Source organism: Streptomyces sp. NPDC046303 (assembly GCF_055588085.1).
Genome location: NZ_JBVJFA010000047.1, coordinates 1 through 43877 on the forward strand (window position 1 = coordinate 1; position 43877 = coordinate 43877).

The window sequence follows — 43877 nt, forward strand, 5'->3', positions numbered from 1 at the left end:
CCTTTTTTTTCTTTAGGTCTAATCTCCTGTGTACCCTTTCTCCTGGGGTCCTGGCCAGGACCCGGGACGACCGGCGGCGGGGGTGCGTTCCCGGAAGACACCCCCGAAGGGACTGAACCGGGGAGGTCGGCCGGTCAGACCCGGCCGCGGAGCGGGCGGCGACGGCGCAGCACGTGGGCGCCGGCGCCCAGGGCCGCCGCACCGACGAGGCTCGCGCCGATGGCGGTCTCGGCGGTGGACGGGCCGAGGGACCCGCCGATGCCGCCCTGCGAGGGCCGGCCCTCGAGGATCCTGAAGCGGGCCGTGGCAACCAGGCTGCTGTCGTTGCACTTGACCGACAGGGTGTGGGTGCCGGGGGACGCGTGGTTGAAGATCCGGACGGTGGCGAAGCCGATCGACCCCGCGGACAGGTTGGCCGGCGGAAAGTTGCCGTGCGAGGTGACGGTACCGCCGTGTCCGCAGCCCGCCGCGCTCACCTGCATCGTGGAACCCTGGTGGACGGCAAACGGGTTGACCGAGACGTTGCTCGGGCCGCGGCCGCCGTCCCCGCCGCGGCCGCCGCTGTCCCCGCCGAAGGGAGAGCTGTTCGCAGAGGCGTACGGAGTACTGAGGCCGATCGCGGCGCAGGCTGCCGCCGCCACGGTGAGAGCGCGCAGAACACGCATGGTTGAACCTCCAGCGGAAAGCGCCCCGGAGCGTCGGCCCCGGATGATCGACGAGAACGCCTCCCATCTCGAACCCTCGGGCTGGCCCGCAAGCTCCGCATGTCCGCCTTTGGGCCGCTCGGTTGAGCGACACGCCGAAGCACGGGCGCCGGAGCTGACGGATCCGCAGGTCACGACCCGTCAGGCATTTATGTGACGATTACCTGGATGGACGCACCCCTTCCGGCCCCTTCCCGCCCCTTTCCCGGCCCTTTCCCGGCCCTTTCCCGGCCGCGCCACCCGTTCGCCCTTCCCCTCTCGCCGTCCCGCCGGGGCGGCCTTAACGTGCGTGAAGTAGGGCGTACAGGGGTGGGACAGGATCGCGGGTCGGGACCCCCGCGTCGGGAAGGGAGAACGATGGGCGAGGACGAGACCGGTCAGTCACGCAAGTTCTCACCGTGGGGCGTACTCGCCCTGGTCATGCTCACCGGCCTCGCGATGGTGCGCAACGGTGTGGACGTCGACGACGGGCCGCCCCAGCCCACCGCGGCCTCGGCCGTCGCGGTGACGGCCGACCAGTTGCCGGCGAACCCGCCGGCGGCGCCGGCGGACCTGGAGGTGCTGGAGCACTCGTCGGTGCAGCGCATCCGGATCCCCACCATCAACGTGGACGCTCCGGTGATGACGGTCGGGCTGGACGCGGAGGGCTGGATCGACGCTCCGCCGCCGCAGGACCGCAATCTGGCCGGCTGGTACCTCAACGGCATCGCGCCGGGCCAGCGGGGCTCGGCGGTGATCGTGGGCCATGTGGACAACGCGCAGGGCCCGGCGGTCTTCTACGGCCTGGGCTCGGTCAAGCCGGGCAACCACGTCGAGGTGGAGCGGTACGACGGGCGCACGGCGGTGTTCGAGGTGTACGGCGTGGAGGTGTTCTCCAAGGACGCCTTCCCCGGAGCCCGCGTGTACGGGGACACCGGGCACGCGGAACTCCGGGTGATCACGTGTGGCGGCGGCTACTCGAAGTCCCGCGGATACGAGGGCAACGTGGTCGTCTTCGCCCGGATGGTGGAGACCCGCTGATCGACGCCCCGCCGGCGCCGGCGCCCCGTACGGGGCGCCCGCCGTCGTGACGGCCTAGCGTGGCGGCAGCGTCGGCAGGGTCATCCGGTAGCCGCGCGCCAGCAGTTGGGGCAGGTACGAGCCGATCGCCTGGACGCTCTGCGACCGGTTTCCGCCCGCGTCGTGCGACAGCACGATCACGCCGGGCCCGGCGCCCGCCAGGACCCGGGAGATGATCGTGGTGGTGCCCGGCTCCTTCCAGTCCAGGGTGTCCACGGTCCAGGCGAGCGGCTCCATGCCGAGTTCGGCTCCGATCTCGAAGGCGGCCCGGTTCCACGCCCCGAACGGCGCCCGGAACCACACCGGGGCCTCGCCCACGGTCTGCTGTACGACCTCGCTGGTGCGGCCGATCTCGGAGACGAGGGCGGGCCGGCTGAGCCGGGGGATGAGCGGGTGGGTCCACGTGTGGTTGCCGATGACGTGACCCTCGGCGGCCATCCGGCGCAGCAGGTCGCGGTTCTCGGTGGCCATCTCCCCGCAGACGAAGAACACGGCGCGCACCCCGTAACGGGCGAGGGTGTCGAGGATCGCGGGGGTGTAGCGGGGGTCCGGCCCGTCGTCGAACGTCAGCAGCATGGAGTTCTCCGTGCCGGTGCCGGGCGGGAGTTCGAGGATCGGGCGGGTCCGGACGGCCGGCTTCGCGAGGGGCGGGCGGACGGGGGCCTCGGCGGTCATCGGCCGCAGCCGGTAGGACTTCTCGAGTCTGCCGTCGGGGAGCATCCCGGGGGGTCCCGCCGCCGGGTGCGGCCCCGGCCCGGCGGCGGGAGCGGGGCCGGGAGCGGGGCCGGGAGCGGGCCGGGGGGTACCGCCCTCGCCGCCCGCTTCGATCAGCCCGGCGGCGGCCGCGACTCCGAGGAAGACGGCGGTACGCAGGAGCGCGCGTCGCCCTACTGTCGGCTCGTCATTTTTCATTATTACTACGTATCAACGACATCGCCGCAGATGTCGAGAGGCGCGGAACGCGCCCCGCCCCCCTCACCCGATCAGCCGCCGATCAGCCGCGCCGCACCAGGGGGAAGGGCAGCGTCTCGCGGATCGTCAGGCCCGTGAGGAACATGACCAGGCGGTCGACGCCGATGCCGAGGCCGCCGGTCGGCGGCATCGCGTACTCGAGCGCGTCCAGGAAGTCGTTGTCGAGCTCCATCGCCTCCGGGTCGCCGCCCGCTGCCAGCAGGGACTGGGCGGTGAGCCGGCGGCGCTGCTCGACCGGGTCGGTCAGCTCCGAGTAGGCGGTGCCCAGTTCGGTGCCGAAGGCCACCAGGTCCCAGCGTTCGGCGAGCCTCGGGTCCTTGCGGTGCTGGCGGGTGAGCGGGGAGACGTCGGTCGGGAAGTCCTTGTAGAAGGTGGGCAGCTTGGTCCGCTCCTCCACCAGCCGCTCGTACATCTCCAGGACCACGTCGCCGCGGGTGTCGTCGGGGGCGTGCGGGACGGCCGCCCGGTCGCACAGCCTGCGCAGGACGTGCTCCTCGGTGTCGGCGTCGACCTCCTCGCCGAGTGCCTCGCTGATCGCCCCGTACATCGTCTTGACCGGCCAGGGACCGGAGATGTCGTGGACGACGAGCTTTCCGTCCGGTCCCGCCTTGTGGGCGACGGCCGAGCCGTAGGCGGCGGTGGCGGCGCCCTGGATCAGCTCGCGGGTGAGGTCGAGCATCACGTCGTAGTCGGCGAAGGCCTGGTAGGCCTCCAGCATCGTGAACTCGGGGTTGTGCTTGTACGAGACGCCCTCGTTGCGGAAGGTGCGGCCCATCTCGAAGACCTTCTCCATGCCGCCGACGCACAGCCGCTTGAGGTACAGCTCGGGCGCGATGCGCAGGTACAGGTCCAGGTCGTAGGCGTTGATGTGGGTGCGGAAGGGGCGGGCGTTGGCGCCGCCGTGGATCTGCTGGAGCATCGGGGTCTCGACCTCCAGGTAGCCGCGCTCCAGCAGCCCTTGGCGCAGGGCCTGCACCGCGCTGGAGCGGGCCCGTACGACGTCCCGCGCCTCGGGGCTCGCGACGAGGTCGAGGTAGCGGCGCCGGACGCGGGCCTCCGGGTCGGCGAGGCCCTTGCGCTTGTCGGGGAGGGGGCGCAGGCACTTGCCGGTGAGCTGCCAGGACCGGACGACGAGGGAGGGTTCGCCGGTCTTGCTGGTGCCGGCCTCGCCGGTCGCGACCACGTGGTCGCCGAAGTCCACCTGGGAGGTGAAGGAGTCCAGTACCTCGGCGCCGGCCTCGTCGCGGGTGAGCATCAGCTGCATGTCGCCGGACCAGTCGCGCAGGACGGCGAACACCACGCCGCCGAGGTCGCGTACGACCATCACGCGTCCGGCGAGGGTGGCCTGTTCCCCGGAGCGGGTGCCGGGCGGGTGGGCGGGGAGGGCGTTCTTCAGCTCGGCCACGGTGTGGGTGCGCTGACGGATGCCGACCGGGTAGGGGTCGGTGCCGGCGGCCCGGATGCGCTCCAGCTTGTCGTGGCGCACGCGCACCTGTTCGGGCAGCCGCTCGGCCTGGGCGGCTGCGGCCTGCTCCCCCACGGCGTCCAGGTTCAGGGAGGCGATGGACGGCAGCCCCTCGGTGGTGGCGGGGGCGGTGAGGCCCTTGGGGTGTCCGTTGCCCCACAGGGTGCGCAGGCTCGGCACCGAGACGAAGCCCTCGGCGATGCCGGAGGCGAGGCTGACGCGGGCGAGGGAGCCGGCGTCCTGGTAGCAGAGGAAGCGCGGGTACCACTCGGGGCCGTACTTGACGTTCGAACGGTAGAGGGCCTCCAGCTGCCACCAGCGGGAGAAGAAGAGCAGCAGCCGGCGCCACAGCTTGAGGACGGGGCCGGCGCCGATCCGGCCGCCTTCCTCGAAGGCGGAGCGGAAGACGGCGAAGTTGAGGGAGATCCTGCGCACGCCCAGGCCGGGGGCGGCGGCGCACAGCTGGGCGACCATGAACTCCATGACCCCGTTGGGGGCGGCGCGGTCGCGGCGCATGAGGTCGAGCGAGATGCCGTCCTTGCCCCACGGGACGAAGGAGAGCAGGGCGATCAGTTCTCCTGCGGCGTCGAAGGCCTCGACCAGCAGGCAGTCTCCGTCGGCGGCGTCGCCGAGCCGGTCCAGGGCCATGGAGAAGCCGCGTTCGGTCTCGGTGTCGCGCCAGCGGTCGGCCCGGTCCACGATCGTCTGCATCTCGTCCTCGGAGAGGGCGGAGTGGCGGCGGATGAGGGTGGTGGCCCCGGTGCGCTTGACGCGGTTGACGGCCTGGCGGGTGACGCGCATGTCGCGGCCGTCGAGGTCGAAGTGGGCGACGTGCAGGATGGCCTCGTCGCCGAGCTGGAGGGCGCTGAGTCCGGAGCGGGCGTAGGCGGTGGCCCCCTCCTCGGAGGCGCCCATGACGGCGGGCTGCCAGCCGTAGCGGCCGGCCACGGCCAGCCAGGCGTCGATGGCCGGGGTCCAGGCGGCGGGGTCGCCGACCGGGTCGCCGCTGGCGAGGCAGACGCCGGCTTCGACGCGGTAGGTGACGGCGGCCATGCCGTTGGGGGCGAAGACGACGGCCTTGTCGCGCCGGGTGGCGAAGTAGCCGAGGGAGTCGTTGCGGCCGTAGGCCCCCAGGAGCGCGCGGATACGGGGCTCCTCGTCCCCGTGCAGGGCCGCGGTCAGGCGCTGGGAGCGGAAGAGCGTCGTGGCGGCGTTCAGCAGGGCGAGGGCGCCGAACAGGCCGAGCAGGAAGTACAGCGGGCGGGGCGGGCGGCCGTCGAACTGGCGGGCGGAGAAGAGGCCGCCGAAGACCTGCTTGGCGGCCCAGTCGAGCCACTGGCCCCTGGGCAGGGTGCCGGGGAAGAGGGCGACGAGTCCCCAGCCCACGAGGACGGCCGCGAGCAGGCCGAGGCCGAGCACCATCAGGGCCCGCCACAGGGCGCCGGGCCGGGAGGCGGCGTAGAACTCGTTGCGGGCGGCGATCAGCAGCCCCATGGCGGCGACGGCCAGGGCCATGGAGGAGAAGCCGATCCCGTAGTCGCCGACGGCGATGTCGACCACGTCGTCGAGGATCAGCAGGGCCAAATAGGTGACGACGATCCACCAGGCGACCTTCTTGCGGGTGCCGAGGGCCGCGGCGAGCAGGAAGAGGAAGACGGCGTAGGCGAGGTTGGCGCTGACCGGTACGACGATCAGGTCCAGGAAGCGGACGACGTGCCTGAGCAGGCGGCGCAGTGTCGGGGAGAGCGCCAGCAGGGCGCACAGCAGACCGAGCGTCCCGAAGAACGCGCCGAATCCGTCGGGCACCCGGTTCAGGAAGCGGTTCCGGGTTCCGCGCGTCTGCTCCACGGTGGCACTCATGGTTCGCACTGTAGGGAGGGCGGCGGCGGTCCGCGCGCCGAGCCGGGCGCGTGAGCGCGGTTCGTGGGGCGACCGGGACCAGGACCTGCCGTGAGCGCTACTTCGCCATGGTGAGGCCGTCCTTGGCCGCGCCCCGGCTGAGGACGGCCTCGGTGATGGCGTCCCGGGCGGTCTCGTACTCGCCCTGGTCGGGGTCCTCGGCGAGGGTGGCCGGGAGGTTGACGACCCGGCCGATGGAGAGGTCCATCATCTGCGGGACGAACTCGGCCTTGGTGACCTGCCAGCGCTGGCCGGCGGCGGCCGGCGGGGCGAAGGTGAAGCGGCCGATCGAGCCGTAGTTGCCGCGCATGTCCCGCGCGCCCGAGTAGTTGAACATCTCGCCCGCGACCTGGTCTCCCATGCCGTAGACGATCCACGTGCCGTTGACCTTCTCGTAGGGCTGCGGGACGTGCGCGTGCGTGCCGAGGATCATGTCGATGTCCGGGCGTCCGCCGGTCTGCGAGGCGGTCAGGGCCTTGCCCAGCGAGAGCTGCTTCTCGTCCGGGGCGGTCTGCCACTCCGTGCCCCAGTGCAGGCTGGCCAGGACCACGTCCGCACCCGCCTTCCGGGCCGCCCGGGCGTCCGCGACGATCTTGTCCTGTTCCATCAGGTTGACCGCCCACGGCTGCCCCTGCGGCATCGGATACCCGTTGGTGTCGTAGGTGTAGGCGAGGTGCGCGACCTTGGCGGTGCCGGCCGTGTAGGTGGTCACCGTGGCCGCCTCCGCCGCCGTACGGGCCGAACCGGCGTGCTTCAGGCCGACCTTGTCGAAGCGGTCCAGCGTGCGGCGCAGCCCGTCGGCCCCGTCGTCGAGGGTGTGGTTGGAGGCCGTGGAGCAGCCGTCGTACCCGGTGGCCTTCAGCGCGTCGGCGACGCTCGGCGGGGAGACGAAGGCCGGGTAGCCGGAGAAGGGCCCGCCCTCCTCGCCGTAGATGGTCTCCATGTGGCAGAGGGCCAGGTCGGCGCCGGAGACCACGGGCTTGACGCCGGAGAACATCGGCCGGAAGTCGTGTCCGTCGCCGTCCGCGTCCTTCTCCGCCCGCTGGATGACCGAGGTGTGCGGCAGTACGTCGCCGCTCGCGACCAGCGTGAACCCCCGGGCGGCGGGTGATCCGGCGCCGCTGGAGGCGGCCGGTCCGCCGGATTCCCCGAGGCGTGCCGTTGGCGGTTCCCCCGCGGCCGAGCAGCCGGCGGCGGACAGGAGGAGGGCCGACAGGAGGACGGCGGCGTGTCGGGTGCGCTGGGTCGGTCGGGTGCGCTGGGTCATGGGATCCCGACTCTCATTAGTACGACTATCTGACCTTTCGTAATCCATAGAACGAGACACCGATAGTCAAGGAACGGATCCGTCCGCCGGCCGCGCATCCACTCGATCGGCTGCCGTTCGCCGCGCCGTTCGACCGTTCACCGCCCGGCCCGGCCGCCCACCGGACGACCCGGGTGCTTGGGCGCACCGCCCGGACCGGACGGTTCCCGTCGGGGGTCCGTGCAGGTCAGGGTGAAGGCGTCGACCTCCCACACGGCCTCCACACCCCCCGGAAGGAGCCCCTCGTGCCGCTCTCCCCCACCCTTCGGCGTACCGACCCCGAGACGCTGGCCGAACTCCAGCGCGACCACGGGCGGGCCCTGTTCGGTTTCCTGGTGGGGCTCACCGCCGGGGACGCCCAGCGCGCGGAGGACCTCGTCCAGGAGACCCTCGTACGGGTCTGGCAGCACCCGGAGGTGCTCTCCACCGAGCACGAGTCCCTGCGGCCCTGGCTGTTCACGGTGGCCCGGCGGCTCGCGATCGACGCACGGCGCGCCCGCCTGTCACGGCCACAGGAGGTGGACGCGGAAGGGCTCGACCAGGCGCCCGCCGCCGAGGACGCGGTGGCCGGGTCGGTCACGGCCATCGACGTCCGGCGGGCCGTCGGCTCCCTGGGCCCGGAGCACCGCGCGGTGCTGATGCAGGTCTACTTCCGGGACCGCTCGGTGGCCGAGGCCGCCGCCGAGCTCGGCATACCCGCCGGGACCGTCAAATCCCGTACGCACTACGCCCTGCGCGCCCTGCGCAAGGACCTCCAGGGGTACGGGTACGGCCTCGGCGCCTGAGCCCGCGAGGCCCGCGGTCCCCCCGCAAAGAGGGCGGGGAACGCCTCGAATGCACGCGGACCGGACACAAACCGCATGGAATGAGGCATCAGACCGTTCAAGTTGAGTAAACCTGCCCCGCTCGGCGAGCCGCTCGGTGAAGGCTCAGGACTGACGGCGGGACGCTCACACGCGCGGGAGAAGGTGGAACGGTGCAGCCCGAGGGTATGAACGGCACCAGTGACGGCGGGCTCGCGGTGCCCATGGCTTGGCTCTACGCCGAGTACATCGCAGACGAACTGCTGCGCACCGGCCGGCTGATCCCGGTCAGCACCCTGGAGTTCCGGGCCGGGCGGGACACGCTCGCGCTGACGATCTACCTCTCGGACGCGGCCGGGGAACTCTCCGGGATCCGGGTGGTCTCGCAGCTCGACGAGTGGCTCTCGCTGACCGCGTACGGGCACCCGTGGCGGGACTGGGTGCACACCCGGTTCCTCGCGCTGGGCGAGGAGGCCCGGGAGCGCGGCCGCGCCGAGGAACCGGACCTGGAGCTCGCCCGGGCGGCCTGGCGCTGGCTGGACCGCACGGAGCTGTTCGCCACGAACCTCGACCCCGGCCGGCACGGCCACGCCGACACCCCGCCCGGGCTGGACGAGAACGCGCGGGTGTGGACCCCGGCCTGGCAGCTCGGCCTGCCGCTGGGCCACTTGGCGATGCACCTGTTCTGAGGACCGCCGGGCCGCGCGCACCGCCGGGCCGCGCGCACCGGCGGGAGGAGCGCACCGGCCGCAGGAGGCTACGCGGGGCGGCGCGGCCCCGGGGCCTCGGCCGGGTCCATCACCAGGCCGGTGAAATCGGCCTCGTTGCGCTCGGCCCGCCGGACGTACCAGCGGGCGATCAACCACATCACCGGATACACCAGCAGGCCCAGCGCCACCCACACCAGCGGCCCCGACGCCGCGCGCGGCAGGAGCAGCACCAGCGGGAGCGTCCCGACCGTCAGCGCGAGCGCGGCCAGCGCCCACAGGCCCGCGCGCAGCTGGCTGCGCATGAGGGCCCGTATGTAGGTCGCGCCCAGGGTGGTCTGCTCGGAGATCTCCGAACGGGCCGGGGTGTGCGCGGGCGGCCGGCGGCGGGCGGCCCGGGGCACCCCCGTGACGATCTCGCGCCTCGGCGGCGACTGCTGCTCCTCGGCCATCGAGCCGGAGTCTACGCAGCGCCCCGCTATTTGAGGAGGCGCGAGAGCCGCCGGTCCGCGAGCGGCTTCCCGCCGGTCTGGCAGGTGGGGCAGTACTCGAGGGAGGAGTCGGCGAAGGAGACCGAACGGACGGTGTCCCCGCAGACCGGGCACGGCTCCCCGGCCCGGCCGTGCACCCGCAGCCCGCTCTTCTTCTCGGCCTTCAGCCGGCCCGCGGCCACTCCGTGCGCCCGGTCGACGGCCTCGCGCAGGGTGTCCTCGACGGCCGCGTACAGGCGGGTGACCTGCTCCTCGTCGAAGGACGCGGCCAGCTTGAAGGGCGAGACGCCGGCGCGGTGCAGGATCTCGTCGCTGTAGGCGTTGCCGATCCCCGCGATGACGCTCTGGTCGCGCAGCACCCCCTTGATCTGGCGCCGCTCCCCCTCGAGCAGGGCGGCGAAGGCGTCGCGGTCGAAGGCCTCGTCGAGCGGATCGGGGCCGAGGCGGGCGATGCCGGGCACCTCCTGGGGATCCCGTACGACGTACACCGCGAGGCGCTTTTGGGTGCCGGCCTCGGTCAGGTCGAAGCCGCCGCCGCCCGCCAGCACCACGCGCAGGGCGAGCGGCCCCTTGCCGGGGCGCGGGGGCTGCGCGGGCAGGGCATCCTGCCAGCGCAGCCAGCCGGCGCGGGCCAGGTGGGTGACGAGGTGGAGCTCGCCGATCCCCATCGCGAGGAACTTGCCGTACCGGGTGGTGGCACCGGCGGTCTGCCCTTCGAGGGCGGTCAGCGGCGGGTCGTAGGTCTTGAGCACGCTCACCGCGAGCGGGAGGACGCGCTCCACCACCCGCCCGGTGAGGTGTTCGTCGAGGTACTCCCGCAGGGCCTCGACCTCGGGCAGCTCCGGCATGGTCCCAGCCTGCCCCCGCCCCGCACGAAACGCGAACCGTGCACGCGGGCGGCCTTCCCGCGGACCGGGTCGCGCCGGCCGGTCAGCCGACCACGAACTCGCACCACACGCACTTGCCGCTCCCCCGCGGCTCCACGCCCCACACGTCCGCCAGCCGGTCCACCAGCATCAGCCCGCGGCCCGACACCCCCGACTCCCCGGCCTCGCGCCGCCTCGGCAGCGCGCTGGAGCGGTCCTCGACCTCCACCCGCAGCCGCCGTTCGGGGCCGCTCAGGACCCTCAGGGTCACGATCGCCGGGCCCTCCGTGTGCATCAGGGCGTTCACGATCAGCTCGTCCGCGACGAGCTCGATCTCGTCGGCCCGTTCCCGGGCACCCCACGCCCGCACCGCCGCTCCGATCATGTGGCGCGCGGCCACCAGCGCCTCCGGGTCCCCCGGCGCCACGTGCTGCTGGAGCCGGCCGCCGCCCTGCGGGGTCTCCTCCACCTGGCGGCGCAGCAGGAGCAGCGCCATGTCGTCGTCCCCGCCCCGCTCGTCGACGACCCCGCACAGCCGGTCGGCGAGGAGCTGCAGGTCCGCGGGGCCGCCGCGGACCAGCGAGGTGAGCAGCCGGATCCCGTCGTCGAGGTCGGCGCCGGGGTGCTCCACCAGGCCGTCCGTGCACAACAGGATCGTTTCTCCTGGATCCAGTTCCACCGTGGTCACCGGATACTCCAGGCGGCCGAACTCCGCCGAGAGGCCCAGCGGCATCCCGCCCGCCACCGGAAGCCTGCGGCAGTCCCCGCTCCGGGTGCGCAGCAGCGGGTCGATGTGGCCCGCGCGGACCAGCTGGAGCACCCCCGTCGACAGGTCGGCCTCCGCGTACGTGCACGTCGCGAACCGGTCGGTGTCCAGTTCGTGCAGGAAGACGGAGGCCCGGGCCATCACCGTGCCCGGCGAGTGGCCCTCGGCGGCGTACGCGCGCAACACGATCCGCAGCTGGCCCATGACCGCCGCCGCGTGCGTGTCGTGGCCCTGGACGTCGCCGATGACCGCGCCGACCCGGCCGCCCGGCAGCGGGATGACGTCGTACCAGTCGCCGCCGATGTCCTGGCCCATCCGGGCGGAGCGGTACCGTACGGCGATCTCCGCGCCCGGCACCGAGGGGATCCTCCTCGGCAGCATGGCCTGCTGGAGGCCCTCGGCCAGGTCGTGCTCCTGCTCCAGCAGCATGGCCCGCTGGAGGCTCTGCGCGATGCTGCTGCCCAGGGCGACGAGCAGGTTCCGCTCGTCCTGGGTGAAGCCGTCCTTGTCCTGGTAGAGCAGGCCGATCGCGCCGATCGGACGGGCCTGGGCGATCAGCGGAAGATAGGCGGCCGCCGAGATCTGCATGTACTCGATCTTCGACCAGAGCGAGGGGTACTCCCCGGCGAATTCCTGCGCCGAGTCGAGGAACCGCGGCTGGAGCGAGCGGACGACCTCGCTCATCGGGTACTGCTCGTCGATGCGGGTGTACCGGGTCCCGGGCACGAAGCTGCCCTCCGGCCCCTCGGCGACGAGGTGGATGCGCCCGGCTTCCACCAGGCCCATCACCATGCCCATCGACCCGAGGCGTTCCAGGCCGTGAGCGTCACCGAGCGCGTCGATGACGTCCTGGACGGTCCGGGCGTGCGCGAGGGCGGCGGTGGTGCTCTCGACCACCGACGTCTGGCGGCGCCGCTCCTCGTCGAGGCCGAGGCGCTCCGCCGAGTGGCTGAGCTCCTCGGTTGCGTCCCGGACGATGCCGATGATCCGGTACGGGCGTCCGTCCGGGCCGCGCATGACGCGGCCCTGGGTGTGCGTCCAGCGCAGCCGGCCGTCGCGGCAGCGGATGCGGAAGTAGGCGCCGTAACTGTCTTCCCTGCTCTTGAGGGCGCTGGAGACGAGGGCGTCGAGTCGCGCGGCCTCGGCGGGCGGCACGCGCGGGGACAGGGATTCGGGCCGTCCGTCGTATGTCCGGGGCGACGTGTCGAAGACGTCGAGCGCCGCCTCGTCCATGTGCATGAGCCCGGTGGTCAGGTCCCAGTCGAAACTGCCCATGCGGTTCAGTGCCAGCGACCGGTCCGGGTGCGCGGGCCAGTCGTCCGGCAGCGATACGGAGCTCGGCACCGGTCCACCATGACACACGGGCCGGTCAGGCGCTCTCCAGCGAGTAGCCGGGGTCGGAGGGCGCCGGCTGTTCCTCTTCCGGGACGAGCGGGTCGGCGGGGTCGCCTGGGTCGATGGGATCGACGGGGTCGACGGGATCGGTGGGATCGGCGGGGGCGAAGGGGTCGTACGGGTCGGCCGCGTCCGGCGGGACGTCGGAGGAGCCGTCGGACGGCGCCTCGGAGGAGGGGTCCGGGGGCAGGTCGGACGGCGCCTCGGACGGCGGCTGCTGCGGGTCGGCCGGGTTCGACGGCCGGGCCGGGCTCTGCCGCAGGCCGTCGCCGGGCGAGGACGGATCGGCGGGGGTGTTCGGCGAACCCGGCGGGCAGCCCGTGGCCGCGGGGCCGGGCACGCCCGTGTTGCCGTCGGGCTGTGTCGGTGGCGCGGTGCGGGCGAGGCTGTTGGCGGTGGGGCTCGGACAGGGGTCGGCGGGCGGGGTGACGGGCCCGTCGGGGATGCCGTCGGCCGGGTCGTACGGGGGCACGACCTCGGGCGTCCGGTCCTGGGCCCCGTCGTCGCCCCGCTTGCGCTCGATCCAGGTGTTGTCGGCGATGTTGACGATGACCAGGTTGTTCATGGCGTGGGGCGTGGGCTCGATGACCACGACCTGGTTGGGCTGGTAGCCGTTCCACGGGTCGCCCTTGTGCACCGGGGAGCCCTTGGGGGCGCGCGGGGAGAGCAGCGGGTTGCCGCAGGCGCAGCGGACCCGGGGCATCCCGTGCTCGTCGACGAGGACGGCGGTACCGGCCTGGAGTACGGCCTGGAAGCTGTCGGCGGCGCCGTCGCGGAAGCCGTGACTGGTGACCCGGGTGTCGGCGCGGAGCACGACGGGGGTGAGGCCGCGAAGGAATTCGGGGATCTTCGCCTGTTCGATGTCGGAGGCCTCGGCGAAGGCGCGGGCCTTGGCGGCGTCGGCGGTCAGGTAGCGGACCTGCTGTTCCACGTCGCAGCTGCCGAGCCGCTGGGTGCCGCCGTACAGGCCGGGGGTGGCCGCGTTCACCGTGCGGATGCCCTGTCCGGTCGGGTTGGGCAGCGGGGGCTGTACGGGTGCGGACTCGGCGGTGGCGGAGGAGGCGGTGAAGGGGGCGGGGCCCGCGGAGGCCACGGGCTGGAGGTGGAGGTCCGCGCTCTCCGCTCCCGCGGTCCCCCGCTTCTCCTCGGAACCGCCGCAGCCCGCCGCCAGCAGGCCGAGGGCGGCCAACAGAGCGGCGCCGGCCGGTGCGTGACGACGCGGCGCCTGACGAGGTGTCGGAGGTGTCGGTGCGTGCACGTGGATCTCCCTTTTCGCCCCGGTTGCTCCCTCTTGTCTGCCGCATCTGCGCGGAGGCCGCAACCGGAGCGCTTCTTGAACATGTTCAAGGAACCCTCTAGAGTCGCCGCAGTGAGTTGAACACGTTCAACGAGAGGGGGGTCGCCGTGACGGTACTGGTGAACGCGATCGTCACCCTGGGCATGCTGTATGTCGTCCCGGCCGGCCTGCGCCTGATCGACCCGGTGGGGCTGCGCCGGACCGCCCGCCTGTGGCCGCTGCCCGCCGCCCTCGGGGCGGTGTGCCTGTGGCTGCCGCGCGGCCTGCCCGCGACCGCGCCGGCCGCACTCTACGCGGCGGCCTGTCTGGCCCTGGCGGCCGGGGGATGTCGCGCCGTCCGCCGCAAGCCGGGCTCGACCGGCTGGGTGCCCGGACCCGCCGACATCGCCGTGGCCACCGCGCTGGCCTCGCCCGCGATCGCCGGGACCGCCCTGGTCGCCGAACGCGCCGGGTACCGGCTCTTCGGCTTCGACCTCGACATCCTGGCGCTGACCGTGCCCCACTTCCACTTCGCCGGGTTCGCGGCCGCCCTGGTGGCGGGACTCGTGTGCCGGGCCGCGGCGCCCGGGCCGGTCGCGCGCGGGGCCGCGTACAGCGTCCCGGCGGGCACCCTGCTCGTGCTCCTCGGCTACTTCGTCGACGACTGGGCCGAGCTGGCGGGCGCGGTGGTTCTGACCGGCGGGATGTGGGCCGTGGCGCTGGTGACCTGGCGGGAGGTCCGGCCCGCCGGACCCGACCGGTGGACCCGCGCGCTGCTCTCGACCTCGGCCGTGGTCCTGGTGGCCACCATGCTGCTCGCCCTGTGGTGGGCGCTCGGCGAGACCACCGGGATCCCCCACCCCACGCTGACCTGGATGGCCGCGACCCACGGCCTCGGGAACGCACTCGGATTCGCCCTGTGCTCGGTGCTGGCCTGGCGCCGGCTGACCGCAGACCACCCGCAGACCGCCCGACAGGAGACCACGCCATGACCCGCCTGATCAGCGCCGGCCGGGACGCCCTCAGCTACCCCGACCGGGGTGCGACGGCCCACCGCCCGCTGCCCGCCGGCTACCACCACCTGCACCACCGCACCCGGATCGGCCACGGGCAGGCCGCCTTCGAGGCCGCCGGGGTCGCGGTGACCACCTTCCACGCGCACCGGGCCTCGGGAATGCGGGTACGGGTGGACGCCGGCGGGGCGGGAGCCGTGCGCCCCGGCAGCCGCGTGGTGGTCGGGATCGGCGTCGGCCCGCTGCGGATCAGCGCTCCGTGCGAGGTCATATGGACGGCGTACGAGCCCAGGCGCGTGGGGTTCGCGTACGGGACGCTGACCGGCCATCCCGAGAGCGGTGAGGAGTCCTTCATCGTGGACATGGACACCGACGGCGCGGTCTGGTTCACGGTGACCGCCTTCAGCCGCCCCGGCAGCTGGTACACCAGGCTCGCGGGCCCGGTGGTCCCCCTGCTGCAGCGGGCCTACGCCCGCCGGCTGGGCCGCCGCGTGCGCAGGCTGGCCGCCACGGCCTGACCGGCCCGATACTGGAGTCGATGGACTGGTTCACGGCGCCCGAGTACTGGCTCGGCCGGCTGGTCTTCCAGCGGGCCCTGGCCGGTGTCTACCTCTTCGCCTTCGTCGGTGCCGCCCTGCAGTTCCGGGCCCTGATCGGGGCGCGGGGCATGCTGCCCGTGCCGGTCTACGTGCGGTACGTGCCGTTCCGGCGCGCCCCGAGCCTGTTCCAACTGCGCTACTCGGACCGGCTCTTCGCCGGCTGCGCCTGGGCCGGGGCGCTGCTGGCGGCGGCGCTGGCCGCGGGGGCCGGGGACGAGGTGCCGCTGGCCGTCGCCATGGGGATGTGGGCGCTGCTGTGGCTGCTCTACCTCTCCATCGTGAACGTGGGGCAGACCTGGTACTCCTTCGGCTGGGAGTCGCTGCTGCTGGAGGTGGGGTTCCTCGCCGTCTTCCTCGGCAACGCGCGGACCGGGCCGCCGGTGCTGGTGCTCTGGCTGCTGCGCTGGGTGCTGTTCCGGGTGGAGTTCGGGGCCGGGCTGATCAAGATCCGCGGGGATCCCTGCTGGCGCAAGCTCACCTGCCTCTACTACCACCACGAGACGCAGCCGATGCCCGGGCCGCTGAGCTGGTTCTTCCACCATCTGCCCAGGCCGCTGCACCGGGTGGAGTGCGCGGCCAACCACGTGACCCAACTGGTGGTCCCGGTGCTGTTGTTCACCCCGCAGCCGGTGGCCTCGTACGCGGCGGGGATCATCGTGGCGACGCAGCTGTGGCTGGTGGTGTCCGGCAACTTCGCCTGGCTGAACTGGCTGACGATCACGCTGGCGCTGCCGGCCGTGGACTTCACCGGGCTCGCGGGCGCGCCCCCGGCCGCCGCTTCGCGGGCGGCGCCGGTGTGGTTCGCGGTCCTGGTCTGCGCCGCGACCGTGCTGGTGCTGGCGCTGAGCCGCCATCCGGTGCTGAACATGGTGTCGCGGCGCCAGGTGATGAACCGCTCCTTCGACTCGCTCCACCTGGTCAACACCTACGGGGCGTTCGGCACGGTGGGCCGGATCCGCGACGAGGTGGTGGTGGAGGGCACCGCCGACCGGGTGCCGCACGCGGACGGGGACTGGCGGGAGTACGGCTTCAAGGGGAAACCGGGTGAACTGCGCAGGATTCCGCGCCAGTTCGCCCCGTACCACCTGCGCCTGGACTGGCTGATGTGGTTCGCGGCGCTCTCCCCCGGTTATGCGCGGGACTGGTTCGGGCCGTTCGTGGAGCGGCTGCTGGCGGGCGACCGGGACACGCTGCGGCTGCTGCGGCACAACCCCTTCCCGGACGCGCCGCCGCGCTATGTCCGCGCCCTGCTGTACCGCTACCGGTTCACGACCTGGCGGGAGCTGCGCGAGACGGGCGAGTGGTGGCACCGCACGCTGCTGCGCGAGTACCTGCCGCCCACCCGTCTCGCGGACGCGGCCTGGTCAGAGCCCGAGTAGCGCCGCCTCGCGCTGGGCGTCGATGCCGGGTGCCGGACGGTCGGCGCGCTGCGGGGCCACTCCGCCCAGCGAGCGGAGCCAGGCCCAGGTGTCGGCCACGGTCTCCCCGACCGGGCGGCACTTCAGGCCCGCGGCCAGGGCCTTGGACACGTCGCCGCCGTGCATGTAGTCGTGCCCCTCGCCCGCGGGGATCCAGACCGGGAGCTCGGTCCAGGGCTGTACGCCGGCCTGCAGGATCAGTTCCGGGTCGGTCCAGCGCAGTTCGGCGCGGCCGCCGGTGGTGGCGGCGCAGGCGTCCAGGAAGCTTCCCATCGTGGCGTGGCCGACCGGGGCGACCAGGTTGTAGGGGCCGTGGTGTCCGGCGCCGGCCGCGTCGAGGGTCCAGCGCGCGAGGTCGCGTACGTCGATGTACTGGAGCGGGAGTTCCCGCGGGCCGGGGGCGAGGACCGGGCCGCCGCGGGCGGTGCGGTTCAGCCACCAGGGCAGCCGGCCGACGTTCTCGTACGGGCCGAGGATCAGCCCGGCGCGCACCAGCAGGGCGCGGTCGCCGAAGGCGGCGAGGGCGGCGAGTTCGCCGCCGCGCTTGTCCTCGGCGTAGGCGACGGACTCGGCGTCGGGGGAGCCCTCCACCAGGGGGCCGTCCTCGCCGACTCCGGCCGGGCTCGGGTAGGCGTACACGGAACGGCTGGAAACGTACGCGTACCGGCCGGCCCTCTCGCGCAGCAGGCGGGCGCTGTCGCGGACGGCGGTGGGGGCGCCGCCCCAGGTGTCGACGACGAGGTCCCATTCCCCGTCGGCCAGGGCGGCCAGGCCGCCGGGGGCGGTGCGGTCCCCGTGCAGGGCGGTGGTGCCCGGCGGGGGCGCGTGGTGGCCCCGGTGGAAGACGGTCACCTCCCAGCCCCGGTCGAGGGCGTCCTCGGTGATCGCGCGTCCGACGAATTCGGTCCCACCCAGCATCAGCAGTTTCATGTCCCAGAGCCTGCCCGGCCCTCGGGGGCGGCGGAAGTCGTGATCGCCCTCAGCGATGACGCTCACGGCGTAGCCGGTCCGGGAACCGTCCGGGGCGCGGCAGCGCCCCCGGTGCGGGTGGGCACGGGGGCGCGCGTACCGCTCTTGCGGGTCAGTCGATGCCGGGCAGGATGTGCGATTCCGCCAGGTCGTCCTCGTACCCCGCCAGCCGGATCGGGGCGGACCGCGCCCAGACCTCCAGGCTTCCGAGCTCGTCGGTTCGCGGCTTGGACCGCGTTCCCGTCCGCTCCAGCGACTTCGGTTCGGGCTTCGTCGTTTCTGTCACCGCGCACTCCTCTGTGTCGCGTAACCCGGCAGGCGTGCCGCGCCGGGCTGGGAGGAAAGGGTTTCCGGACGCGGTGGCGCCTTGGTGGAGCGTGGCCCGGGTGGGGCCGTCTGCTGCCCCAGAGTACACATTTGAGCGGACCCCCGCTCGATAGAAAGGCAAAAACCACGTCGCCCTCTTGTTTTCTCCGCGAGTTCGGCAAGTCGTCGGCCCGCGGGTGCGACAAGCATGGTCCGCTCGACGCCGGATGCGCGCGGGGGCGACGGAGGGAGCGGCGGTGGCGGGGTCCGGAGTACGGGGTTTCGAAGTGCCCCGCGTCTCAAGCGTTCCGGAGCTGATGGATCTTCTGCATGCCTGTCGTGGCGGCCGCGGACTGCGTACTGCGGCCCTGCTGCGCCGCGCGCGTCCGTTCGACAAGGAGCTCCAGATCGCGGGCCTGGTACTGGATCTGGGCGAACTGCTCCGTCCGGGTGACGCAGCGTCCCCGCGCGATCACGATGTGGCGGAGGCGGTGCGCCCGTTGCTGGGTGAGCGGGTGGCCCGGCTGATCCGTCTGCACGCGGGGGCCGGGGACGGCGCCGGGGCCGGGGAGGTGGCCGGAACCGGGGCAGGGGCCGGGCCCGGCGCCCCGGCGGCGGACGGCCCGGACGGCGAGGCTGCGGCGGCCCTGCGCCAGGCACACGACGGTGCCGCTGCGGCGGGCCCGGAGGCGGGCGGGCTGGAGGACTGGCAGCCGGTGCTGGAACTGGTCGCGGCCGGGGCCTACCGGGCCGTGGCGGACAGCCCCTTCCTGCCGAGAACCTGATCGACCCCCTCGGCACGCCGAAGGGGTCGGTCACGGGCTCGCTGCCGGGGGCGGGCTACCAGTTCGCGGGGGCGTAGTCCTTCAGGAACACGCCGAACAGGTCCTCGCCGGCCTCACCGCGAACCACCGGGTCGTAGACGCGGGCGGCGCCGTCGACGAGGTCGAGGGGGGCGTGGAAGCCCTCCTCCGCGAGGCGCAGCTTGTCGAAGTGCGGGCGCTCGTCGGTGATCCAGCCGGTGTCGACCGAGGTCATCAGGATGCGGTCGGTCTGGAACATCTCCTGGCCGCTGGTCCGCGTCACCATGTTCATCGCGGCCTTGGCGGCATTGGTGTTCGGGTGCCCCGCACCCTTGTAGCCGCGGCTGAAGACGCCTTCCATCGCCGAGACGTTCACGACGTACGCGCGTCCGCTGGGCGCCTTGCGGGCGGCGTCGGCCATGGCCGGGCGGAGCGCGCTGATCAGGATGAACGGCGACGTGTAGTTGCACAGCTGGGTCTCGAGCAGCTCCACCGGGGAGATCTGGTCGATGGTCTGCACCCAGGTGTTGCTCTCGACGACGTCGGGCAGCAGGCCGCCCGCGTCGATGGCGGTACCCGCGAGGTGCCGCTCCAGGCTGGCGTTGCCCGCGACGAGGGCCAGGTCGGCGACCTTCTGCGCCTCGAGCCCGCTCACGCCGACGGGCAGCGCCGCCAGGCCGTCGACGGCACCGGAGTTGAAGGCGCCGATGACGTGGTGGGCGGGGAGCTCGCCGGCCGGCAGCGGGGCGCTCTCGCCCTCGACCAGCGCGGTGTACGCGGAGGGCAGGCGGCGCACGGTCTGCGTCGCGTTGTTGATCAGGATGTCGAGCGGGCCCGCCGCGGCCACCTGGTCGGCGAGCGCCACGGCCTGGGCCGGGTCGCGCAGGTCGATGCCGACGACCTCCAGGCGGTGCATCCAGTCCGCAGAGTCCTCCATCGCCTTGAAGCGGCGGATGGCGTCCTTGGGGAACCGCGTGGTGATCGTGGTGTGCGCGCCGTCGCGCAGCAGCCGCAGCGCGATGTACATGCCGATCTTGGCGCGTCCGCCGGTGAGCAGCGCGCGCTTGCCGGTGAGGTCGGCGCGGGCCTCCCGCTTGGCCCGGTTCTCGGCGGCGCAGGGCGGGCAGAGCTGGTGGTAGAAGTAGTCGACCTCGACGTACCGCGTCTTGCAGACGTAGCAGGAGCGCGGGCGCTGGAGTATTCCGGCGATCCGGCCGGCCTCCGTGACCGAGGAGGGCAGGATGCCCTCGGTCTCGTCGTCGATGCGCTCGGCGGAGCCGGTCGCGGTCGCCTCGGTGACGGCCTTGTCGTTGGCGGTCTTGGAGGCGCGGCGCTCCTGGCGGCGGCGCTGCTTGACCGTCCGGTAGATGCCGGCGGTGGCGCGGCGTACGGTGATGGCGTCGGGGTGGTCGACGTCGATCTTGTCGAGTTCGTCGAGCACGCTGAGGCAGACGGCGAGGCGTTCGGGATCGATACCGGGCCCGTACGCCTGCCCGTGCTCGTTGGTTTCCTCGGTCACCGTCATGGCCGCTGCCGTTCCTTGATCACTCGTCCGCATCCGCCTGCTGCGGAAGTCCTCAAAAGGGAAACTGTACGGATCGCACGCGCCCGGAACCAAACCCGGCCCCCGGGACCTCACGCAGTGCGACGTCCGGACCGCGCTCCGCATCCGAAGGGCGGGACGCGGGCGCCGGCTCGTGTACTCCTGTACTCCCGTACTACGCCAGGAGTACGACGTGTGACCCCCTGTGGGCGGAGGAATAGCGAAGTCGGGTCGGGCATTGTGGACTTCATGAGTGCACTGGCGCTGTCGGTCCTGCTCTGTCTCGTGTCCGCCCTGGCGTACGCGGCGGGGGCGATCATGCAGGAGCGGGTCGCGGCGAGCACGCCGGACCGCCCGTACGCACCGCTGCGGCGGGGCGGCTGGTGGGTCGCGGTGGCGCTGAACGGCCTCGGCGCACTGCTGCACGTGGTGGCCCTCGCGTACGGGCCGCTGAGCCTGGTCCAGCCGCTCGGTGCACTCACGATCGTCTTCGCCCTGCCGATGGCGGCCGCGTTCGTGCGGCGCCGGGCGGGCGCGGCGGCCTGGCGCGGGGCGGTGCTGGCCACGGCGGGCCTGGCCGGCCTGCTGGCACTGACCGGCGGGGACGCGGAGCAGTCCCTCGCCGGTGGCGAGCGGGGACTGCTGCTCACGGTGACCGCGGCAGTGGTGGCCGCGCTGTTCCTGGCGTCGCACCGCATGCACCGGGCGGTGCTGCGCAGCGTGTCGCTGGCCGCGGCCGCCGGGACGGCCTTCGGCATGGCCTCGGTGTTCACCAAATCGGTGGCGGAGGGCTTCACCCGGGGATCGCTGGGCGCCGCGTGGCCCGATGTCGCGGCGATAGCGCTGCTGGCCTCCGCGGGGCTGCTGCTGTCGCAGGCGGCCTACCGGGGTGCCGGGCTGACCGCGCCGCTGGCCACGGTGACCGTGGTCAATCCGGTGGTCGCGGCGGCGGTCGGCATCTCGCTCTTCGACGAGGGCTTCCGGTACGGGGCGGTGGGCACGACGGCGGCGCTGGCCAGCGCCTTGGTCGCGGCGGTGGGACTGGTGCTGCTCACCGCCGTGCCCTCGCACGTACGCGGGTCAGATGTCGACTCCGTGGGAGCGGAGGTACTTGAGCGGGTCGATGTCGGTGCCGTAGCCGGGTCCCGTGCGCATCTCGAAGTGCAGGTGCGGTCCGCTGGAGTTGCCGGTCGAGCCGGAACGGCCGATCCGCTGGCCTCCGGACACCTGCTGGCCGGCCTTGACGCCGAGCGCCGACAGGTGGGCGTACTGGGAGAACCGGCCGTCGGTGTGCCGGATGACGACCTGGTAGCCGTACGCACCGGCCCAGCCCGCGGAGACGACCTGGCCGGGTCCGACGGACTTGACGGAGGTTCCGGTCGCGACGGGAAAGTCGACGCCCGTGTGGTAGCCGCTGGACCAGGAGGAGCCCGCGACGCGGTAGGCGGTGCCGAGAGCGGCGTCGACGGGGGCGGAGAAGCCTCCCTGGACCGGCTTCTGCTGCGCTGAGGCAGGCTGCTGCGGCGCCGGCTTCTCGGCGGGTTTCGCCTGCTCGGGGGCCGGCTTCGGCGCGGGTTTGGCGGGGGGCTCGGCGGGCTTCGGCGCGGGCTTCTCCGCCGCCGGCTCCACGGGTTTCACGGGCTCGGCCGTGCGCGGCGGCTTCTCCGGGTTCTGCGCGGGCGGCGCCGCGGTGATCCTCAAAGTAAGCCGCTGCCCCGGGAAGATCAGGTTCGGGTTGTCGCCCACGGTGGCGCGGTTGGTCTCGTACAGCGCCTGCCATCCGCCCTCGACGTGCTTCTCGGTGGCGATGGCGGACAGCGAGTCGCCGGGCGCGACCACATAGGGGTTCGGCAGGACGGACGTCCCGGTCGGGCGGGGCGTGCTCGCCTGCTGCGACCGGATCTCCTTCGGCTGCGCGGTCTGCTGCTGCGCCGGCGGCTGCGTCGCCTGCTTGCCCGGCGCGACGGCCGGGGCCGGGCCGCTGCGGCTGAGCCCGGCCTTCTTGCCGCACTGGGGCCAGGCCTGCGGCCCCTGGCCCCGCAGGACCTTCTCGGCGACCGCGATCTGCTGGTCCTTGGTGGCCAGGTCGGCGCGGGGGGCGTAGGCGATGCCGCCGAAGGCCCGCCACGTGCTCTGGCTGAACTGGAGGCCGCCGTAGTAGCCGTTGCCGGTGTTGATGCGCCAGTTGCTCGTGGACTCGCAGGCGGCGACCTTGTTCCAGGTGTCCACGGAGGCGGCGTGCGCGGCTCCGGCGCCGATGAGCGGGAGCGCGATCCCGGCGCCACCGGCGGTGACGGCGAGCGAGGCCCGGTTGATGCTGCTCGGCTGGTACCGGCGGTGCCGGCCCCGTACACCCATGGGAGCCCCCCTGGAAGACATCAGGAACCGCACAACTTAACGTCCCGATCAGAGCATGACAAGGGGCGCAACAGGGCGCTCGACAGGGGTGTTTGACGTTGCATCGGCTCGGTGGACACCGCTGGGCGGCCGCCTGGATGTAGCGTCGGTCATCCCAGCACACCGAAGCACACCGAAGCACGCAGGAGCGCGACGATGAGCACCAGCACAGCCCAGATCGGCGTCACCGGGCTCGCCGTGATGGGCAGCAACCTGGCCCGGAACTTCGCCCGCAACGGTTTCACCGTGGCCGTCCACAACCGCACCGCCGCGAAGACGAGGGCGCTCGTGGAGGAATTCGGCCACGAGGGCTCGTTCGTGGCGGCCGAGTCCGCGAAGGAGTTCGTCGATGCGCTGGAGCGCCCCCGGCGCATCGTCGTCATGGTGAAGGCCGGGGATCCGACCGACGCCGTGATCCGCGAGTTCGCCCCGCTCCTGGAGGAGGGCGACGTCATCATCGACGGCGGCAACGCGCACTTCCAGGACACCCGGCGCCGCGAGAAGGAGCTGCGCGGGCAGGGCATCCACTTCGTGGGCGTGGGCATCTCGGGCGGCGAGGAGGGCGCGCTGCTCGGCCCGAGCATCATGCCCGGCGGCTCGGAGGAGTCGTACGCGTCGCTCGGCCCTCTGCTGGAGAAGATCGCCGCGAAGGCCGCCGACGGCACTCCGTGCACCTCGCACATGGGCCCCGACGGCGCCGGACACTTCGTCAAGATGGTGCACAACGGCATCGAGTACGCCGACATGCAGCTCATCGCCGAGGCCTACCACCTGCTCCGGGAGGTCGCGGGCTACTCCCCCGCGAAGATCGCGGAGACCTTCCGGGACTGGAACCGGGGGCGCCTGGACTCGTACCTGATCGAGATCACCGCGGAGGTGCTCGCGCACAAGGACGCCGCGACGGACCGGCCGTTCGTGGACGTGGTGGCCGACGCGGCCGAGCAGAAGGGCACCGGCCGCTGGACCGTGCAGATCGCCCTGGACCTCGGCGTGCCGGTGTCGGGGATCGCGGAGGCGGTCTTCGCCCGCTCGGTCTCGGGCCACACCGACCTGCGCAGGGCCGCCCGGGGGCTCGCGGGCCCGACGGCCGCCGCGCTGTCCGCGCAGGAGGCGGACGCGTTCGCCGCCCAGGTGGAGCAGGCCCTGTACGCCTCGAAGATCGTCTCGTACACCCAGGGCTTCCACCAGATCCGGGCCGGGAGCGAGGAGTACGGCTGGGGTGTGGACCTGGGTGCGGTGGCCTCGCTGTGGCGGGGCGGCTGCATCATCCGGGCGGCGTTCCTGGACCGGATCCGCGCCGCGTACGACGCTCAGCCCGGGCTGCCGAGCCTGCTGGCGGACGCGGGGTTCGCGGGGGAGATCGGCGCGGCCCAGCAGGACTGGCGGGCCGTCCTGGTCGCGGCGGTGCGGCACGGCATCCCGGTGCCCGCCTTCTCCGCGTCGCTGGCGTACTACGACGCGCTGCGGGCGGAGCGGCTCCCGGCCGCGCTCACCCAGGGGCAGCGCGACTTCTTCGGGGCGCACACCTACCGGCGCACCGACCGCGAGGGCTCGTTCCACACCCTCTGGAGCGGTGACCGCTCCGAGGTCCAGACGGGCTGAGGCCGCTCAGCTCCAGGGCCCGGGCTGCGGTACCGGCGCGGGCCCCGGCGGCGGAGGCACCGGGTCCGGCTCCGGGAAGGGGCCGGGCACGGGGGGCACCGGACGCGGGATCGGCTCGGGGTCCGGGAAGGGGCTGGGGTCCGGGGTCGGCTCGGGCTCGGGGACCGGCGGCTGCGTCTCTTCGAGTTTTCGCACCATATAGCCCATTTTCCCGCGATCGCGGGAGGAATGCGCCTACGAGGCCCCCGCCTGGCGCAGGCCGGCGGCCAGGCCCGGGGCCGGGCTGGACAGGACCGGGATCCGTGTCGTGACGAGGTCCGCGGCGCCGGCCATGGAGGCCTGGGCCAGCACGATGACGTCCGCGCCGGTGACGGCGTCGGCGGCCGCGGCCACGCGGGCCAGGTATCCGTCGGTGTCCCCCGCCTCGAAGCGCTCCCAGGCGCCGTCGACCAGGCACGTACGGATCACCAGGGGCTCCTCGCCCGCTTCCCCCGCCTCCTCGGCGAGCAGTTCCGCGGTCGGCGCGAGCGTCGACTCCACCGCGGCCAGTACGGCGATCCGCGCGCCGGTGCGCACCGCGGCGGCGGCCATCGGCCGGTCCACCCGGAGCACCGGGGCGCCGAGCACCGGAGCCAGGGCCTCCGCGGTCGCCCCGATCGTCGAGCAGGTAACCAGCACGGGGCCGGGTCCCGCCCCGGCGAGTGCCTCCAGCACGGCCGGGGCCACGGCCCGCGGCCCTTCGGCGCGGGCCCGGTCCAGCAGCTCCGGAACCACCAGGTGGCGCAGTACGGCGCCCGGGTGGTTCCGGTCCCGCAGCGCGTCGAAGACGGGGACGTGCACCGGCGAGGTGTGCAGGAGGGTGAGTCCGGAGCCGTTCACCAGAGGTCGGAGTCGGCTTCCAGCTGCGCCTTGGCCGCGGCCGCGACCGCTGCCGGGGCCTCGGGCGCCTGGTCGGGGTGTTTGGCGGCCCAGCTCGCCGCGTAGGGGCAGAGCGGAACCACGGGCACCCCTTCGGCGGCAGCGATCTCGTAGAAGGTCTTCACCAGCTGTCCGGCGATGCCGCGGCCCTCGTGGCCCGGCTCGACGACGGTGTGCACGGCCACCAGGGCGTGGGGTGCCTCGGCGAGCACGAAGTAGGCGATGAGCCCGACCGCCGTCCCGTCCTCGACGGCCAGCAGCCGTCCGGTCTTCCGCTCGTCCTTGAACTCGATCGCCATGGTCCCCGCCCTCTCAGACAGCCACCGCGTGGGGGCTGCGCTCCTGATCCGTACCCGGCACCGGGGCGGAGGGGTCCGCACCCAGCTCGATGATCCGGTTGTCGCCGTCGACGTGCACGACGCGGGGCTTCAGCACCCGCGCCTCGGCGTCCTCGACCTGCGCGTAGCTGATGAGGATGACCAGGTCGCCGGGGTGGACGAGATGGGCCGCGGCACCGTTGATCCCGATGACCCCGGACCCGCGCTCGCCCTCGATGACGTAGGTCTCCAGCCGGGCCCCGTTGGTGATGTCCACGATGTGGACGAGCTCCCCGGGCAGCAGATCGGCCGCGTCCAGCAGATCGGCATCAATGGTCACGGACCCGACATAGTGCAGGTCGGCCTGGGTGACCGTGGCCCGGTGGATCTTGGACTTGAACATGGTGCGCAGCATGTTGAACTCCTGTAAGACGGCTCCCTGCCTGCTTTCTGCAGGTCAAGGGCGTCCTGCACTCTACACCGGGAGGCGTCGGATTCGGAGGTCCGAAGGAAAATCGAATGCTCACGACGAGAAGGCTCCTGGCCTGCGCTTGCGTGGGCACCAGGCTGTTGTGACGCTGCCGACCAGTCGTCGCACCGGACAGCCGCTTCGGAATGGCGGGGGGCCGACGCTGACCAGATGCCGACTTGCCTGACGGCACGTCACGCAGATTGGGAGGGCCCAGGCCCGCTCGCTCCCCCCGGGGCAACCTCAGACTTGCCCACCATGATCAAGCAACTGGTCGTCGCAAAGCAGGTCGCACCCTCCGCATCCGCGCCTGTTGCCGTACTGCCATTTTCTTAGAATTCAGAGTGGTGCGGCCCGGCTCGTAGGTGAAGCGGACGTTGAGGTGGCCGTTGGTGCCGGACTGGGCGATGCAGCGGTGTTGGTCGTCGTATACATAGTCGAAGTGGCGGTCGTTGGTGTCCGTCCAGGAAGTGATCCGGCCCAGCTCGTCTAGCCGAAACGGAGCGGGCGGCCGGAGGAGTTGGTGACCTGCGTGAGGTGGCCGTCGGTGTAGCCGTAGCGGAGGGTCGGCGTGCCGTCTGCCAGGGCAAGGCCGGTTATTCGACCGTCGGAGGTCGACAGGCGGACCTCGTAGCCACCGCTGTGGGAAATAGCAGTCGGGACGTCGGCCTCGTCGTAGGTGAAGGTGATCCAGGTGCCGTTGCGGTCGTCGATCTGCAGGAGCAGGCCATGCTCGGTGAAGTGGCGGACCTGGCCCGTGTGGGGGTCGGTGACCGTGTAGCCGCCGTCGTCCTGCTGTTCCAGCGGCCAGCTCCGGCCCAAATGAGGGAAGACGGGGGCGTCGGACGAGGGGTGTGGGTAGCCGAGCAGGCTGCCGTCCTCGCTGACCAGGATCACGCCCTCGTCGTCGAACTCCAGCCGCTGGTCGACGGTGCAGGCCCAGGAGGGGCCGAACCAGTGGCCCAAGCGGTACGACGACTCGTACGTCCGGCTGAACAGCAGCGGCAGGGAGCCGGGGAGGACCAGGTCGGTCTGCGGGAGCGTCATCCGGCCCGTCGCGACGTCGACCGGGTCCTCCCCCAGGTCTTGCAGTCGGATTCGCGGGACCTGTCGTGCGGGTCGTGGCGCAGCTCGTCGCCGGCGGACGGAGCGTCCGGCTCCTTCGGTCCCCCCGGCCTGTTCGGCGTATGTGGCAGGTCGTCGGCGAGGCGGGCGGCTCCGGCGGCGGTGCGGGCACCGCTGGACAGCAGGCCGGTCCCCCTAGATACGGCTGCTTCCGGGACGAGCTTTCCGCCGAACTCGTACGGGTCCTTCATCGCGCTGTCGACCAGAGCCTTGGCTGTGGCCTCCGGGTTGTTGGCGGCCGTCAGGAAGTCGGCACCCATGCTGTTGAGGCCCATCTGAGCCACGGTGGAGTGGCTGATGTTGTACGGGTCCTTGGGGTCGAGCGCGCGGCCGAAATTGACCATGCCGGCTACGCCTTTGGCGACACCGTCGAGAAAGTGCTCGTACTCCGCGCCCTTGCGCACGAGTTCGACCATCGCGGTCTCGGCCGCGGACACCTTCGGTGCCGCATCCCGGGCCTTCTCCAGGGCCTGGGCTGCCGAGCGGGCGATGTCGTCACGCTGGCGCCTGGCCTCGGCCAGCTTCTGCTGCGCGGCCTTGATACCGTCCGCACCCGGATCGGCGAAACCCGCCGGGCGGGGAGGCAGCGGATTCTGCTGCGCCTTCACGGCCGTCTCGTAGTCCTTGACCCACGTCTTGTAGGCGGCGTGGGCATTGTCGGACAGCTTCACGGCAGTCTTGTACTCGTCGATCGCCTCCTTCGCCTGAGCCTGTGCCCACGTCACCGTGTCGGCGAACCGGGCGACCGCGTCGGCCGCCGTCTCGAGCGGCCGCGGCCGAGAACCAGCGAGGGGCCTTCTCCTGGACAGAGACCCGGAAGGCATCGGCCACCGCACCGGATATGCCGAGCAACTGACAAACCGTGGTGCCGAAGGCACACATCCGGGCAGGTCAGCGGACACCTGGGTAACTCTGACTTGACGAGCCGACATCACTGCCGGTGTTCCCGGCGGCCTCCGGCCGCTCAGGGGGGCACGACGCCTGTTGTCGGCCCGATTCCGGCACAGGCGAAACGCTGGACGGCTCGGGGCTGAGCCCGCCGACTCAGCCGGCCCCCTGTCCGAGCACACCGCATCCCCCATGCACCCCCGGCCACCCAGCCGGCGCGCTCCGCCATCCAGAGGGCCGAAGTATGTGCTTCATCGTGGCGGATCACGGCCCACACGTCACCATCGGCCCATTCGGGTTGGCTCCACCAGGTCGGCGGGCAAGCTCACCTCTCGACGGTTTCCCCACTCAATGATGTCGCGGTAGGGGGAATCATCGTGCCGGCAGTAGACCTGTCCCGGCGGCCATTTTTCGTCATCCCCGAGAGCACGCCACCTGCCTCTCGCTCGGCGGGATGCAGTCACCCGGTGTCAGCAGCTCCTTGATGCAAGCGCAATCCAGCTGAACCCGCCATCGGTAGTACCGGTCCGGGTCCGGTGCGAAGAACGGCCACAGCACCGGAGGAATCCCCCTGCGGCGATCGGAACTGGATTCCTCGTACTCGCGCAGGACGTCCGTGCGCCGCTTCGCTCGGCCGGGAAGTCGGCGCGCTACAGCGGGTGGGCGCACACCTACGTCAGGCTCGGCCATGTTCCAGATCCTCTCGACCAGCGAAACACAGCCGCCGATGCTAGGAACCTTGAGATCGGTCTGCTGCGGGAATACCTCTCCTTCCCCCTGAAGGCGGGGGAGAAGTTGGCGCCGCCTTGCTACAGACCCTCGTCGTCGAGTGGATGACTGCACCCCTGTCGCCGGCGGGTAGGGAGACGCGGCCTCAAGGACGCCGGGTTACACGTGGCAAAGACCGTCACGGGGCGCCGACCAGGCCCCTGCACCAGCAGCATGCGCGACTGCCGACGGTTGCGCATGCGTGAGCAACCCAAGGGGCTGATGCTGACCGATTGCTGACTCCTCCGACACACCATCAGGTGCGCCCACAGAGTTCCGTCCGTTTACCTAGACCCACTGAGGCGACCACACAACCCTGCGCAGCATCTCTGATGGGAGCCCGTGATCCTCCTCACTCTGGCGGTCCGGGCGGCCACCGGAGCGAAGGCGGTCGACCGAGCCGGGCCGCACACCGCCATGAATCAGCCGGCCGGCCCGCTCAATGCCGTCTCAAAGAGGAAGGCGCCTGCGGTTCCACTGGAGTCTGAGAGGCCGAAGCAGCACGCCCGTATGGCAGCGGATGCCAGTGCTCGAAGCTGCCGATTGTAATACCGGGCTACAGCTCGTCCGCTGGCTCTTGGCAGTGGCACGAGGCCTCAACTTCGACGTGGGAACGGTTTCCAGGGGCCTATCAGGCGGCTTCCCGGAGGCCGGCGTCCAGCGCAGGCTGAGCTCCCGTTGCGCAGGACGTCTGGAAAGGTGTTCAGCGCGGCCTCTCGCCTCTCGCCTGTCACCCGCGTCCCACCTCACCATGCTGCGCTGGCCGCATCACCGGGCTGATGCCGAACTCTGCTCATCGACGGCTGTCGCATACTCCACGACGAGAGGACTCGCGGGGGCCGCCGGTGGATGGCCGCACCGTGTCGCTGGCGAGGGGGGCCGAGCGCGGGCTCAACGACGTCGGGCTCCACCTGACAGAGGCCTTCACGACGCACCGACAAGCCCCGTGCGCCAGAAACATGCGCGACCGCCAGCGGGTGTGCTTCCGTGAGCAGCCCCAGGGGCTGATGCTGACCGATCGCTAAGTAAAGCCCCGTCGCCGCGCCACTGACCTGCAGAAACCCTTGAAATATCTGCTCCCTGCCCGCGTTCCGCAGGTCAAGGGCGGTCTTCGGAGCCTACAACGATTCGCATGTTGGTCAGCTTTCCCCGGGTTTTGTAGGACTCCTGCTGACCGTTTGCTGACATATCCGACGCGCCGTCAGGCCGGCACGGCAGCTCGCCTCCCACCCTCCGACTCGCTGCCGCCGGTCTACATCGAACGCTCTCCTGATCACGTACTGCTCCGTGTCGTCGAGGAGGCCGAGGCAGGCCGCAGCTGACTCATCACTCTGATCGACGGTCCTCCTATTGGTCCGCCCCCGGTTCGCGTGGCCACATGCAGTGCCAGACGATGGCAGTCATGCCCTGGCGGGTACTGGCCAGGACTTGCCGCAGTGGTCCGCTGACCTGGCCGAACGTCGACGCTCGGCGCCGGAGCTGTCGGTCTTCTCGTGTAGCGTCCTCGGGAACCTTGGGGGTGGGGATCATGAGTGGTGGCAGCGCAGACCTGGAGATGGGTCCGGTCGCGGTGGCGAACATCCAGGACGGTCTGCGGGCCGCGGTCGGGGAGTTGCGTGAGTTCGCGATGGACACCTCGGCCGTGGCGGGTGGCGGCATGGGCCAGCTCACGCTGACGGGTATGGAGGCCGGTCATCCGGCGGTCGCTGCGGCCCTGGAGGGCTTCTGCGAGCGCTGGGATCTGAGCGTGAGCAGCCTCTTCGTCATGACCAGCGGGCTCGCCGAGCGCTTGGGTATCGCGGCCGGCTCGGTGTGGGAGGAGGACCAGTACCGCAGGGGCACTTTCAAGGTGATGGTCAACGCCGGTATAGGCAACCCCTACGCGTCGGAGGACGAGGTCGAGAAGAAGTCCATGGATGCGATCTTGTCGGATCACGCGCTTAAGCGGGAGACGCCGGAACAGGCGCGTCAGGCCAGGGAGGACTTCGACCGTACGTGGGCGGACACCAAGCGCGGCATCCTCAACCACGGCCTCGGTGGCGGGGTGTTGGAGGAGGTCGCCGACGCGCAGGGCATGGACCGCGAGACCCTCGACCGCGTCCGCAACCCGCAGGGCGCGGACCAGCAGGGTGGCGATCCGGGCAGTGATCAGAGCGCGGTTCAGGGGGGCAGTTCCTGATGAGCGGCGACAACTGGCTGGAGAAGGGTGCCGCTTTGACGGGCGACGCCGTCGAGTGGCTCGGTGACAAGACGGCCGACGAGTTGGAGGATGTCGGCTGGCAGGGGGGTGCCAACGCCGTCCGCAACACGGCGAACTCCGCGGCGAACCGGCTGGGCGCCGAGGTCACCGAGGTCGAGCTCGGCCAGAGCGGCGATCCCAAGCAGCTGGTCCATGGCAGCGCGAGCAGCCTGCGTGCGACCGCTGGGCACCTGAGTGACTTCCACGCGGCCTTTACCCGTACCGGGGATGGCCTGAAGAAGCTGGGCACGGACGGCATTAAGGGCGCGGCGGCCGACGCCTTTCGGGACTCCGTCCAGGAGAAGGCGCCCCGCTGGTTCGCGGCCGCGGCCGCCTTCGAGACGGCGGCCGGAGCGGTCGGCCGCTTTGCCGACACAGTGACCTGGGCGCAGGGGCAGGCCAAGGAGGCGATCGACGAGTACAAGACCGCCGTCAAACTGTCGGAGAACGCCCACGCCGCCTACGACACGTGGGTCAAGGACTACGAGTCGGCTGTCAAAGCTCAGCAGGATCCGCTGCCCGCCCGCCCCATGGGTTTCACCGACCCGGGTACGGACGGGATCACGGCCGCCCGGCAGAAGCTGGCCGAGGCGCGGCGCCAGCGCGACGACGTCGCCCGCTCGGTGGCGCAGGCCCTTGAAAAGGCCCGTGACGCGGCGCCGAAGGTGTCGGCCGCCGACGCCGCGCTGGTCGAGATCGTCCGCAAGGGCGCGGAGGCTGAACACTTCCTCGGCGGAATCGCCAAGGGCGCCGCCGGCCTGGTCAACTTCGGCCGCGGGCTCAGCCCCCACGATCCGTACAACATTACGCACCCGACTGTGGCCCAGATGGGCCTCAACAGCATGGGTGCCGGCTTCCTCACCACCGCCAACGATCCGGGCGGCGCGGCCAAGGCCATGGCCGACAGCGCGATGAAGGACCCCTTCGAGTTCGGCGGCAAGCTCGTCCCGGAAGCCGCCGGCTCCAAGGGGGGTGGCCTGCTGGCCGGCGCTGGCCGCAGAGCCGCCACAGCGGCCAAACGCCTCGACGGCGCAAAGCACCTGGACGGTAATAAGCCGGGCGGAAGCCGCGAGGATCACGAACAGAACCCGGACAGCAACTCCAAGCGGTGCAGCGAGACGGTGTGCAAGAGGGACCCGGTCGACATCGCGACCGGCCGCATGCTGCTGCCCGCGACCGACATCACCCTGGCCGGCGCACTTCCCCTCGTCTTCCGGCGCACCTTCGACTCCGCACGCCGCTCCGGGCGCTGGTTCGGGCCGACGTGGTCGTCCACGGTGGACCAGCGGCTCGAGATCGATTCCGAGGGCGTGATCTTCAGCTGTGACGAGGGCAGTCTCCTCGCCTACCCCCACCCGGCCTCTGGGGCTCCGGTCATGCCCACGCATGGCCGGCAGTGGCCACTGGACCGGGTCCCCGGCGGTTACACCATCACCGATCCCGACACCGGCAGGGCCTGGCACTTCACCGACCACAGCGACGAGCTCGCGCTCCTAGCCCAGATCGACGACCGCAACGGCCGCTGGGTCACATTCGAGCACGACGAGGCGGGTGCCCCGACAGCGATCGTCCACCACGCCGGCTACCACCTGAAGCTCACCACGAGCGAAGGCCGGGTGACGGCCCTCCACCTCAAGGGTGCCGCGAAGGACGGATCCGACCAGGAGATCCTGCGCTACGGCTACACCGATGGCCAACTCACATCGGTCACCAACTCCTCCGGCCGCCCCCTGAGCTTCGACTGCGACGAACACGGCCGCATCACCTCGTGGACCGACACCAACGGAAGCCGCTTCGACTACGTCTACGACGATCAGGACCGCTGCACCTACCAGTCAGGCACGAACGGACACCTCGAATCCACCTTCACCTGGGACGACGTCGATCCCGCAACCGGGCTCCGCATGACCACCGTCACCAGCGGTCTGGGGCACACCGAGCGCCACTTGATCAATGACCGGTCACAGGTGGTCGCCGAGATCGACTCTCTTGGCGCGGTCACCCGCTTCGAGTACGACCGCTACAACCGACTGCTGTCACGGACGGATCCGCTGGGCCGCGTGAGCCGCGCCACATACGACGAGCTCGGCCGCGTGACCGGTGTGGAGCGCCCGGACGGACGACAGGCACGGGCTGAGTACAACGAACTCGGGCTCCCGATAAGCACCTTTGGTACCGATGGCAATGCCACACGCCGGAGTTTCGACAACAACGGCAATCGGACGTCGGTAACAGCACCGTCCGGAGCAACCACGCACTTCACGTACGACAAGACCGGCATCGTCACCTCCGTCACCGATGCACTCGGAAACACCTCGACAGTTGTTTCCGACAAGGCCGGTCTGCCCCGAGCCATTACCGATCCGCTGGGGGCGACCACACGCTACGAGCGTGACGGTTTCGGCCGAGCCGTGTCGATCACCGATCCGCTGGGTGCCGTCACGCGCCTGGAATGGACGGTCGAGGGCAAGCTTGCCCGCCGTGTCCAAGCCGACGGCAGCGAGCAGTCATGGACATACGACGGCGAGGGCAACTGCATCGCCCACGTTGACGTTCTTGGCGGTGTCACAACCTTCGAATACACGGACTTCGATGTCCTGACCGCCCGCACGGGGCCGGACGGTTTCCGCTACGAGTTCAGCTACGACACGGATCTCCACCTCACTCAGGTCACCAACCCCCAGGGCCTCACCTGGGACTACGTGTACGACCCAGTCGGCCGGGTCACGTCCGAGACCGACTTCGACGACCGGACCCTGACGTACGGAAGGGACGCGGCGGGGCGGCTCGTTTCCCGGACGGACGTGCTCGGCCAGACCATCCGCTACGAGCGAGACGAGCTGGACCGAGTCGTCCGCAAGGACGCCGCGGGCGCTGTGACGACATTCGCGTACGACTCCGGCGACCAGCTCACGGAAGCGGTCAACGCGGATGCCACCCTCACACGCCTCCGCGACCGGTACGGCCGCCTCAAGCTCGAGACCGTCAACGGCAGGACGACAACGTACGCGTACGACGAGCTCGGCCGCCGCACCAGCCGCACAACCCCGACGGGGGCGGTCAGCACCTGGACCTACGACGCGGTCGGCTCCCGCACCTCCCTGACCACGTCCGACGGCACCATCACCTTCGGCTACGACGCGGTCGGGCAGGAGATCACTCGCCGGATCGGCGACACCGTCACCCTGTTGTCCCAGTACGACCACGGGGGCCGCCTTACCACCCAGCACGTCACCGGCGTTGGCCACAGCATCCAGCGCCGCGACTACACGTACCGTGCCGACGGCAACCTGATCGGCCTGGACGATCAGCTCATGGGCGCGAAAGCCTTCGACCTGGACCCGGTCGGCCGGGTCACCGCCGTCCGCGCGGAGGGTTGGACCGAGCGGTACACCTATGACGAGGCAGGTAACCAGACGACAGCCTCCTGGCCGTCCACTCACCCCGGCCAGGACGCCGTGGGCCCTCGCGAGTACGCCGGCACGACGATCACGCGCGCCGGCAGGACGCACTACGAATACGACGCATTGGGCCGTATCACCCTGCGCCGGAAAACCCGCCTGTCCGGCAAGCCGGACACCTGGCGCTACGAGTGGGACGCCGAGGACCACTTGCGTACGGCGACCACCCCCGACGGCGCTGTATGGCGCTACGCGTACGACGCCCTCGGTCGCCGCACTTCCAAGCAGCGCGTCGCTGCCGACGGCACGACGGTCCTCGAACAAATCACGTTCACCTGGGACGGCACGACCCTGTGCGAACAGACGACGGAATCGCCGGACCTCTCCCATTCGATAGTCCTCACCTGGGATCACAAGGACCTGCAGCCCCTGACCCAGCGAGAACGCCTCCTGGACCGGGAAACACCCCAAGAGGTCATAGACAGCCGCTTCTTCACCATCATCACCGACCTGGTGGGCGCCCCCACAGAACTGATCGACGAGACGTGCAGACTGGCCTGGCACACCCGCACCACCCTGTGGGGCACTACCACCTGGGCGTCCACCAGCACGGCGTACACACCACTCCGCTTCCCAGGCCAGTACTTCGACCCAGAAACGGGCCTTCACTACAACTACTTCCGCCAATACGACCCCGAAACCGCGCGGTATCTCACCAATGACCCCCTGGGCCTCACCCCGGCGCCCAACCCGGCGGCGTATGTCCCCAATCCCCACACGTGGGTCGACCCCATGGGGCTGGCAGGCTGTCCGACCTTCACCCCAGGAGAAGCACTGGGGGACGTGAACAAGCTTCACGGATGGATACCCGAGTCCATTCCGGAAGAGTCCATGGCAGTCCTCAGAGACAGGAAGGAGTACGGCATCGGCTGGTGGGGCGGGCCGGAGCCATACCATGGGCCGAAGTGGTTCACCGAGCCATTCGCGAATGACGGACGGAACGACGGCTACATACTCCCCACCCGGGATCCCTCGGGCAATCCGATCACCTATCAGGAACATGGCACCTACCCATCACCGGACAATCCCTCCCCAGGTGGTGAGCGCTGGGTGTTCGGCAGCGACGGATCGGCCTACTACACTCCAACTCACTATCAGACATACATTGTGGCCGACAGCCCCAGATGGGTGGAGTGATGAAGGAAGAGACGTCAGCGATCCATATCGCACCGTGGATGCATGTCATCACGCCAGGCGGTGGCGTACCTCTCGATGAACTCCTGCCCGCGTCAGGCAGCGTGTACGTGGCCCGTCTCAACGGTCGGGAAATGCCAGACGAGGTGTCGGCGTTCCACCACTTCTCGGAGGTACTGAAATTCCCTGATTACTTTGGATGGAACTGGAACGCCTTCTACGATTGCGTGCGCGACCTTAATTGGCTTTCGACTGACAATCGCATCCTGGTCATCGAATCCGCCGAGAGCGCCCTTTCGGAGGACATCGACGCCCGCAAAATCTTCTTCGGATGTCTGTGGCGCGCTGGTCAGCGGTGGTCCTACACCAAGCGACCTGAAGGCGTGACACTCACGAAGCTCTCCGTCATCCTGTCGTGCGACATGGACTCCGTATCCACCCTCGCACATCAACTGGAAGAATGGCAGGAACAGCCCAACTGGTGAGCCGGCCCAGTCCGCCACCTACAGCCAGTCGTCCAGCATCAGCGATCCCCAACAGCAGCTGCCAATGTGGCATCAGAGAAGTCGGACCGCCCGGAGGAACGCGTGGGCCGAGTCGAAACGCGGGCTGCTCTTCACCGGAGGAGCTGAGTGCCGACACGACCCTGAAATGGGATCATTCGCATCATGAGGTGCCCATCTCGGCACCCTGGCGCCTACGGAGCGGAGTGCGTGGTCCAGGCCCCGCCGAGGAGGCGGGGATATCGCCGCCACCACCACATGTCCGGCGGAAAGGACCCGTAGCACTGTGCCCTGGCCGTGGCGTCGTCATCGACCGTCGCGGTGCGGGACCATTCGCGCAGCGCGCTCGATCTCTCGTATGAGCCAGCCCCAGTCGTTCACCATTTCGGCGATGGTGAACGCGTTGAGCCAGCCTCGTTGTGAAGCGCGCCTGCCCGACGTCCGTGCTGTCCCAGGCGGAGGACTCACGAGTCGTGGTTCCGGTCAGCTTTCTCCAGGTTTCCGCGACCCGATGCCGACCGGTTGCCGACTCTTCCGACGCATCGCCGGGCAGGTTTCGAGGGGCTCGGCCGGCTCACCCGCTCCCCCACCGCGACGACGGCGCCAGCCTACGCAACGACGGTCGGCAGTGGCCTGGAACCGCCCCCGCTGTGAGCGGATCCACGGTGGCGGGCCGCGGCACCGGCCCCGGTGAACATGGTCATGTGGCCTTTTACTCGGTCAGGTGCCCGTAGCCGTCGCGCGGGCCGCGGGCCCGGGCGGAGCCGCCGTCCGTCAGGGCGGAGGCCCCCGGCCGGGTGAGCGGGCCGAGGTCGTACGCGTAGTGGCCGACCGCGTCGGCGATGACGTCGATGTTGATGTCGAACGCCCGCATGTCGATGTTGGTGAGGTCGTCGGCGGCGGTGTGGTTGTTCGCGTCGTACGCGATCCCCGCCCGACCGCCGAACGTGGCGGCCTGGGCCTCGGTCTTGATGCCCTCGGCGCCGGTGAAGGTGCCGCCGGCCGGGATGCCGGCCGCGATGAACGGCGCGTGGTCCGAGAGGCCGGTGAGGTCGGTGCCCTCGTGCGGGATGCCCTTGGAGTCGAGGAAGTCCGTGATGGCCTTCTCCAGTTGGGCGGAGCCCTCGGGGCCGGGGCCGGCGCCGACGCCGTCCGAGTCGTCGCCGTCGTAGACGAAGTAGGCGGCGTTCGGGGAGCCGATCGTGTCGAAGTTCAGGTAGAGCCTGGTCTGGTTCCTCTGGTCTTCCGTCAGTGAGGCGAGGTAGGCCTGCGAGCCCAGTGCGCCGAACTCCTGGGCCGACCACCAGGCGAACTTGACCTTGTTCTTGACCTTGTGCTGGGACGTGGCCAGCTTGACCGCGACCTGGAGGATGCCGGCCGAGCCGGAGCCGCCGTCGTTGATGCCCGGGCCGTCGTGGAGCGAGTCCAGGTGGGCCCCGAGGAACACGGTGCCGGCCGCGTCGCCGCCCCGGGTCTCCGCCACCACGTTGAAGGTCTTGCGGTTCTCGCGCAGCTCGTGGATGTCGAGGGTGACCGTCACCGGGCCCGCCGCGGCCTCGGCGGCCAGCGCTTCGCCGTCCTCCTGGCTGATGCCGCCGGTGGGGATCCTCGCGAGGGCCGCGTCGCCGATGGTGCCGTTGATCTTGCCCGTGGTGTTGTTGTAGACGACGGCGCCGAGCGCGCCCGCCGCGTGGGCATGGGCCTGCTTGGCCGCGAAGCTGCAGCCGCCGCGCTTGATCAGTGCGATCTTGCCGGTGAAGACGCCTGCGGCGAAGTCGGTGGGTTCGCAGCCGTGGGTGTTGTCGGCGTCCACCGGGGCTACGGCCACGTCCGCGGTCACACCGCCCTCGGGGCCCTTCGCGGTGTACGCCATCAGCTGGAGCGTGATGTCGCGCGGCGTGGGCGAGAGCACGGTGAGGCTCTCGGCGAGATCGTCGGTGTAGACGAAGTCGAACTCTTGGCGGGAGACCTCGTAACCGGCGGCCTTGAGCACCCCTTGCACGTAGGCGGCCGACTGCTCGTGGCCCCTGGAACTGGCCACCCGCGTGCCGCCGTTGTAGTCGGCTATCGCCTGGAAGGCCCTCAAGTGACGGAAGGCGTCCTTGGCCGTGGCCTCCTTGACGAGTTTCCCGGCCAGTGCGCCTCCCCGGGCGGCCCGGGCCGGGTCGTCGGCCTCCGCGGTGGCCGGCCCGGCGAGGAGCAGGGGTGAGACGAGGGCGGCGGCGGCCAGGGTGGCGGTCGCCGCCGCGATACGACGTGCGGACATGGAGGCCTCTCAGCGGTAGGTCGATGGATCGGTCGACGGGGGGGAAGGATGAGCTCGGCGGGAGGAGATCGACGCACGCCCACCCTGTGGCGGCCCGCCGCCAAGGAGAAGACCCGAGCCGGCTCGGACGCCCGGACATGTGGCCGAGTTCGATCGGGAACAGCCGGAGACGCGCGCTATGGATGCATAACTCGCCTATTTTGTTTGGAAGTTGGCCTGTTCGAGAGCATGACACTTTCGCTTGATCCCGTATCCATGACATGAGCGCCGGTGGGTCCCATCGTGTGCCGACCGACAGGACAGCGCGCCCGAGGGCGCCGGTGACGCGGGAGTGGCAGATCAGTGCTGGCCAGAACGGCAAGACCTTCGGCAGACCCGCCCTCGTCCGGCTGTCCGGGGCCCGCGCCCGGCCCGTCGGCCGCGCCCGAGGACCCGGAGAGTGAACCAGGGCCTTCGGACAGACCCAGTTACCGGATCCTGGGGCCCCTCGAGGTCCACCGCGCAGGCGTGCCCTGCACGCCCACCTCTCCCAAGAGGCGCGCCCTGCTCACCTTGCTGCTGCTCCACGCCAACCGGCGCTTCCCGATCTGCACGCTGATCGGCGAGCTCTGGGACGGCCGGCCGCCCCGGTCGGCCGTGGCGACCGTACAGATGTACGTGTCGGGGCTGCGGCGCGTCCTGGACCCCGGGCACAGCCGCGACGGCGGCGACGCGCGTCGGCATCCGCTGCTGCTCACCTCCGGCGACGGCTATCTGCTGCGCGTGCGGCCGGGCGAGCTGGATCTCGACCGGTTCCGCTCGATGGCCGGGCTCGGCCGGGACCTGAGGGCCGCTGGAGACTGCGCCTCCGCGGCGAAATCGTTTGATCAAGCCCTGGCCCTCTGGCGCGGCACTCCTCCCGGAGACCTCGGACAGTCATGCCTTCCCGCGCACTACACGGTGCGGCTGGAAGAAGAACGGCTGGCCCTGGTGCACGACCGGATCGGTGCGGACATCTGCAGCGGGAGAGCGCGCGAGGTCGTCGGCGAACTCGAGGAACTCTGCGCACGCCACCCCCTGCGCGAGGACTTCCACGAACAGTTGATGCTCGCCCTGGCCACGGCAGGGCGCCGCGCCGAAGCCCTGAACGCCTATGCCCGCGCCCGGCGCACCATGCTGGAGGACACCGGCATGGAACCGGGACCGGGCCTGCGCGCGGCGCAGCAGGCGCTGCTGAGCGGGGCCCTGCAGGAGAACGCCGGGCACGACGGCTGCCGCCCGACGGGTGCGCTCCGGCCGACCGTGCTCGGCGGTTGACGGCCGGCCCGGCGGAGACCGGGCACGACTGGTCAGGGGGCAAGGGGCAGACCGCGCGCGGGTTCGCCGAGACTCCAGTCGAGGCGTCGGCGGAAGTACACCAGGGGCTCGCCCTCCGCCACCGAGCAGTCGACCACCTCACCCACCACGATCACGTGGTCGCCGTGCGGGAGCAGCACGCCCGCACGGCACTTCGCGTAGACCGGGACGCCGGCCAACCGGGGAACCTGCCCGTCCCACTCCCAGAGCACGTCGGCGAACTTGTCCTCGGAACTGCCCGCGAACGTCTGGGCCAGCGCGGAGTGGGCGCGTGCCAGCAGGTGGACGCCGAAGAACGCGCCCGGCCCGGCGGCGAGTTCCCGACAGGTCCGTGAACTGCGGGCCAGCGCCACCAGAACCGACGGCGGGGCCGCGCTGTAGGAGCAGACGGACGACACGAGGAGGCCGCAGGGCCGCCCGTCGCTCCGCCGGGCGGAGACGACCGCCACCCCTGACACCAGCCGTGACATCGCCTCGGTGAACCCGGCCGCAGGGCCAAGGCGGTCCTGCTCCTGTCCGGGTTCCTGCCGCTCCTGCTGCTCCCGCTGCTCCCGCTGCTCCTGCTGTCGGAGGTCCATCCGGCCTCCTACGCGTGAGCGCGTTCGGCCGCGCGCAGGCAGGTCTCCCGACGGCTCCGCGCCTCGTCGTCATCGGTGACGGCCAGGACCGCTTCGAAGTCGGCCACGGCCCGTTCGAAGCTGCCCGCCGCTTCGTGCACCACGCCCCGGTTGAACCGGAAATCGGGCCGGCCGCCCTCGAGATCCACCGCACGGTCGAAATCCGCCAGTGCCCCCACCAGGTCGCCCTCCCGGTAGGCGAGTTCGGCCTTGATCGCCCAGGCTTCGGCCAGCTGGGGATCGAGGCGCAGTGCCTCGGCAAGGGATGCGCGCGCCTCGGCCGTCCGGCCGTCCTCGCCCCAGAGGCGTCCCCGCAGACAGAGCAGGTGCGGGTGGTGCGGGTCGAGTCGCAGGCCTGCCGTCACGTCGTCCAGTGCGGCCTTGTCGTCCCCCCGGTCGGCCAGCAGCCCCGCACGGGCGAGCAACGCCTCCAGATGGCCGGGCTCCAGCTCCAGGGTGCGGTCGAAGTCGGCCAGCGCTCCTTCGGCGTCGCCGAGTTCCAGCCGGGCCTCGCCGCGGTTGTAGTGCGCCTCAGGGAAGGGCGGTTCCAGGGCCAGCGCCCTCTCGTAGTCCGCGATGGCCTCTTCGATGCGGCCCAGCCGGCGCAGCATGCTGCCACGGTTGAAATAGTGGTCCGCGAAGTCGCTGTCCGCGTCGATGATCGAGACGTAGTCGGCGAGCGCGTCCTCCAGCCGGCCGCTCATGCCGTTCACCTGCGCCCGGTTGTAGCGCAGGCCCACGCGGTGCCAGGTCCGCTCGCCGATGCCCAGCTCGCGGTCCAGCCTCTCTATTCCCTCGTCGAGCAGCCGCAACGCCTCGTCGGGCCGTCCCGCCCTGACCTCCACCAGGGCGAGTCCGTTGCGGTTGAACACCGAGTAGAAGGCACGCTCCTTGGGATCGGGCAGCAGGTCCGATATCGCGATGGCCTGGTTGACCCACGCCCTGGCCCGCCGGTCGTCGCGCAGTTCGGGCGGGAAATGGCGGGCGTAGAGCATGCCCGTCTCATAGGCGAGGCTCATGTGGTGCTTGGGCGCGGCGGTCGCCGCCCGGGCCTCCTCCTGCACCGCGGCCGACTCCTCCGGCCGCCCCGCGGCGGCCAGGCACACGCCCGTCTCCCGGGTGAAGGGCCACCACAGTTCGGGACGCGTGACGGGATCCACCCGGTGGCGGCCTTCCTCGCCCATCTCGGCCGCGGCGTGGTAGAAGCCGAAGTACTTGCAGCGGCCCTGCGCCCACCTCAAGGCGTCGAGTCCGGCACCGTCGGAGTCGCTGCCGCGCAGCAGGTGGTACGGCAGGGCGCCCAGCCTCAGGGACGGTTCCTCCTCCGCCCGGGAGGCCAGTGCCTCGGCCCTGCGGTCGTGCAGGGCGGTGCGCTCGTCCTCGGTGATCGCCAGGTAGGCGGCGGCCGACGCGGGTTCATCGTCGACGCAGTCCCCGTCCACGAACCGGGTGGCCGCCTGGAGCAGGGTCTCTGCCTGTCCGTCCGTGCCCTCCGGTCCCGGGCCGGGTGCGGTGCCCGGGCCGTGGATGCGGGTGGTTCGCGTGGCGAGTTCCGAGGGGAGGGACACCGAGACCATTCCGGGCGGGTCGGCGAGGGCGTCCGTGTCGGTCCCGACCACGATGGTGAGCAGCCGGGCGGGAATGCGCCGCAGCGCGGCGGCGAGGAATTCACGATCGGTGACGTCCGCGTGCTGGACGTTCTCGACCACGAGCGTGCGCGGACCGTCCCCGGGCTCGGCCAGTGCGGCCAACAGGAAGTCCACGATGCCGTGCGCGACCCGCAGCGAATGCAGCCTGGCCGGATACCTCGTCGCCTCACCCGGCGCCTTGGCGTTCTGCTCCAGTGCCCTCTCCTTCGGCGGCACCAAGGGCAACAACTCCGGGGTGCTTTCCTGGAGTTCGATGTAGTGGCGTGCGGCCAGCTCCGGCTGCCGGCGCAGCGCCTCGGGGGCCACCTGCCGCAGCAGCGTGCCCGCCGCGGTGTAGGGGCCCCGCAGACGCCGGTGTGCGTCCACCACCATGAGCGGGGAAGGCAGTCCGAGGCCGGCCCGCAGCCGGTCGCGCTCGCGGCGCCGGGAAGCCGAAATCCAGTAGTGGCCGGTCATGAACCTGCCTTTCACAGGGCTGACGGGGGGCACCCGTCAGTCGATGACGTGGTGGGTCCTGGACCGTCGGGCGCGCAGGCGTTCCCTGGCGGCGATCCAGACGGTGAGGGCGATCTGCGCGAAGGTCAGCAGGAGGAAGGCAGAGGAATCCACGAGCTCGGTCCAGCTCGACCGCTGCCCGGCGCCGAAGCGGTCGATGGCGCCGGAGATCATCGATACGAAGACCGGGGCGAGCGCCAGCAGGAACGTGCCGAGGCTGACGGTGTAGCCGGCCACGATCAGCCAGGAGTACCAGCGTGCCGCCCGGCGGTCCACGGGGTGCCACTGGGACTCGTCCGCCAGCCGGTCGGTCCGCCCGCACCACCGCAGGAACCGATTGCGCAGCAGGCGGACGGACGTGGTGTGCAGGTCCACGCATCCGAGCATGGTGGTGATCAGCACGTAGACGTCGGTGCGCAGGTAGAGGAAGAACTGCCACAGCAGGCGCAGCAGGGCGGCGAACGCCAGCGCGAGGCACACCCGGCTGGTGAGCGTGTCGGCCCCGCCGGGGCCGCGGGAGGCGTCGGCCACCGTGATGAGCAGGGCGACGAGGACGCAGTCGGCGACCATTCCGGCCACGATCGGCAGATAGCGCTTCCTGCGCTCGACGGCGACCAGGCCGTCCAGCGCCGTCTCGACCACCAGGAAGTAGAAGCGGTACGACAACCGGGTCCGCGAGCGGACGCCGAGACGCCGTGCGGCCAGGGCGTGGAACGCCTCGTGGACGGCGATGAGGGGGACGGCGGCGACCAGCAGCACGAGGCTGATCACTGCGTAGTAGTCGCTGAACAGCAGGTCCTCGGCCGTCGGTACGAGGTCCGGCGAAAGGATCACGCGAAGCAGCGCCCACGCCACGACGAGGGCGTAGCAGACCCAGGCGAGCGGCGAGAACAGCGCTCGGCCGAACCTCTGCCAGCGCACCGGCTCCGCCGCGGCCGACTCGTCGCCGGCTTCTCGGACGAACCCCAGCTCGCGCAGGGCTCCGATGATGTCCTCGACGTCGACCGGCTCGCCGTACTGGGCGGCGTACCAGTCGAAGGCCTGCGCGGGTGTGGCTCCTTCCGCCAGGCGGCGCACCAGGTCGGCCCCGTCGGGCGGGAAGATCGCGTAGGAGTCCGTGTCGGGCCGCCCGATGGTGACTTCGTCGCCGTCCTCCAGATAGACCAGCGGATGGAACGGCAGCGGCGTATCGGCATTGCTGCGGATGCCGTGCTCCGGCATGGGGTCTCCCTCGGCTTCCGGTCCGGACCCGGCCTGGGCGGGTCACCACCCGCTTGCCGGGAGGTGCCGTCGTGCCGGCGAGGCAGCCCGAGTCGCCTCGGGCTGCCACCGGC

33 protein-coding genes and 1 pseudogene are annotated in these 43877 nt (G+C 71.3%); 13 read left to right on the top strand and 21 right to left on the bottom strand.

Annotated elements, in window-relative coordinates; genetic code table 11:
- Positions 1-134 precede the first annotated feature (134 nt).
- Positions 135-665: a hypothetical protein gene (locus tag ACZ6I1_RS31700; RefSeq protein ID WP_469292347.1), complete on the bottom strand. Its 531-nt coding sequence runs from the start codon at positions 663-665 to the stop codon at positions 135-137.
- A gap of 396 nt (positions 666-1061) precedes the next feature.
- Here ACZ6I1_RS31700 and ACZ6I1_RS31705 point away from each other — a divergent pair, with 396 nt between their 5' ends.
- Entirely contained in the window at positions 1062-1724 is a 663-nt protein-coding gene (locus ACZ6I1_RS31705; protein WP_469292348.1) for a class F sortase, read from the top strand.
- Positions 1725-1778: 54 nt separating this feature from the next.
- On the opposite strand, the gene ACZ6I1_RS31710 is transcribed toward ACZ6I1_RS31705, so the two are convergent.
- From ACZ6I1_RS31710 to ACZ6I1_RS31720, 3 genes are all read right to left on the bottom strand, one after another.
- Positions 1779-2675, bottom strand: coding sequence for a polysaccharide deacetylase family protein (locus tag ACZ6I1_RS31710; protein WP_469292349.1), 897 nt, complete (start codon positions 2673-2675; stop codon positions 1779-1781).
- A gap of 82 nt (positions 2676-2757) precedes the next feature.
- On the bottom strand, positions 2758-6060 hold the full coding sequence (gene lysX, locus ACZ6I1_RS31715; RefSeq protein WP_469292350.1) for a bifunctional lysylphosphatidylglycerol synthetase/lysine--tRNA ligase LysX: 3303 nt from the start codon (positions 6058-6060) through the stop codon (positions 2758-2760).
- A gap of 97 nt (positions 6061-6157) precedes the next feature.
- Positions 6158-7366 (bottom strand): CapA family protein, encoded by a 1209-nt coding sequence (locus ACZ6I1_RS31720; protein WP_469292351.1) that lies wholly within the window; start codon positions 7364-7366, stop codon positions 6158-6160.
- Between the two features lie 284 nt (positions 7367-7650).
- On the opposite strand from ACZ6I1_RS31720, the gene ACZ6I1_RS31725 reads away from it, so the two are divergent.
- Entirely contained in the window at positions 7651-8190 is a 540-nt protein-coding gene (locus ACZ6I1_RS31725) for a sigma-70 family RNA polymerase sigma factor (protein ID WP_469292352.1), read from the top strand.
- A gap of 206 nt (positions 8191-8396) precedes the next feature.
- Positions 8397-8897 (top strand): hypothetical protein, encoded by a 501-nt coding sequence (locus ACZ6I1_RS31730; protein WP_069922841.1) that lies wholly within the window; start codon positions 8397-8399, stop codon positions 8895-8897.
- A 68-nt stretch (positions 8898-8965) separates the two neighbouring features.
- Here the strand turns inward: ACZ6I1_RS31730 and ACZ6I1_RS31735 are convergent, their stop codons facing one another.
- From ACZ6I1_RS31735 to ACZ6I1_RS31750, 4 genes are all read right to left on the bottom strand, one after another.
- Positions 8966-9367, bottom strand: coding sequence for a hypothetical protein (locus tag ACZ6I1_RS31735; protein ID WP_469292353.1), 402 nt, complete (start codon positions 9365-9367; stop codon positions 8966-8968).
- A 26-nt stretch (positions 9368-9393) separates the two neighbouring features.
- Positions 9394-10254, bottom strand: coding sequence for an Fpg/Nei family DNA glycosylase (locus ACZ6I1_RS31740; RefSeq protein ID WP_469292354.1), 861 nt, complete (start codon positions 10252-10254; stop codon positions 9394-9396).
- An 82-nt stretch (positions 10255-10336) separates the two neighbouring features.
- Entirely contained in the window at positions 10337-12400 is a 2064-nt protein-coding gene (locus tag ACZ6I1_RS31745) for a SpoIIE family protein phosphatase (RefSeq protein ID WP_469292355.1), read from the bottom strand.
- 7 nt (positions 12401-12407) lie between these two features.
- Positions 12408-13622, bottom strand: coding sequence for a DUF6777 domain-containing protein (locus tag ACZ6I1_RS31750; RefSeq protein ID WP_469292356.1), 1215 nt, complete (start codon positions 13620-13622; stop codon positions 12408-12410).
- Positions 13623-13837: 215 nt separating this feature from the next.
- On the opposite strand from ACZ6I1_RS31750, the gene ACZ6I1_RS31755 reads away from it, so the two are divergent.
- From ACZ6I1_RS31755 to ACZ6I1_RS31765, 3 genes are read left to right on the top strand one after another with little or no spacing between them, the layout of a single operon-like run.
- A complete protein-coding gene (locus ACZ6I1_RS31755) occupies positions 13838-14701 on the top strand; it encodes a YndJ family protein (RefSeq protein WP_469292357.1) in 864 nt (287 codons plus the stop codon).
- Positions 14698-15240 carry a DUF1990 family protein gene (locus tag ACZ6I1_RS31760; RefSeq protein ID WP_469292358.1) on the top strand — a complete coding sequence of 181 codons (543 nt, stop codon included), beginning with the start codon at positions 14698-14700 and terminating at the stop codon, positions 15238-15240. The genes ACZ6I1_RS31755 and ACZ6I1_RS31760 overlap by 4 nt, the downstream gene beginning before the upstream one ends.
- Positions 15241-15260: 20 nt before the next feature.
- Complete coding sequence (locus ACZ6I1_RS31765) at positions 15261-16700, top strand: lipase maturation factor family protein (RefSeq protein ID WP_469292359.1); 1440 nt, start codon at positions 15261-15263, stop codon at positions 16698-16700.
- Here ACZ6I1_RS31765 and ACZ6I1_RS31770 read toward each other — a convergent pair.
- Both ACZ6I1_RS31770 and ACZ6I1_RS31775 read right to left on the bottom strand, forming a co-directional pair.
- Positions 16686-17669 (bottom strand): NAD-dependent epimerase/dehydratase family protein, encoded by a 984-nt coding sequence (locus tag ACZ6I1_RS31770; protein WP_469292360.1) that lies wholly within the window; start codon positions 17667-17669, stop codon positions 16686-16688. The two genes, ACZ6I1_RS31765 and ACZ6I1_RS31770, sit on opposite strands and share 15 nt — an antisense overlap.
- A gap of 151 nt (positions 17670-17820) precedes the next feature.
- Positions 17821-17994 carry a hypothetical protein gene (locus tag ACZ6I1_RS31775; protein WP_469292361.1) on the bottom strand — a complete coding sequence of 58 codons (174 nt, stop codon included), beginning with the start codon at positions 17992-17994 and terminating at the stop codon, positions 17821-17823.
- 337 nt (positions 17995-18331) lie between these two features.
- Between ACZ6I1_RS31775 and ACZ6I1_RS31780 the strand changes: the two genes are divergently transcribed.
- Positions 18332-18799 (top strand): hypothetical protein, encoded by a 468-nt coding sequence (locus ACZ6I1_RS31780; protein ID WP_469292362.1) that lies wholly within the window; start codon positions 18332-18334, stop codon positions 18797-18799.
- Between the two features lie 55 nt (positions 18800-18854).
- On the opposite strand, the gene ACZ6I1_RS31785 is transcribed toward ACZ6I1_RS31780, so the two are convergent.
- Positions 18855-20342 (bottom strand): SDR family NAD(P)-dependent oxidoreductase, encoded by a 1488-nt coding sequence (locus ACZ6I1_RS31785; protein WP_469292363.1) that lies wholly within the window; start codon positions 20340-20342, stop codon positions 18855-18857.
- 336 nt (positions 20343-20678) lie between these two features.
- Between ACZ6I1_RS31785 and ACZ6I1_RS31790 the strand changes: the two are divergent.
- A pseudogene (locus ACZ6I1_RS31790) lies at positions 20679-21347 on the top strand (DMT family transporter); the annotation flags it as partial.
- A 93-nt stretch (positions 21348-21440) separates the two neighbouring features.
- Here ACZ6I1_RS31790 and ACZ6I1_RS31795 read toward each other — a convergent pair.
- Complete coding sequence (locus ACZ6I1_RS31795; protein ID WP_469292364.1) at positions 21441-22718, bottom strand: transglycosylase family protein; 1278 nt, start codon at positions 22716-22718, stop codon at positions 21441-21443.
- Between the two features lie 195 nt (positions 22719-22913).
- On the opposite strand from ACZ6I1_RS31795, the gene gndA reads away from it, so the two are divergent.
- A complete protein-coding gene (gene gndA / locus ACZ6I1_RS31800; RefSeq protein WP_469292365.1) occupies positions 22914-24359 on the top strand; it encodes an NADP-dependent phosphogluconate dehydrogenase in 1446 nt (481 codons plus the stop codon).
- A gap of 234 nt (positions 24360-24593) precedes the next feature.
- On the opposite strand, the gene ACZ6I1_RS31805 is transcribed toward gndA, so the two are convergent.
- The 5 genes from ACZ6I1_RS31805 to ACZ6I1_RS31825 all read right to left on the bottom strand — a co-directional run bounded on the left by ACZ6I1_RS31805 (position 24594) and on the right by ACZ6I1_RS31825 (position 28270).
- Entirely contained in the window at positions 24594-25238 is a 645-nt protein-coding gene (locus ACZ6I1_RS31805) for an aspartate/glutamate racemase family protein (RefSeq protein ID WP_469292366.1), read from the bottom strand.
- Positions 25235-25576: a GNAT family N-acetyltransferase gene (locus ACZ6I1_RS31810; protein WP_469292367.1), complete on the bottom strand. Its 342-nt coding sequence runs from the start codon at positions 25574-25576 to the stop codon at positions 25235-25237. The genes ACZ6I1_RS31805 and ACZ6I1_RS31810 overlap by 4 nt, the downstream gene beginning before the upstream one ends.
- A 13-nt stretch (positions 25577-25589) precedes the next feature.
- Positions 25590-26009, bottom strand: coding sequence for an aspartate 1-decarboxylase (gene panD / locus ACZ6I1_RS31815; RefSeq protein ID WP_266949559.1), 420 nt, complete (start codon positions 26007-26009; stop codon positions 25590-25592).
- Between the two features lie 543 nt (positions 26010-26552).
- Positions 26553-27110 carry a DUF6531 domain-containing protein gene (locus ACZ6I1_RS31820; RefSeq protein ID WP_469292368.1) on the bottom strand — a complete coding sequence of 186 codons (558 nt, stop codon included), beginning with the start codon at positions 27108-27110 and terminating at the stop codon, positions 26553-26555.
- Entirely contained in the window at positions 27107-28270 is a 1164-nt protein-coding gene (locus ACZ6I1_RS31825; RefSeq protein WP_469292369.1) for a putative T7SS-secreted protein, read from the bottom strand. Before ACZ6I1_RS31825 ends, ACZ6I1_RS31820 begins: the two co-directional genes overlap by 4 nt.
- Before the next feature lie 2102 nt (positions 28271-30372).
- Here ACZ6I1_RS31825 and ACZ6I1_RS31830 point away from each other — a divergent pair.
- From ACZ6I1_RS31830 to ACZ6I1_RS31840, 3 genes are read left to right on the top strand one after another with little or no spacing between them, the layout of a single operon-like run.
- On the top strand, positions 30373-31023 hold the full coding sequence (locus ACZ6I1_RS31830) for a hypothetical protein (RefSeq protein ID WP_469292370.1): 651 nt from the start codon (positions 30373-30375) through the stop codon (positions 31021-31023).
- Positions 31023-35681: a putative T7SS-secreted protein gene (locus ACZ6I1_RS31835; RefSeq protein ID WP_469292371.1), complete on the top strand. Its 4659-nt coding sequence runs from the start codon at positions 31023-31025 to the stop codon at positions 35679-35681. The genes ACZ6I1_RS31830 and ACZ6I1_RS31835 overlap by 1 nt, the downstream gene beginning before the upstream one ends.
- The gene (locus ACZ6I1_RS31840) at positions 35681-36163 is read left to right on the top strand and encodes a barstar family protein (protein WP_469292372.1); all 483 of its coding nucleotides are present in this window, start codon (positions 35681-35683) and stop codon (positions 36161-36163) included. The genes ACZ6I1_RS31835 and ACZ6I1_RS31840 overlap by 1 nt, the downstream gene beginning before the upstream one ends.
- Positions 36164-36893: 730 nt before the next feature.
- Here the strand turns inward: ACZ6I1_RS31840 and ACZ6I1_RS31845 are convergent.
- Positions 36894-38447: a M28 family peptidase gene (locus ACZ6I1_RS31845; protein ID WP_469292373.1), complete on the bottom strand. Its 1554-nt coding sequence runs from the start codon at positions 38445-38447 to the stop codon at positions 36894-36896.
- Positions 38448-38954: 507 nt separating this feature from the next.
- Between ACZ6I1_RS31845 and ACZ6I1_RS31850 the strand changes: the two genes are divergently transcribed.
- The gene (locus tag ACZ6I1_RS31850; protein WP_469292374.1) at positions 38955-39743 is read left to right on the top strand and encodes an AfsR/SARP family transcriptional regulator; all 789 of its coding nucleotides are present in this window, start codon (positions 38955-38957) and stop codon (positions 39741-39743) included.
- A gap of 32 nt (positions 39744-39775) precedes the next feature.
- Here ACZ6I1_RS31850 and ACZ6I1_RS31855 read toward each other — a convergent pair whose 3' ends face one another.
- The 3 genes from ACZ6I1_RS31855 to ACZ6I1_RS31865 are packed head-to-tail and all read right to left on the bottom strand — an operon-like array spanning position 39776 to position 43764.
- Entirely contained in the window at positions 39776-40360 is a 585-nt protein-coding gene (locus ACZ6I1_RS31855; RefSeq protein WP_469292375.1) for a flavin reductase family protein, read from the bottom strand.
- Between the two features lie 8 nt (positions 40361-40368).
- The gene (locus ACZ6I1_RS31860) at positions 40369-42504 is read right to left on the bottom strand and encodes a tetratricopeptide repeat protein (RefSeq protein ID WP_469292376.1); all 2136 of its coding nucleotides are present in this window, start codon (positions 42502-42504) and stop codon (positions 40369-40371) included.
- A gap of 36 nt (positions 42505-42540) precedes the next feature.
- Entirely contained in the window at positions 42541-43764 is a 1224-nt protein-coding gene (locus ACZ6I1_RS31865; RefSeq protein WP_469292377.1) for a hypothetical protein, read from the bottom strand.
- Positions 43765-43877 lie beyond the last annotated feature (113 nt).

Coding starts and splice junctions, on each gene's coding strand:
- ACZ6I1_RS31785 (WP_469292363.1), bottom strand. CDS start 20,342: ATGACGGTGACCGAGGAAACCAACGAGCACGGGCAGGCGTACGGGCCC.
- ACZ6I1_RS31780 (WP_469292362.1), top strand. CDS start 18,332: ATGGATCTTCTGCATGCCTGTCGTGGCGGCCGCGGACTGCGTACTGCG.
- ACZ6I1_RS31760 (WP_469292358.1), top strand. CDS start 14,698: ATGACCCGCCTGATCAGCGCCGGCCGGGACGCCCTCAGCTACCCCGAC.
- ACZ6I1_RS31770 (WP_469292360.1), bottom strand. CDS start 17,669: ATGAAACTGCTGATGCTGGGTGGGACCGAATTCGTCGGACGCGCGATC.
- ACZ6I1_RS31840 (WP_469292372.1), top strand. CDS start 35,681: ATGAAGGAAGAGACGTCAGCGATCCATATCGCACCGTGGATGCATGTC.
- ACZ6I1_RS31855 (WP_469292375.1), bottom strand. CDS start 40,360: ATGGACCTCCGACAGCAGGAGCAGCGGGAGCAGCGGGAGCAGCAGGAG.
- ACZ6I1_RS31845 (WP_469292373.1), bottom strand. CDS start 38,447: ATGTCCGCACGTCGTATCGCGGCGGCGACCGCCACCCTGGCCGCCGCC.
- ACZ6I1_RS31730 (WP_069922841.1), top strand. CDS start 8,397: ATGAACGGCACCAGTGACGGCGGGCTCGCGGTGCCCATGGCTTGGCTC.
- ACZ6I1_RS31700 (WP_469292347.1), bottom strand. CDS start 665: ATGCGTGTTCTGCGCGCTCTCACCGTGGCGGCGGCAGCCTGCGCCGCG.
- ACZ6I1_RS31860 (WP_469292376.1), bottom strand. CDS start 42,504: ATGACCGGCCACTACTGGATTTCGGCTTCCCGGCGCCGCGAGCGCGAC.
- ACZ6I1_RS31705 (WP_469292348.1), top strand. CDS start 1,062: ATGGGCGAGGACGAGACCGGTCAGTCACGCAAGTTCTCACCGTGGGGC.
- lysX (WP_469292350.1), bottom strand. CDS start 6,060: ATGAGTGCCACCGTGGAGCAGACGCGCGGAACCCGGAACCGCTTCCTG.
- ACZ6I1_RS31720 (WP_469292351.1), bottom strand. CDS start 7,366: ATGACCCAGCGCACCCGACCGACCCAGCGCACCCGACACGCCGCCGTC.
- ACZ6I1_RS31865 (WP_469292377.1), bottom strand. CDS start 43,764: ATGCCGGAGCACGGCATCCGCAGCAATGCCGATACGCCGCTGCCGTTC.
- ACZ6I1_RS31820 (WP_469292368.1), bottom strand. CDS start 27,110: ATGACGCTCCCGCAGACCGACCTGGTCCTCCCCGGCTCCCTGCCGCTG.
- ACZ6I1_RS31835 (WP_469292371.1), top strand. CDS start 31,023: ATGAGCGGCGACAACTGGCTGGAGAAGGGTGCCGCTTTGACGGGCGAC.
- ACZ6I1_RS31740 (WP_469292354.1), bottom strand. CDS start 10,254: ATGCCGGAGCTGCCCGAGGTCGAGGCCCTGCGGGAGTACCTCGACGAA.
- gndA (WP_469292365.1), top strand. CDS start 22,914: ATGAGCACCAGCACAGCCCAGATCGGCGTCACCGGGCTCGCCGTGATG.
- ACZ6I1_RS31830 (WP_469292370.1), top strand. CDS start 30,373: ATGAGTGGTGGCAGCGCAGACCTGGAGATGGGTCCGGTCGCGGTGGCG.
- ACZ6I1_RS31710 (WP_469292349.1), bottom strand. CDS start 2,675: ATGAAAAATGACGAGCCGACAGTAGGGCGACGCGCGCTCCTGCGTACC.
- panD (WP_266949559.1), bottom strand. CDS start 26,009: ATGCTGCGCACCATGTTCAAGTCCAAGATCCACCGGGCCACGGTCACC.
- ACZ6I1_RS31735 (WP_469292353.1), bottom strand. CDS start 9,367: ATGGCCGAGGAGCAGCAGTCGCCGCCGAGGCGCGAGATCGTCACGGGG.
- ACZ6I1_RS31795 (WP_469292364.1), bottom strand. CDS start 22,718: ATGGGTGTACGGGGCCGGCACCGCCGGTACCAGCCGAGCAGCATCAAC.
- ACZ6I1_RS31765 (WP_469292359.1), top strand. CDS start 15,261: ATGGACTGGTTCACGGCGCCCGAGTACTGGCTCGGCCGGCTGGTCTTC.
- ACZ6I1_RS31825 (WP_469292369.1), bottom strand. CDS start 28,270: ATGGGGGATGCGGTGTGCTCGGACAGGGGGCCGGCTGAGTCGGCGGGC.
- ACZ6I1_RS31810 (WP_469292367.1), bottom strand. CDS start 25,576: ATGGCGATCGAGTTCAAGGACGAGCGGAAGACCGGACGGCTGCTGGCC.